General features: G+C 68.7%; 49 protein-coding genes, 1 tRNA gene and 1 pseudogene (1 of these 51 only partly in view). 19 read left to right on the forward strand and 32 right to left on the reverse strand.

Annotation, left to right across the window (positions count from 1 at the left end; all coding sequences use genetic code 11):
* Window positions 1–323: 323 nt before the first annotated feature.
* The 4 genes from KEG57_RS43615 to glnE all read right to left on the reverse strand — a co-directional run bounded on the left by KEG57_RS43615 (window position 324) and on the right by glnE (window position 6,899).
* Window positions 324–1,652 carry a flotillin family protein gene (locus KEG57_RS43615; RefSeq protein ID WP_272459608.1) on the reverse strand — a complete coding sequence of 443 codons (1,329 nt, stop codon included), beginning with the start codon at window positions 1,650–1,652 and terminating at the stop codon, window positions 324–326.
* The gene (locus KEG57_RS43620) at window positions 1,649–3,019 is read right to left on the reverse strand and encodes a flotillin family protein (protein ID WP_272459609.1); all 1,371 of its coding nucleotides are present in this window, start codon (window positions 3,017–3,019) and stop codon (window positions 1,649–1,651) included. Before KEG57_RS43620 ends, KEG57_RS43615 begins: the two co-directional genes overlap by 4 nt.
* 72 nt (window positions 3,020–3,091) lie before the next feature.
* Window positions 3,092–3,697: an NfeD family protein gene (locus KEG57_RS43625; RefSeq protein ID WP_272459610.1), complete on the reverse strand. Its 606-nt coding sequence runs from the start codon at window positions 3,695–3,697 to the stop codon at window positions 3,092–3,094.
* 226 nt (window positions 3,698–3,923) lie between these two features.
* Window positions 3,924–6,899, reverse strand: a complete 2,976-nt coding sequence (gene glnE / locus KEG57_RS43630) for a bifunctional [glutamate--ammonia ligase]-adenylyl-L-tyrosine phosphorylase/[glutamate--ammonia-ligase] adenylyltransferase (RefSeq protein WP_272459611.1) — start codon at window positions 6,897–6,899, stop codon at window positions 3,924–3,926.
* A 158-nt stretch (window positions 6,900–7,057) separates the two neighbouring features.
* On the opposite strand from glnE, the gene KEG57_RS43635 reads away from it, so the two are divergent.
* Window positions 7,058–7,723 carry a metallophosphoesterase family protein gene (locus KEG57_RS43635; protein ID WP_272426700.1) on the forward strand — a complete coding sequence of 222 codons (666 nt, stop codon included), beginning with the start codon at window positions 7,058–7,060 and terminating at the stop codon, window positions 7,721–7,723.
* Window positions 7,724–7,861: 138 nt separating this feature from the next.
* Window positions 7,862–8,791, forward strand: coding sequence for a GGDEF domain-containing protein (locus KEG57_RS43640; RefSeq protein ID WP_272426699.1), 930 nt, complete (start codon window positions 7,862–7,864; stop codon window positions 8,789–8,791).
* Window positions 8,792–8,798: 7 nt separating this feature from the next.
* Here KEG57_RS43640 and trpA read toward each other — a convergent pair whose 3' ends face one another.
* From trpA to fni, 8 genes are all read right to left on the reverse strand, one after another.
* Window positions 8,799–9,635 carry a tryptophan synthase subunit alpha gene (trpA, locus tag KEG57_RS43645; RefSeq protein WP_272426698.1) on the reverse strand — a complete coding sequence of 279 codons (837 nt, stop codon included), beginning with the start codon at window positions 9,633–9,635 and terminating at the stop codon, window positions 8,799–8,801.
* On the reverse strand, window positions 9,635–10,837 hold the full coding sequence (trpB, locus tag KEG57_RS43650) for a tryptophan synthase subunit beta (protein WP_272426697.1): 1,203 nt from the start codon (window positions 10,835–10,837) through the stop codon (window positions 9,635–9,637). The genes trpA and trpB overlap by 1 nt, the downstream gene beginning before the upstream one ends.
* A gap of 83 nt (window positions 10,838–10,920) precedes the next feature.
* A complete protein-coding gene (locus KEG57_RS43655) occupies window positions 10,921–13,023 on the reverse strand; it encodes a M13 family metallopeptidase (protein WP_272426696.1) in 2,103 nt (700 codons plus the stop codon).
* Window positions 13,024–13,161: 138 nt separating this feature from the next.
* Window positions 13,162–14,601 carry a right-handed parallel beta-helix repeat-containing protein gene (locus KEG57_RS43660; RefSeq protein ID WP_272426695.1) on the reverse strand — a complete coding sequence of 480 codons (1,440 nt, stop codon included), beginning with the start codon at window positions 14,599–14,601 and terminating at the stop codon, window positions 13,162–13,164.
* Between the two features lie 16 nt (window positions 14,602–14,617).
* Window positions 14,618–15,289 (reverse strand): phosphoribosylanthranilate isomerase, encoded by a 672-nt coding sequence (locus KEG57_RS43665; protein WP_272426694.1) that lies wholly within the window; start codon window positions 15,287–15,289, stop codon window positions 14,618–14,620.
* On the reverse strand, window positions 15,286–15,663 hold the full coding sequence (locus KEG57_RS43670) for a response regulator (protein WP_136928355.1): 378 nt from the start codon (window positions 15,661–15,663) through the stop codon (window positions 15,286–15,288). Before KEG57_RS43670 ends, KEG57_RS43665 begins: the two co-directional genes overlap by 4 nt.
* Before the next feature lie 3 nt (window positions 15,664–15,666).
* A complete protein-coding gene (locus KEG57_RS43675) occupies window positions 15,667–16,521 on the reverse strand; it encodes a GAF domain-containing protein (protein ID WP_272426693.1) in 855 nt (284 codons plus the stop codon).
* 84 nt (window positions 16,522–16,605) lie between these two features.
* Entirely contained in the window at window positions 16,606–17,703 is a 1,098-nt protein-coding gene (gene fni / locus KEG57_RS43680) for a type 2 isopentenyl-diphosphate Delta-isomerase (RefSeq protein WP_272426692.1), read from the reverse strand.
* 102 nt (window positions 17,704–17,805) lie between these two features.
* On the opposite strand from fni, the gene KEG57_RS43685 reads away from it, so the two are divergent.
* Together KEG57_RS43685 and argH are read left to right on the forward strand one after the other, a co-directional pair.
* Window positions 17,806–18,768: a hypothetical protein gene (locus tag KEG57_RS43685; protein ID WP_272426691.1), complete on the forward strand. Its 963-nt coding sequence runs from the start codon at window positions 17,806–17,808 to the stop codon at window positions 18,766–18,768.
* A complete protein-coding gene (gene argH, locus KEG57_RS43690) occupies window positions 18,765–20,117 on the forward strand; it encodes an argininosuccinate lyase (RefSeq protein ID WP_272426690.1) in 1,353 nt (450 codons plus the stop codon). The genes KEG57_RS43685 and argH overlap by 4 nt, the downstream gene beginning before the upstream one ends.
* Here the strand turns inward: argH and rpiA are convergent.
* The 7 genes from rpiA to KEG57_RS43725 form a co-directional block, all read right to left on the reverse strand.
* A complete protein-coding gene (gene rpiA, locus KEG57_RS43695; RefSeq protein WP_272426689.1) occupies window positions 20,101–20,793 on the reverse strand; it encodes a ribose-5-phosphate isomerase RpiA in 693 nt (230 codons plus the stop codon). The genes argH and rpiA overlap by 17 nt on opposite strands.
* Window positions 20,790–21,464: a phospholipase D family protein gene (locus tag KEG57_RS43700; protein WP_272426688.1), complete on the reverse strand. Its 675-nt coding sequence runs from the start codon at window positions 21,462–21,464 to the stop codon at window positions 20,790–20,792. The genes rpiA and KEG57_RS43700 overlap by 4 nt, the downstream gene beginning before the upstream one ends.
* Window positions 21,461–21,886, reverse strand: coding sequence for an acyl-CoA thioesterase (locus KEG57_RS43705; RefSeq protein ID WP_272426687.1), 426 nt, complete (start codon window positions 21,884–21,886; stop codon window positions 21,461–21,463). Before KEG57_RS43705 ends, KEG57_RS43700 begins: the two co-directional genes overlap by 4 nt.
* Window positions 21,887–21,890: 4 nt before the next feature.
* A complete protein-coding gene (locus KEG57_RS43710) occupies window positions 21,891–22,466 on the reverse strand; it encodes a DUF3501 family protein (protein ID WP_272426686.1) in 576 nt (191 codons plus the stop codon).
* Between the two features lie 20 nt (window positions 22,467–22,486).
* Window positions 22,487–23,866 carry a heterodisulfide reductase-related iron-sulfur binding cluster gene (locus tag KEG57_RS43715; protein ID WP_272426685.1) on the reverse strand — a complete coding sequence of 460 codons (1,380 nt, stop codon included), beginning with the start codon at window positions 23,864–23,866 and terminating at the stop codon, window positions 22,487–22,489.
* 114 nt (window positions 23,867–23,980) lie between these two features.
* Window positions 23,981–24,403, reverse strand: a complete 423-nt coding sequence (locus tag KEG57_RS43720) for a rubrerythrin family protein (protein WP_272426684.1) — start codon at window positions 24,401–24,403, stop codon at window positions 23,981–23,983.
* A gap of 54 nt (window positions 24,404–24,457) precedes the next feature.
* Window positions 24,458–24,958 carry a Fur family transcriptional regulator gene (locus KEG57_RS43725; RefSeq protein WP_272426683.1) on the reverse strand — a complete coding sequence of 167 codons (501 nt, stop codon included), beginning with the start codon at window positions 24,956–24,958 and terminating at the stop codon, window positions 24,458–24,460.
* Window positions 24,959–25,304: 346 nt separating this feature from the next.
* On the opposite strand from KEG57_RS43725, the gene rpsU reads away from it, so the two are divergent.
* The 3 genes from rpsU (at window position 25,305) to KEG57_RS43740 (ending at window position 26,906) form a co-directional block, all read left to right on the forward strand.
* Window positions 25,305–25,529, forward strand: coding sequence for a 30S ribosomal protein S21 (rpsU, locus tag KEG57_RS43730; protein ID WP_136928365.1), 225 nt, complete (start codon window positions 25,305–25,307; stop codon window positions 25,527–25,529).
* Between the two features lie 116 nt (window positions 25,530–25,645).
* Complete coding sequence (locus KEG57_RS43735; RefSeq protein ID WP_272426682.1) at window positions 25,646–26,713, forward strand: glycosyltransferase family 4 protein; 1,068 nt, start codon at window positions 25,646–25,648, stop codon at window positions 26,711–26,713.
* 118 nt (window positions 26,714–26,831) lie between these two features.
* Window positions 26,832–26,906 (forward strand) — tRNA-Pro (locus tag KEG57_RS43740).
* A 161-nt stretch (window positions 26,907–27,067) separates the two neighbouring features.
* Here the strand turns inward: KEG57_RS43740 and KEG57_RS43745 are convergent.
* The gene (locus tag KEG57_RS43745; RefSeq protein WP_272426681.1) at window positions 27,068–27,550 is read right to left on the reverse strand and encodes a hypothetical protein; all 483 of its coding nucleotides are present in this window, start codon (window positions 27,548–27,550) and stop codon (window positions 27,068–27,070) included.
* Between the two features lie 155 nt (window positions 27,551–27,705).
* On the opposite strand from KEG57_RS43745, the gene msrC reads away from it, so the two are divergent.
* Window positions 27,706–28,194: a free L-methionine (R)-S-oxide reductase MsrC gene (gene msrC, locus KEG57_RS43750; RefSeq protein ID WP_272426680.1), complete on the forward strand. Its 489-nt coding sequence runs from the start codon at window positions 27,706–27,708 to the stop codon at window positions 28,192–28,194.
* A gap of 45 nt (window positions 28,195–28,239) precedes the next feature.
* A complete protein-coding gene (locus KEG57_RS43755) occupies window positions 28,240–29,049 on the forward strand; it encodes an NlpC/P60 family protein (protein WP_272426679.1) in 810 nt (269 codons plus the stop codon).
* 514 nt (window positions 29,050–29,563) lie between these two features.
* On the opposite strand, the gene KEG57_RS43760 is transcribed toward KEG57_RS43755, so the two are convergent.
* On the reverse strand, window positions 29,564–33,121 hold the full coding sequence (locus KEG57_RS43760) for a nucleotide-binding protein (RefSeq protein ID WP_272426883.1): 3,558 nt from the start codon (window positions 33,119–33,121) through the stop codon (window positions 29,564–29,566).
* 249 nt (window positions 33,122–33,370) lie between these two features.
* Here KEG57_RS43760 and arfB point away from each other — a divergent pair.
* Window positions 33,371–33,784 (forward strand): annotated as a pseudogene (gene arfB, locus KEG57_RS43765) (alternative ribosome rescue aminoacyl-tRNA hydrolase ArfB); the annotation flags it as partial.
* A gap of 351 nt (window positions 33,785–34,135) precedes the next feature.
* On the opposite strand, the gene KEG57_RS43770 reads toward arfB, so the two are convergent.
* A complete protein-coding gene (locus KEG57_RS43770) occupies window positions 34,136–34,684 on the reverse strand; it encodes a YybH family protein (RefSeq protein ID WP_272426885.1) in 549 nt (182 codons plus the stop codon).
* A gap of 271 nt (window positions 34,685–34,955) precedes the next feature.
* Between KEG57_RS43770 and KEG57_RS43775 the strand changes: the two genes are divergently transcribed.
* Both KEG57_RS43775 and KEG57_RS43780 read left to right on the forward strand, forming a co-directional pair.
* On the forward strand, window positions 34,956–38,141 hold the full coding sequence (locus tag KEG57_RS43775; RefSeq protein WP_272459613.1) for a PAS domain S-box protein: 3,186 nt from the start codon (window positions 34,956–34,958) through the stop codon (window positions 38,139–38,141).
* 72 nt (window positions 38,142–38,213) lie between these two features.
* Entirely contained in the window at window positions 38,214–39,035 is an 822-nt protein-coding gene (locus KEG57_RS43780) for an STAS domain-containing protein (RefSeq protein ID WP_272426887.1), read from the forward strand.
* Window positions 39,036–39,068: 33 nt separating this feature from the next.
* On the opposite strand, the gene KEG57_RS43785 is transcribed toward KEG57_RS43780, so the two are convergent.
* From KEG57_RS43785 to KEG57_RS43800, 4 genes are all read right to left on the reverse strand, one after another.
* The gene (locus KEG57_RS43785) at window positions 39,069–39,536 is read right to left on the reverse strand and encodes an Imm26 family immunity protein (protein WP_272459614.1); all 468 of its coding nucleotides are present in this window, start codon (window positions 39,534–39,536) and stop codon (window positions 39,069–39,071) included.
* A gap of 15 nt (window positions 39,537–39,551) precedes the next feature.
* The gene (locus KEG57_RS43790) at window positions 39,552–40,124 is read right to left on the reverse strand and encodes a transglutaminase-like domain-containing protein (protein ID WP_272459615.1); all 573 of its coding nucleotides are present in this window, start codon (window positions 40,122–40,124) and stop codon (window positions 39,552–39,554) included.
* Between the two features lie 29 nt (window positions 40,125–40,153).
* Window positions 40,154–41,029 (reverse strand): PAS domain S-box protein, encoded by an 876-nt coding sequence (locus KEG57_RS43795; RefSeq protein ID WP_272426890.1) that lies wholly within the window; start codon window positions 41,027–41,029, stop codon window positions 40,154–40,156.
* A gap of 289 nt (window positions 41,030–41,318) precedes the next feature.
* Window positions 41,319–42,086 (reverse strand): hypothetical protein, encoded by a 768-nt coding sequence (locus KEG57_RS43800; RefSeq protein ID WP_272426891.1) that lies wholly within the window; start codon window positions 42,084–42,086, stop codon window positions 41,319–41,321.
* A 145-nt stretch (window positions 42,087–42,231) separates the two neighbouring features.
* Here KEG57_RS43800 and KEG57_RS43805 point away from each other — a divergent pair, with 145 nt between their 5' ends.
* Window positions 42,232–43,299: a PAAR domain-containing protein gene (locus KEG57_RS43805; RefSeq protein WP_272459616.1), complete on the forward strand. Its 1,068-nt coding sequence runs from the start codon at window positions 42,232–42,234 to the stop codon at window positions 43,297–43,299.
* Between the two features lie 8 nt (window positions 43,300–43,307).
* Window positions 43,308–43,898 (forward strand): hypothetical protein, encoded by a 591-nt coding sequence (locus KEG57_RS43810; RefSeq protein ID WP_272426893.1) that lies wholly within the window; start codon window positions 43,308–43,310, stop codon window positions 43,896–43,898.
* Here KEG57_RS43810 and KEG57_RS43815 read toward each other — a convergent pair.
* Window positions 43,878–45,299, reverse strand: a complete 1,422-nt coding sequence (locus KEG57_RS43815; RefSeq protein ID WP_272426894.1) for a cytochrome P450 — start codon at window positions 45,297–45,299, stop codon at window positions 43,878–43,880. The two genes, KEG57_RS43810 and KEG57_RS43815, sit on opposite strands and share 21 nt — an antisense overlap.
* A gap of 145 nt (window positions 45,300–45,444) precedes the next feature.
* Between KEG57_RS43815 and KEG57_RS43820 the strand changes: the two genes are divergently transcribed.
* Both KEG57_RS43820 and KEG57_RS43825 read left to right on the forward strand, forming a co-directional pair.
* A complete protein-coding gene (locus tag KEG57_RS43820) occupies window positions 45,445–47,409 on the forward strand; it encodes a bifunctional serine/threonine-protein kinase/formylglycine-generating enzyme family protein (RefSeq protein WP_272426895.1) in 1,965 nt (654 codons plus the stop codon).
* Window positions 47,410–47,525: 116 nt separating this feature from the next.
* Complete coding sequence (locus tag KEG57_RS43825) at window positions 47,526–48,119, forward strand: superoxide dismutase (protein WP_272426896.1); 594 nt, start codon at window positions 47,526–47,528, stop codon at window positions 48,117–48,119.
* Window positions 48,120–48,238: 119 nt separating this feature from the next.
* Here the strand turns inward: KEG57_RS43825 and KEG57_RS43830 are convergent, their stop codons facing one another.
* Genes KEG57_RS43830 through KEG57_RS43850 form a run of 5 tightly spaced genes read right to left on the reverse strand, consistent with a single transcriptional unit; the run spans window position 48,239 to window position 54,580 of the window.
* Complete coding sequence (locus tag KEG57_RS43830) at window positions 48,239–48,724, reverse strand: hypothetical protein (protein WP_272459617.1); 486 nt, start codon at window positions 48,722–48,724, stop codon at window positions 48,239–48,241.
* A 5-nt stretch (window positions 48,725–48,729) separates the two neighbouring features.
* Window positions 48,730–49,809 carry a phosphotransferase family protein gene (locus KEG57_RS43835; RefSeq protein WP_272426898.1) on the reverse strand — a complete coding sequence of 360 codons (1,080 nt, stop codon included), beginning with the start codon at window positions 49,807–49,809 and terminating at the stop codon, window positions 48,730–48,732.
* Window positions 49,810–49,862: 53 nt separating this feature from the next.
* Window positions 49,863–50,516 (reverse strand): glutathione S-transferase family protein, encoded by a 654-nt coding sequence (locus KEG57_RS43840; protein WP_272426899.1) that lies wholly within the window; start codon window positions 50,514–50,516, stop codon window positions 49,863–49,865.
* A 54-nt stretch (window positions 50,517–50,570) separates the two neighbouring features.
* Window positions 50,571–52,229, reverse strand: coding sequence for a methyltransferase (locus KEG57_RS43845; protein WP_272459618.1), 1,659 nt, complete (start codon window positions 52,227–52,229; stop codon window positions 50,571–50,573).
* Window positions 52,230–52,231: 2 nt separating this feature from the next.
* On the reverse strand, window positions 52,232–54,580 hold the full coding sequence (locus KEG57_RS43850) for a glycosyltransferase (protein WP_272426901.1): 2,349 nt from the start codon (window positions 54,578–54,580) through the stop codon (window positions 52,232–52,234).
* Between the two features lie 164 nt (window positions 54,581–54,744).
* Between KEG57_RS43850 and KEG57_RS43855 the strand changes: the two genes are divergently transcribed.
* From KEG57_RS43855 to KEG57_RS43865, 3 genes are all read left to right on the forward strand, one after another.
* Complete coding sequence (locus tag KEG57_RS43855; RefSeq protein WP_272426902.1) at window positions 54,745–55,746, forward strand: carbohydrate kinase family protein; 1,002 nt, start codon at window positions 54,745–54,747, stop codon at window positions 55,744–55,746.
* Window positions 55,743–56,594 carry a BtpA/SgcQ family protein gene (locus KEG57_RS43860; protein WP_272426903.1) on the forward strand — a complete coding sequence of 284 codons (852 nt, stop codon included), beginning with the start codon at window positions 55,743–55,745 and terminating at the stop codon, window positions 56,592–56,594. The genes KEG57_RS43855 and KEG57_RS43860 overlap by 4 nt, the downstream gene beginning before the upstream one ends.
* 152 nt (window positions 56,595–56,746) lie before the next feature.
* On the forward strand, window positions 56,747–57,300 hold the 5' portion of the coding sequence (locus KEG57_RS43865) for a DUF4241 domain-containing protein (RefSeq protein WP_272426904.1). The gene runs 253 nt beyond the window's last position; the window shows 554 of its 807 coding nt (coding positions 1–554); its start codon is at window positions 56,747–56,749; its stop codon lies off the right edge, out of view.

Raw genomic sequence — 57,300 nt, forward strand, 5'->3', positions numbered from 1 at the left:
GTGGGGGTTATTCGCCCCTCGACCCGAACCAGGGCAAGCCCTGGACTCGAGTTGGAAGAACTGCGCGATGCGCAGTTCTTCCACGGGTCGGTGGCAAGACCGTGGAGGTTCGTCTCGCGCACAGCGTTGCCGGTAGAACCGTCAGCGCGGCTGTCTTGGTTGGCAGGGTGCTTGGCAGTCTTGCCTCGCCCTGTTCGATGAACTGCGCATCGCGCAGTTCATCGACCCCGGGTCCAGCGCTTGCGCTGGTCCGGGTCCAGGGGCGGACAGCCCCGGTGGGGCCTGGGGCAACGCCCCAGCGAGGCGTCCCCAGGAAACCTCCGTCAGGCGCGCGGCGTGCGGCCTGGCGGAGGCGTGCTCCGCGAGGGGGCCTGCTGCGGCAGGGGCGGCGGGGACGGGGGCGCGAGTGCGGGTGCTGGTGCGCTCGTGCCGAGACGGCGCGCGACGTCGGTCAGATCGAGACCCGTGGCTGCGCGGATCTGCTCGGTCATGGCGATTGCCTTGCGCGCGAGTGAGCCGTCGTCGCCTGACGGGAGCACCGAGAGCGTGCCGATCTTCGTCGGCGTCCGGGCGCCTGCGATGTGCGGCAGCAGCGGCATCATCTGCTGGAGTGCGAGGATCTCCAGCGCGCCTGGCCCGGCCTTGCGGATCTCGTCGACGATGCGGTGCAGCGCCTCGGCTTCGGCTTTGCCGAGCTCGATGATCTTCGCTGCGTCGCCGCGCGCTTGCTCCTCGAGGTTCCGCCGCTCGGCGTCGTGCGGCTGGATCACGTCGGCGAGCAGTTGCCGCTCGACCTGGAGCGCGCGGGCCTTCTGGCGGTTGATCTCTGCCTTGACCTGCGCGATCTGCGCGAGGACCTGACCCTTCGCCTCCTGGATCATGGCCTCGCGACGGCTCATCGCGTCCTTGATGCGCTTCTGCGTCTCCTGCCGCGCGATCGCCAGGTCTGCGTCGATCTTGGCGACCTCGCTCTTCGCCCAGTTCTCGGCCTTCTGCTCGGCCGACTCGGCTTGCGTCCTGGCCTCGACGATGCTCGCGTCCATGCGCACGCTCGCGCCACGCATGCGGCCGATCGAGTTCAGATAGTTCGCGTCGTCGGCGACGTTCTGGATCTTCAGCGTGTCGAGCACGAGGCCCATGCGCTGCATGTCGTGCTCGGCCTCTTCGAGCAGCTTGTCCGCGAACGCGGTCTTGTCCTGGTTGACCTGCTCGGGCGTCAGCTGCGCGAGCACGCCGCGCACGTTGCCTTCGAGCGTCTCGCGCGCGATCGCTGCGATCTCGTCGCGCGACTTGCCGAGGAAACGCTCGACTGCGTTCGAGAGCCGCGGCTCCTCGCCGGGCAGTTTTACGTGCGCGACGCCTTGTACGTTGAGCGGGATGCCGCCCTTCGAGTAGGCGCCCTTCACGGAGATGTCGACCGGGATGTTGTTCAGATCCATGCGGTCGACGCGCTCGAGCAGCGGGATGCGCACGGCGCGGCCGCCGCGCACGGAGCGATAACCGACCTCGCGCGAGCCCACCTGATGCGACCCGCCCGAGAGAACGAGCACCTCGTTCGGCGAGCTCACGAGCAGGAGGTTCTTCAGCGTGTAGACGACGAAACCCACCACGACGAACGCGGTGAGACCGAGGACCATGATGATCGGAATCATGAAGCCCTCCCGTGCGATCCGAGGATCTGCTGGATGTCGATGCCCATCGCGCGCCCCGTCTCCTGAAGGACCCGCGTCACCGCGGCCGGGTATGCCGCGACGAGCGCGCTGAACGCCTCGACGTCGTTGCCCGCCACCACGTTGACCTCACCGACCTGCGTCTGCGCCACGCGCGCCGCCGCGGCCGTCACGAGCTGCCGGAGCTGCTGGAGCACGTATGCGTCCTTCGCCAGCTGCCCCGCGGCCGCCCACTCCTGCGCCACGAGCCGGAGCGCCTCGGCTGTCGCCTTGCCGTTCTCCACCGTCGGCGCCGCCTCGCCGCGCGCCTTGAGCTCCTGCGCCTTGCGGTTTGCCTCGGCCGGCAGGATGACGTCGCAGTTGAGGCGGAGCTTTTCGAGCTCGGCGCGCAGGGCCTGGAGCTCCTGCTCGGCCACGGCACGCTCGGTCTCGGCCGCGATCTCGGCCTCGTTCTCGATCTGCTTCGCCTCGGCTTCGAGCTTGGCGATCTCGGCGCGGTAGTTGTTGCGGCTCTGCACGATCACCGTCTCGGCGCGCTTCGCCGCCGTCTCGGCCGCCTGCCGCGCTGCTGCTTGCGCCTCGGCCACGGCCTGGTTCGCCGCGTTCTCGGCGTTCGCCGCGTCGCGCAGCATCGTTGCGATCCGACCGCGGCCGAGGTTCGCGAGGTAGTGCTGATCATCGGAGACGTGCTGGACCTTGAGCACGTCGAGCTCGAGCCCGAGCTTGTCGAAGTCGTCGCGCGCGTTCTCCACGAGCGTCTCGGCGAACTTGAGCCGATCCTCGTTCACCTCCTCGGGCGTGAGCTGCGAGATGACCTCGCGCAAAACGCCTTCGAGCGTCTGCTGCGCGGCGATGGAGATCTGCGTGGGCGTCGTGCCGAGGAAGCGCTCGACGGCGTTGCGCACGGCCGTGTCGTTGCTCGCGATCTTCACGTTGGCGATCGCGTGCACGCTGAGCGGGATGCCGCCCTTCGAGTAGGCGTTGTGCACCTGGACCTCGACGGGGAAGAGCCGCATGTCCATGCGGGCCACGCTCTCGAGGAAGGGCACGCGGAAGCCGCGGCCGCCGTGCAGGATCTTGTAGCCGCTCACGGTGCCGTCCGGCAGGACGTGCTTGCGGCCGCTGAAGACGAGGATCTCGTTGGGCCGGCAGATGAACAAGAACTGCCGGAGGATCGCCACGAAGATCCCGAAGAGCACGATGATGCCGCCCGCGGCGAGCAGCACCAAGACGGCTTGATCGAGGTCGGGCGTCCCCGCGCCCGATCCCACGTCGGTCGGAGGGCGCGTGCGCCGCTGCTGCGCGTCGATCGACGCGAAGAGCGCACTGCCGAGAAGATTGTACCCCATGCGCCGAGCGTAGCAGGCATGACGCCGCGCCCGGGCGTGATCGAACACGCGATCACGCGATTTCCTGGGACCTCAAGCGAGCTCGGAGGGCCGCCGCGATACACGCGCCACGTCGCCCTCCACGTCCTCCACGAGGACATGGTCGCCGCGCGCGATCTCCTCGCCGTCGCTGCGCGCGAGGATGTCGACGCTCTGACCCTTCAGGACGATGCGAATCTTGCCGACCTTGTCCTTGCCGACAGGCACGAGCACGCGCCCGATCGAGCCGCCGGCGCGGGTGACGTCCGCCGACGTCGACGCAGATCCTTGCGCCACAAAACGAAACGCGAGCTGCGCGAAGAGGCCCGACGAGAGGCCGGAGGCCGCCGCGAGTACGAAGATCACGACGGGCCCCGCGAGCGCGAAGAGGTGCAGGAGCGAGCCCGACATGCCGAAGCCGAGCAACGTAAAGACCCAGAACCGGAGCGAGAGGAAAAAGGCCAGGATGTCGCTCGCGCCGGTGCCCGCGGGCGTCGTGGCGAGCGACTTGCCGGAGAGGTCCTTCGCGAGATCCTTGCCGCCGCCGCTGCTCGCATCGTGCGCGTCGCCGGCGTCGGCGTCGCCCTTGCCCCCCGCTACGATCTGCACGAGCAAGATGCCCAGACCGACGACGAAGGAGAAGAGGTAGACGAGGCCCATCGACCGAGAGGATATCGCGGTACGTGGGCCGAACGATCCGGATCGGGTACCGGGGCGCCCGAATGCTGATCCAGACGATCCGGATCGGGTACCGGGCAAGCGGATCGGCGATCCGAACGGTCCGGATCGGCAACCCGGGCTCCAGGGAGGCGATCCGAACGATCCGGATCGGCAACCCGGGCTCCAGGGAGGCGATCCGAAGCGATCCGACCGCCTCCCGGGCGCCTCAGCTCCCGCGCAGCACGGTCTCGTAGACCTCGCGCACGCGCCCCGTGACCTCCTGGTACCGTGCGAGCAGCTCGACGGCGGCCTGCGCTCCCGGTCGATCCCGGATGCCCATCCGCCGCGCCAGCGGCCAGAGACCCGGCGCGCTCTCTTCGAGCAGGTGCGACGCGTCGGCGTGCACGATCCGGATGCGTCCGCCGAGCTTGCGCAGAAACGCATACCCGTCCCGCAGCGCCTCGGCCTGCTCCGGCGAGAGCTTGCCCGACGCCGCGAGTGCCTCGATCGCGAGCGCCGTCTCCGTGGTGCGTACGCCGGGATCCGCGCCGCTCAGCATTTGCAAGAACTGCACGCAGAGCTCGATCTCGAAGAGCCCGCCGCGCCCGAGCTTGAGGTCGTACCGCCCACGCCGCTCCAGCGAGAGCTCCTGCTCCATGCGGCCGCGCAGGCGGCGGAGCTCCTCGGCGACCTGCGCCGGATCACCGGGCATCGCGTACGCCGCCGCGTGCGCGATCTCGATCGCCCGCGCCCCGAGCTCGACGTCACCCGCGACGGCGCGCGCCCGCAAGAGCGCGAGGCGCTCCCAGGCCGCGGCCTCGACATGCGGCGTGTCCGGCCCCTTCGCGTGATACCGCGCGAAGGCGTCGATCGACGTGACGAGCAAGCCCTGGTTGCCCGAGGGCCGGAGGCGCGTGTCGAGCTCGTAGCCGGGCCCGGCCGGGTGCAGGATCGAGATCAAGCGGATCACGCGGCGCGCCGAGCGCGCGAAAAACGCGTCGGGATCCGTGCCGGCCGGGGCCTTCTCCGGATCGAAGAGGAAGAGGACGTCGAGGTCCGAGCCGTAGCCGATCTCGCGTCCGCCGAGCGTGCCGACCGCGAGCACGGAGAGGCCTCGTACGGGCTCGCCTTCCGGCGTGCCGAGCGCATGCCGCGTCGCCGCTTCGAGCGAGGCATCCGCGAGCTCCGAGAGCACGTACCCGACCTCGCGCGGGCCAAGCTCGCTCGCGAGATCCGCGAGGCCCACGTCGATCACGACACGCGCCTTCGCCTGGCGGAGCGCGCCGACGAGCTGCTCGTCGGGATCCTCGTCCACCGCCGCGGCCTCGCGCTTGGCCTGGTCGAGCTCCGCGCGCGCGGACGCGGGCGTCGGGACACCACGCGCGAACAGGATGCGATCGCCGTGCTCGGGGTGCTGCACGAGCGCCTCGGCGAGGAACGCGCTGCCTCCGATCGCCTCGACGAGCCTTCGCACGAGGCGCGGCTCGTCGCCGAGGAAACGCAGGTACACGCCGGGATGACGGAGCCGCGCGAAGAGCCTGCGGAGCGTGCGCGCAGCCTGCTCGGGATCGGCCGCGTCGGCCACGGCGTCGAGAACCGCTTCGCCAAGGCGCGGATACGCCTCGCGGCTGCGCGCGCCGAGCACCGCGTCCGGGCGGCGCGAGAGATCGAAGAGATCCCGCGCGACGTCGCCCCAGCGCTCGACGGTCTCGAGAGCGTCGGTCGCTTCGGGCGTCGCGCCGGGCAAGGAGACCTGCGCGACGCGACGGAAGGCCGCCTCGAACGCCGCGGCGTCGCCATCGTCGAGCGCGGCGAGGGCCTCGGCCCAGGGGGAAGGCGCGGGCGCGCCGTCGGGCACGAGCGAGCGGAAGCGCGCTTCCACGCGGCCGAGGTGTTTTGCCAGGTCGACCTCGAACGCCTCCGCGGATGCGAAGCCGAGCGCCCGCGCGAGCCTGCCTGCGGATTCGGCGTCCGCGGGCCACACGTGCGTCTGCAGGCCCGTGCCGAGCTGCACGGCGTGCTCGGCGCGGCGAAGCGCGAGGTACGCCTCGGCGATCTCGCGCGCCTCGCGATCCGTCACGAACCCAGCCGCGCGCAAGCGCCGGAGTCCATCGAGCGTGCCCTTCACACGGAGGCGCGCCTCGCGGCCGCCCCAGATGAGGAGCAGCGTCTGCACGAAAAACTCCGCCTCGCGGATGCCACCCGATCCGAGCTTCAGATCCCGCCCCGGCTCGCGCGAGAGCTCGGTCCGCGCCCGCTGCACGAGCTTCGTCATCTCGACGGCGATCGTCGGATCGACGCGCCTCCGCCACACGAACGGCTCGAGCGCGGCGAGCACCTCGTCACCGAAGTCGAGATCCCCCGCGATGGGCCGCGCGCGCACGAGCGCCGCGCGCTCCCACGTCCGCCCGAACGACTCGTAGTACCGCTCGGCCGCGGCGAGCGAGTTGACGAGCGGCCCGCTCCGACCCTCCGGCCGCAAACGCAGATCCACGCGCCACACGAACCCGTCCGCGGTCACGTCTTCGAGCGACGCCGTCACGCGCCGCGCGACACGCGTCCAGAAGTCGTGGAGCGGGAGCGTCTCGCCGCCGCCCTGCGTGCATCCGCCCTCGTCCGTGTCGTAAAAGAACACGAGATCGACATCGGATCCCACGTTGAGCTCGCCCCCGCCGAGCTTGCCCATGCCGAGCACCACGAACCGCGCGGGCGCGCCGCTCTCGCGTCGCGGAGGACCAAACCTCGCCGAGAGCTGCGTGATCGCGTCCTTCACGGCCGCGTCGATCGTCACCTCCGCGAGCACCGCGATCTCGTGCGACGTCACATCGACGTCGGCGCCTCCGAGCGAAGGTGGCAAGAGCTCGCGCAGCGCCACGCGAATCCGCTCTTCCCGCGCGAACTTCCGCAGCTCACGCGCCACCCGCTCGCCGTCGTCGCCGTCCCCGATCCGCGCCCGAAGCCTCGCGACGAGCCCAGCGCGATCCCGCGCCGCCTGGTGCCCTTCGGCCGCGATCGTCGCCACGATCTCGGGCGACGCTTCGAGCGCGGGGGCGAGGCCCGGGTACGCGCTCGCGAGCAGCACGGCGAGGGCGAAGCCGACCGAGCCGGGCTCGAGTCGCTCGGCGAAACGCGCGGCGTAGATCTCGGCGCGCCGCCTGTCGATCCGCTGCGCGAGGGCGTGGAGCCGGGAGCGCCGGAGCATCGGAAGGCCGCAACGTAGCAGCGACGCGCGTTCGGCGCCTGGTCTCGTTTTTCTCCTCGGCCCGCGCCGAGCAGGCGGGGCGGACGCGCCACCGACTTCCCTCTTCTCGATCCCGATGCGCCTTGGCGAGGCTCCGCCCACCTCCTATGCTCCGCTGCGTGCGTCTCCTCTGCCTGTCCGACATCCATGGACGCGCGGATGCGCTCTCCGCCGTACTCGCGGTGGCCGAGCGCCGCGGCTATTCGAAGATCCTCGTCGCCGGCGATCTCTGCTTTCCCGGCCCCGATCCGCTCGAGACGTGGCGCCGGCTCACGCAGATGCAGGCCATCCTGGTCCAGGGCACCGGCGATCGCGCGCTCGCGACGCTCGACATCAGCAAGGTCGTCCCGAAGAGCCCCTACGAGCGCTCGCGGCTCGAGCGTCTCTCGGAGGTGCGCACCGAGCTCGGCCAGCTCATCCTCGCGCGGCTCGGCCGGCTCCCCACGACCCACCGCATGAACCTCGAAGACGGCAGCGAGCTCCTGCTCGTCCACGGATCCCCGGTCGATCCGTTCGAGCCGTTCTGCCACGACATGACGGACGAGGAGATGGCGGCCCTGCTCGGCGACGATCCGGCCGACGTGATCGTCTGCGGCGGCTCGCACGTGCCGTTCGACCGCATGGTCCAGGGCGTACGGATCGTGAACGTGGGCAGCGTCGGCGAAGCCCCGGGCGGCGAGGGCGCAGGGCAAGGCTTTTCGCACGCCGACGTCACGCTCCTCGAAACCAGCATCGCCGGCGTCGAGGTCGAGCAGATCGCCGTCCCCCTCGGGAAGGCGGCTTAGTGAGGGCGCGGCGAACCCGTCGGCCCTCCAGTCGGCTGGCTTTCGTTCAGCTTCTTGTCACCCCGAGAAACCACTCTGTCCCTGCACGGTAGTCGTTCCCAAGCGACGACGTGCAGCGCTATGATGCAGTTTGGCAGCATGAACAGCGGGCCGCCTGACGACGATATCGAAGCCACGCGGGTCGCCCACGTGAAGGAGCTCCAGGACGAGCTCAGGGCTCGATCGCAGCGTGATCGCGCCTATCTCATCGTGCTCGTCGGCTCGAACGTCGGCGAGATGTTCGAGGTCGAGTTTCCGGAGACCGTCCTGGGCCGTGGGGCGAACGCCACGGTGCGTCTGAACGACGACGGCATCTCGCGTCGCCACGCGCGGCTCGTCCGCGCCGGCAACGACGTGGTGCTGGAAGATCTCAACAGCTCGAACGGCACCTCGGTGAACGGCGAGAACATCAGCCAGCGCATCCTGCGCGACGGCGACAAGATCCGCCTGGGATCGACCACGATCCTCAAGTTCACCTACCACGACCACCTCGACGTCAGCTTCCAGCAGCAGATGATCGATGCGGCGCTGCGCGACGGGCTGACGAAAGCGTTCAACAAGCGCTACTTCCTGAGCCGTCTCGAGACCGAGATCGCCTACGCGAAGAGGCACCGCGCGCCGCTCTCGCTCGTGATGTTCGACGTCGATCACTTCAAGCGCGTGAACGACACGTACGGCCACCTCGCCGGCGACTACGTGCTCACGAAGATCTCGAAGCTGACGATGAACACGGTGCGGACCGAGGACGTCTTCGCGCGCTACGGCGGCGAGGAGTTCGGCGTGATCTGCCGCGGCGTGACGCTCGGCAACGCAGGCATCCTCGGCGAGCGGCTGCGCGCGGTCGTGGAGACCACGCCCTTCGAACACGAAGGGACGCGCATGCAGATCACGATCAGCGTCGGCGTCGCCGCGCACCCGGATCTGCCAGTGGAGACGCCCGAGCAGCTCATCGCCGCCGCCGACGAGGCGCTCTACCAGGCGAAGCGGACGGGCCGAAACCGCGTCCTCCTGAAGCACGGGACAGGCTGACAGGCTTCTACGCGGATTCGTCGAGGGCTCGTCGCAGCTCGCCGACGAAGGAGCGAACGACGCGCCGTTGTTCGTCGCCGCTCGTGGCCTGCTCGATGCGCCGCGCGAGCGCGGTGCCGACGACGACGCCATCAGCACCGCCGGTCGTCTCGCCCGCCGCGAGCCTCGCACTCGCGCCGCTGTCGATGCCGAAGCCAACGAGCACGGGCCGGTCGAACGATCGATGCATCGCCTCGGCATCCCGCGCGGCCGCGGCGAGATCCGACGGGCTCGCCCCCGTCACGCCCGTCATCGAGATCGAGTACACGAACGCGCGCGGCGCGCCGTCGAGCGGCATGGAAGCGCGCCGGATCGCCTCGACCCGCGCCGCATGGCTCGTCGGCGAGACGAGCGGCACCACGCCGAGCCCCTCGGCCGCGCACGCGCCCCGGAGCGGCCCCGCCTCCTCGGGCGGCAAATCCACGACGAGCAGCGCATCCACGCCCGCCTCCCGCGCGAGCCGCGCAACCCGCGCCTCCCCCGCGACGAGCACGGGGTTGTAGTACGTGAACAGCACGAGCGGCGCCTCCGAACGAGCGCGAATGCGCGACGCGACTTCGAGTACCCGTTCGAGCGTCGCGCCCGCCGCGATGGCTCGTTGCGCCGCGCGTGCGAGCGTCGGACCGTCGGCCGTGGGATCGCTGAACGGCACGCCGAGCTCGAGGATGTCCGCGCCCGCGTCGATCGCCTCGACCGCGAGAAACCCCGACGCCTCGAGCGAAGGATCTCCGACGCAGAGGTACACGCAAAGCGCCTTCCGGCCCGCGCGCCGGAGCTCGACGAAGCGCTGATCGATCCGGTGCATCACTTCCCTCCGCCGTACGCCGTGATCGTGTCCAGGTCCTTGTCGCCGCGGCCCGAGAGGCACACGAGGATCCGCGCAGGCCGTCCCCTCGCCTCGGCCTCGCGCTGCGCGATCTGCCCGATCGCCGCGAACGCGTGCGCTGTCTCCAGCGCGACCACGATGCCCTCCGCGCGCGCGACCTCCCGCGCCGCGTCGAGCGCCTCCGTGTCCGTCGCCGAGACGTACGTCGCGCGCCCCGTGTCGCAGAGCCGCGCGTGCTCCGGCCCCACGCCCGGATAATCGAGCCCCGCGCTCACCGAGTGCGCCTCGTTCACCTGCCCCGCGTCGTCGCAGAGCACGTACGTCTTCGCCCCGTGCAGCACGCCGATGCGCCCACGCGAGAGCGTCGCCGCGTGCTTGTCCGTGTCGAGCCCGAGCCCCGCGGCCTCGACGCCGTAAAGCGACACGCTCGTATCACCCTCGAACGCCTTGAAGATCCCGATCGCATTCGAGCCGCCGCCCACGCACGCGATCACCACGTCCGGCAGCGCCCCGCGATCGAGGCACGACGCACGCGCCTCGTCGCCGATGATCCGCTGCAGCGACGCGACGAGCGTGGGATACGGGTGCGGCCCCGCCGCGCTGCCGACGCAGTAGTACGTCGTGCGCACGTTCGTCACCCAGTCGCGCAGCGCCTCGTTCATCGCGTCCTTCAGCGTCCGCGACCCCGACTCCACCGGCACCACGCGCGCCCCGAGCAGCCGCATGCGCGCGACGTTCGGCGCCTGCCGCTCCATGTCGAGCGCGCCCTGGTAGACCTCGCACGGCAGGCCCAAGAGCGCCGCCGCCGTCGCCGTCGCCACACCGTGCTGCCCCGCGCCCGTCTCCGCGATGATCCGCGTCTTGCCCATCGCCTTCGCGAGCAAGAGCTGTCCGAGCGCGTTGTTGATCTTGTGCGCCCCCGTGTGACAGAGGTCCTCACGCTTGAGCAGAAGCTCCGCGATCGCACCTCCGTCCGGATCGATCCGCCGCGCGAGCCGCTTCGCCTCCGTCAGGGGCGTCGGCCGTCCGACGTAGCTCCGCAAGAGCTCGTGAAGCTCCGCCTGGAACGCCGGCGCCGGCAGGATCTCCTGCCGCGCGCGATCGAGCTCCTCGAGCGCGGGCACCAGCGTCTCTGCGACGAAGCGCCCTCCGAACTGTCCGAAATACCCTGCCCCGAGCACCTGGGAAGCCTGCTCGCCCGCGTCCTACCGGGCGAGCAGGTCCTTCCTGAAAGGCGTGTGCAGCGAGCCCCGCGGCGCGCAGGTCACCAAACGGAACACATCTTCGCCGGGTGCATCGGCGTGCCCTCGGCGCACGAGAACGCCTGGGCGAACTCGGGCGTGTTCACGAGCGGACCGTTCACACGGAACCGCGGCGCCGAGTGCGTGTTCGTCTTCGCGTGGAGACGCGCGTACTCGTCGCGGCTCTTCGCGCACCAGGCCTGCGCGTGCGCGAGGAAGAACTGCTGATCCTCGGTGAAGCCGCCTGCGACGGTCATGTTCGCCGCGCCCTTGCGCATCTCGCGGTAGGCCATGAACGCGAGCTTGATGCCGCCGAGATCCGCGATGTTCTCGCCGAGCGTGAGCTTGCCATTGAGCTTCACGCCGGGCAGCGGCTCGTACGTCGAGTACTGCTCCTCGACGCACGTCGTCTTCTTCTTGAACAGCTCCCCGACGGCGGGCTCCCACCAGTTCTCGAGGTTGCCGTTGCCCGCGTACTGCGAGCCCTCGTCGTCGAAGCCGTGCGTCAGCTCGTGGCCCACGACCATGCCCATGCCGCCGAGGTTCACCTGGATCGCCGACTTCACGTCGTAGAACGGCGGCTGCAGGATCCCGGCCGGGAAGACCATGTGGTTCTTCTGCGCGTCGTAGTACGCGTTCACCATCGGAGGGCTCATCTGCCACTCCTCGCGATCGACGGGCTTGCCGATCTTGGCGAGCCTGCGCTTCTGCTCGAACGCGCCCGCGGCCATCGCGTTCTTCCCGTAGCTCTTCCGGTCGACCTCGAAGTCGTAGCTACGCCACTTCGCCGGGTAGCCGATGAGGTAGGCCATGGTGGAGAGCTTGGCGAGCGCGCGCTCCTTCGTCTTCTCGTCCATCCAGTCGAGCGACTTGACGCGCACGCCGAAGGCCTTGCTGATCTCCTGCACCATCTGCTCGGCGGCGCGCTTCGAATCGCCCGCGAAGTGGCGCGACACGAACGGCTGCGCGACGAGCTCGCCGAGCGCGTGATCCGTGGCCTCGACGCACCGCTTCCAGCGCGGCTTCTGCTCCTTCAGACCGAAGAGGCGGGCGCGAAGGGAGAACGCTTCGTCCACGAACGGCTTCGACAGCTCGTCGGCCGACGCGCGCACGATCTGCCACGTCAGGTAGCTCTGCCAGACGTTCGGCTTCACCGACGTGAGCAGCTTGTCGAGGCCCTCGAAGAAGGGGATCGACGTGAGGTTCGCCTGCTTCACGTCCGAGATCCCGAGCGCCTTGAAGTACACGTCCCAGGGGAACGTCGGCGCCTTCTTGGCGAGATCCGCGCGGCTCACCATGTTGTAGATGCCCTTCGGATCGCGGCGCTCCACACGCGTCTTCGAGATCTTGGCGATGTCGGTCTCGAGCGCGAGCACGTCCGCCGCGGCCTTCTTCGCGTCCGCCTCGGCGAGCCCCGCGAGCTTCAGCATGCGCTCGACGTGAGCGACGTACTCCGCGCGCAACTTCTTCGAATCGTCGTCGTCCTTCGTGTAGTAGTCGCGATCCGGCAGTCCGAGCCCGCCCTGATCGAGCGTGGCGATGACGCGCGTCGCGTCCCCGGGATCCTGCTCGCCCGAGATCCAGAACAGCGGGAAGATGCCCTTTCCGTGCAGGTCGGTGACCAGCGCGGTCACGTCCTTCGCCGACGAGACCTTCCGCGCGCGATCGACGAGCGGCTTGATCGGCGTGATGCCCGCGGCGTCGACGGCCGCTTCATCCATGCACGCGGCATAGTAGTCGCCGATCTTCTTCGTCGTCGGATCGGGGTTCTTCGCCTTGCCCGCGTCCTCGAGGATCGTCTTCAGCGCGAGCTCGTTGCGCTTGTCGATCTCGCTGAAGCTCCGCACCCAGGTCGCCTCGTCGGAGGGGATCTCGGTCGACTTGAGCCAGCCGCCGCAGGCGAACGAGTAGAAGTCCTTGCAAGGATCGACCGATTTATCGAGCGCGGCGCCATCGAGGCCCACGCTCTCCAGCGTGACCTCCACGGGCGGCGGCCCCTTGTCGGCGGGCAACGCGACGGTGGGCACGGGGCCCGCCGTGTTGGTGATGGGCTCGGGCGTGGCCGAGCCACACCCAGCGAGGAGGGACATCGCCACGGAGGCGAAGGCGAGGGAAAGCGTGCGCATACGAGTCTCCGGTCGGGGGAGCGGCATCCTAGGACGAACCGCGGACGTCGCAACGATGGACGTCGCTCCGAAGCCCGTGTGAACCCGCGAGAGCGCGTGAACCGGAGAGGACGTGGAGAGCCGTGATCGAGACCGCGATCAGCGACGCGAGATTTCTACGCGCCGCCGGCCCCTGCGCGCCGCGACGGCCGCGCCGATCGCGAGGCCCGTGATCCAGCCGAAGGACGCATCACCGCCGCCGACGACCCGGCAGCCGCAGCTCCCCTCCTCGCCGTCCGTGCCTCCACCATCTCCTCCGCCAGCGCCTCCGCTTCCGCCAGCGCCTCCGCTTCCGCCAGCGCCTCCGCCGCTTCCTCCGCTTCCGCCTCCGCTCCCGCCGGCGCCGCCGCTTCCACCGCTTCCGCCCGCGCCTCCCTCACCGCCGAGCTCGTAGGCGCCGATGTCGATCGTGCCGACCGTCGTGCGCCCCGCCGCGTCGGCCGGGTGCACGTAGTGAAACTTGGGGGTCAAATCGATCCCGCCGCCCATTCCCGGCGCCTCGCCCCCGTCCACGCAGGGCGATCCGTCCTTCAGCCGGTAGTCGAACGCGGCCTGGTCGACGAACATCGGATCGCCCTCGAAGTTCTTCCCGAGGATCGCGTTGCCCTGGTTCGTCAGCGTCCCGGGCCCGACGAAGATGTTGTTCCGGATGACCGCGGGCACCGCGGCCGCGTTGATGTTCAGGAACGTGCCGCCGTTCGGGCGCTCGTTGACGAACGTGTTGTTCACGACGTAGAGCTCGGTGTTTTGGTTCGCCCCGTTCGACTCCATGCGATAGGCCAGGATCGAGCTGTTGTCGGTGTTCGGCCCCTGCTGGATGAGGTTGCCGATGACGAACGACAGGCCGCCGCTCGGCAGGTCGATCTCGTAGCTGCCCGTCCCGTCCTCCCCTGTGAGGCGGTTGTAGAGCACGTGGTTCTCGAGCGCGCGCGACTTCAGCAGGTGGCCGATCTTCGCGGCGTGCGAGTAGTTGTGCTGGAAGACGAGCTTCTTGACGTGGTTGATGTAGAGGTTGTGCGACTGGCCGTCGCCGAAACCGTTGTTCGCGAACTCCGTGTACTCGATGAGGATCGTGCTCGCCGCGTTGTCGCCCGCGAGGATGCCGTTCTCGTTGTCGTGGAAGTAGCAGCCGCGGATCGTGAGGTTCGCGCCCTCCTGACGGATGCCCGCGCCGTTCTGATCCGGGACCGTGGCGCCGCTGAACTCGATGTTCTCGACGACCGTGTCGTTCCCCGCGATGACCCAGGTCGCCTTGCCGCCTGAGTTCTTCCCTGCCGCGTCGATCTTCGCGAGGCCACCGACGCCCCGCAACGTGAGCCCGTTCTTCGACCAGCCGCAGACATCGCCGTCGTAGGTGCCGGCCGCGTCGATCTCGATCGTGTCGCCGTCGCTCGCTGCCGCGATCGCCTGACAAGGCGTCGCGTGCGTCTTGCCCGGACCCACCGTCAGCGTCGCCGCCGATGCCGTCGCCGTCGCGAGCACGCACGGCACCGCGACGAGAACCGCCAAAAGCTCTCTCGAACCTCTCCGCATCATCATCACCAAGACCTCCTACTTACGCGTCGTCCGCGCCGTCCGCCGCTCCTGCGGCTTCCAGCGCGGCGCGCCGAGCTTCGTGGACGAACGCGCGCATCTTGCGCTCATCCTTCACTCCTGGCGCGGACTCGACGCCGCTCGCGACGTCGACGCCCCACGGGCGCACGACGCGCACCGCCTCGGCGACGTTGTCGGGCCCGAGCCCGCCCGCGAGTAGGAGGCGACGCGCGCGCGCGAGCTCGACGACGAGCGCCGGATCGACGCGCACGCCCGTCCCCCCCTTTTGTCCCGGGACACGCGCATCGACGAGCAGGAGATCACCGCCGTATCGCGCCGCGAGCGCGACGTCCTCCGCGCTGCCGATGCGCAGCGCCTTGAACGCGCGCGGCCCGAGCGTGTCGATCACCTCGGGCAGCTCGTCTCCATGGAGCTGCACGCGATCGAGCCCGACCTCTCGGGCAAGCTCCTCGATGCGTGGCGGATCCAGATCGGCCACAACGCCGACGATCTCGACGCGCCCACGCGCGGCATCCGCGAGCGCGCGCGCGAGCGTCACGTCGATACGACGCGACGAACCAGGAACGAAGTTGAGGCCGATCATGTCGGCGCCCGCGGAGACGGCGGCCTCCACGTCCTCGATCCGCGTGAAACCGCAAATCTTGACGTGGAGGGCCGGGGGCAGCCGATTCACTCGATGCCGAGGAGCTCTTTGACCTTGGCGATCACCTGGGGCGCCTGGATGGGCTTGGTGATGTACGCGTTCGCGCCGAGCTGCAGCGCGCGCTGCCGGTCTTCTTGCGAGCCCTCGGTCGTGATGATGATGATCGGCGTGTCCTTGTGTACCGGATCCGACCGGACACGCTTGACGAGCTTCAGCCCGTCCATGATCGGCATGTTGATGTCGGTGATGATGACGTCGTACTTCGTCGAGGCGAGCTTGCGCAGGCCGTCGACGCCGTCGTCCGCCTCCGTGACGCGCAGGTTCTTGAGCCGCGCGAGCGCGAAGACCAAGAGCTGCCGCATCATGGGCGAATCTTCGACAATCAGGCAGGAGTACTCGGCCATCGATCAGTCCTCCAGGTCGAGGAACGCCTGTACGGAAGGCACCTTGCGACCTGCATCGGTAAACAGCCGCGCGCTGACGAGCGCGAGGGCGGCCTGCGCGCCCAGGAGCCGGAACAGCTCACCGTCCTGGTCGTCGAAGGCCGTCTTTTGGGAAAGCGTCCCGAAGATGGCGATGACGCCGATGGGCTGGCCATCGATGAGCAGCGGTACCACCGCCGCGGGGCGCTCGACCGTGCCCTTCGAGACGTCGTTTTCGGCGTCGTAGTACAGCTTGCCGGTGGAATAAGCACGCCCGATCGGGCCGTCGTCCACCGGTAGGGTCGCGATGTCGGCGAAGCTCTGGCCCTCGGTCGCCACCGCCACGAGCTCCTTCTTGTCGTCCGAGGCGATGTAGACACCGAACCGAGCCGCGCCGAGCAGCTGCGCCAGGAGCTCCTTGATGTTGCGGAGCACGTGGCGAACGTTCGTCGAGGAGTGGAGCTGCGAGGTCGCGACGTAGAGGTTCGCGAGGCTCGCGAGCTCGGACTCCACTTCCTGATGGCGCGAGGTGTAGCGATCGCTCACCGCCTCCATCGCCACCGAGCGCTGGAGCAGCGCGTTCTTCTCGCTCTCGAGCGCCTCGATCTTCCGCACCAGATCCCGGATCGCCGTGTCGCTGGCGATGTGCGAGCGGAGCCTCCCGTTCTCGCTCTCGAGCTCCGAGAGGCGCTCGCGGAGACGTTCGTTCTCCTTCAGGACCTCTTCGGTCAGCTGAGCGCCTTTGCGGAAGAACTGCTGGATGAACAAATCCCGCTCCCTTTTCAGGTCTTCCGGAGGCTGTTCGCTGGGCGCTTTGGATCGCCCTTCGTTGTCGCTCATCGTCTCCCTGGGATCTCCAGCGACCCGGACGGTAGCACGCCCGGCTCGCCGGCAGGAAGGCCCCTTAAGATGGCCGGGCCAAGCTCATTTCTTCCGGCCGCCGGCCGCGAGGGCCGCCCAACGCTCGAGATCCGGGGAAAGAAGGGTCGGCACTCGCCGAAGGGCCCGTACGTCCCGTGCGCCCACCAAAAGCATGACGGCGCGAAGCTCGGACTCCACCTGGTCGAGGAAGGCGAGCGCACCATCCCGGCCACCCGAAAGAAGCGCTTGCAGAACGGGACGAGCAATCCCAGCCGCATGCGCGCCGAGGGCGATCGCCTTCGCCACGTCGACGCCGTTCGTGACGCCGCCGGTCGCGATGATGCTCTTGAACCGCGGCCGCATCTCGCGCGTCACCAGCACCGAAGCCGCCGTCGGCACGCCCCAGTCACGCAGCATCACGCCGAGCGATCGCTCCTGTCCCGCGGCGCGCGCCGTCTCCACCGCGACCCAGCTCGTGCCGCCCGCGCCCGACACGTCCACGTGCCGCACGCCCGCCTTCGCGAGCTTCTTCGCGGCGCGCGGCCCAATCCCGCAGCCCGTCTCCTTCGCGACGACCGGCACGGCAAGCTCCGCGACGAGCCGCTCGAGGGCCCCGACCACGCCCTCGAAATCACGATCCCCGCCCGGCTGCACGATCTCCTGCGCCGGGTTCAGGTGCACGCAGAGCGCGTCGGCGCCGACGGCCTCGACGAGCTCCATGACCTTCGCGGTCTCGAGGCTCTTGGCCTGCACGCCGCCGATGTTGCCGAGCACGAGCGTCGTCGGCGCCACGTCCCGCACCATGTACGTCTCGCGCGGCTCGCCCTTCAGGATCGCGCGCTGGCTGCCGAGGCCGAAGCCGTAGCCGCGCTCCTCCGCGATCCGCGCGAGCTCCCGGTTGATGCCCCGCGCGCGCTCGGTGCCGCCCGTCATCGCCGCGATCACGAGCGGCACGCGGAGCTTCTTGCCGAGCAGCTCGATCGACGTGTCGATGTCGTCGATCACGAGCTCGGGCAGCGCGTCGTGCACGAGCTCGACGCCCTCGAACAGCGTCGTCTTCGCGCGGAACCCCACGTCGCCCGTGGCGCAGAGGTCGATGTGGTCGGCCTTGCGCGTGGAGATCGGCGAGGCCTGAGCCGGGAGTGTATGCAGTTCGGTCATTCGATCCGTCCGCCCCCTCCATGAGGCTTGGCGGTCCACGAATCAAGGGAAAGAATCCCCGACACTTTCGACGCGACGCCGCCCACGCACTAGACTGATCGCATGGATCTACCCGCCGAACCGAGAGTCCGCTGGATCCTCCATCGCGCCGCGGCCCTGCTCGAGCAAGGCACCGAGCCCGTGCGCGGCCTCGTGCTCCCCACCGCCGACTATTTTCCCGATCCCTTCGATGGATCGCCGAACGCGGTGGCGAAGCTCCTCGAGCGCGTGCAAGCGCTCGCGGGCCTCTCGGATCTCACGGTCGAGCTCACGCTGATCACGCCCGAAGGCGAGACGATGAGCACGGGCTGCGGCAGCGGCGCCTGTGGCCCCGGCGGCAAGATCGAAGCGCGCCTCGATCGCGTAGGTCGTCGCCCCGATGGCTCGTACGTCGTCGCGGTGGGCACGGGCGAGGTGCGTGATCCCGTGGTCCTCACGACGGCCCTCGTCCGCTCCGTGGCCTGCATGTTCATGACCGAGGCCGACGCGTACGACGGGCTCTCCACGGCCGAGCGCGAGCCCGTCACGGATCTCGCGGGTGTGCTGCTCGGCTTCGGCGTCCTGCTCGCGAACGGCTCGCACGTCGTGGTGAAGGGCTGCGGCGGCGCGAAGGTCCACTCCGCGACGCGCCTCACCACGAACGAGCTCACGCTCGCGCTCGCCATGTTCTGCAAGCTCTTCGGCACGGATGGCCGGGTCGCCACGCGGCACCTCGATCCCGTCCCGCGCGAGCGCTTCGCGGAGTCCGAGACCTGGGCTCGCGCGAACGCGGCCGTCGTGCGCAGGCTGCGCGAGGATCCGGACGGGATCCGGAGCGACGCGTTCGTCCTCGATCAAGCCGAGGGATGGATGTCGCGCCTCTTCAGCTTCGGCCGCAGCAAGCGCGCGCCCACGGCCGAGGAGACACTCTCCGAGCTCGAACGATCGATGCGCGCTTCGGCGCCGAAAAAGACTGTCGATCCCGAACGCGCCAAGAAGCTCGCCGAGCTCCGCGCGCTCGTGGACGAGACCCTGGAAGGACAATGAGCGGACGACTCTGGGACAAGGGCGGCGCCACCGACGCCGCCATGCTCCGTTACACCTCCCGCGACGACTGGAAGCTCGATCAGCGCCTACTCGCCTACGACCTCGTGGCCACGCGCGCGCACGTACGCGGGCTCCGTCGCATCGGCGTGCTCTCGGAGGGCGAGCTCGACGCCATGGAGCGCGCGCTCGCCGAGCTCGTCCGCAAGAACGACGCCGGCGAGCTCGTGCTCACCGAGGCCGACGAGGACGGCCACACCGCGATCGAAGCCGCGCTCGTCTCGATGCTCGGCGACACCGGCAAGAAGGTGCACACGGGCCGCAGCCGCAACGATCAGGTCCTCGTCGCGATGCGCCTCTACGAGCGCGACGCGATGGACGAGCTCGAAGCGCTCGTCGTCGCCGCGGCCTCGGCCCTCGTCGCGCTCGCGCGTCGCGAGGAGAAAACACCGCTCCCCGGCTACACGCACCTCCAGCGCGCCGTGCCGAGCTCGGTGGGCCTCTGGGCTGGCTCCTTCGCCGAAGGCCTCCTCGACGCGGTCACCATCGTCCGCGCCGCGCGCGCGCTCACCGATCGCTCCCCGCTCGGCGCCGCCGCCGGCTACGGCGTGAACCTCCCGCTCGATCGCGAGGGCGTCGCGCGCGAGCTCGGTTTTTCCGACGTTGCCTGGAATCCGCTCGGCTCGCAGACCTCGCGTGGCATCGTCGAGGCCACCCTCCTCGCTGCCGCGTGGCAGGTCATGGCGATCGTCCGCAGGCTCGCGTGGGACCTCTCCCTCTTCACGACGAGCGAGTTCGGCTTCGTGCGCCTCCCCGACGCGTTCACCACGGGCTCGTCGATCATGCCGCAGAAGCGCAACCCCGACGTCGTCGAGCTCATGCGCGCGGCCTGCTCGATCGTTCAGGGCGCGCTCGTCGAGGTCCAGACCCTCGTCGCGCTCCCGTCCGGATATCACCGCGATCTACAGCTCACGAAATCGCCCGTCCTGCGTGGCCTCGACGAGACGCTCGCCACGGTCCGCCTCCTCCCGCGCCTCGTCGAGGGCCTTCGTTTTGACCACGAACGAATGCTCGCGGCGATCACGCCCGAGTGCTTCGCCACCGACCGAGCCGTCGAGCTCGCCGCCTCCGGCGTCCCTTTCCGCGAGGCCTATCGCCGCGTCGCCGACGAAATCAAAGGGCTCGCCCAGGGCGACGCGCCGGCGAGCCTCGCCGCGCGTGTCTCCCCAGGCGCCCCGGGCGATCTGCGCCTCGATCTCCTCGAAGCGCGCCTCGGGTCGTTCCACGCTCGGGGGCTACGCTCGGACGAGCCGAGCTACGCCCCCGAACCCCCGCTCACCGCATCTCGGTAACCGCGTCCGCGCCGCCCACCAGCACCACGTCCGCCAAGTCGACGAACAGGCCCGTATCGACGACGCCCGGGATACGCCGCACCTCGGCGTGCATCCGATCCGGGTCGTCGAGCGGCTCGAAGCGCGTGTCGAGAATCCAGTTCATGTTGTCGGTCACGAAGGGAAAACCGTCCGCCTTCTTGCGCACGACAGGCTCACCACCGAGGTTTTTCAGGTGCCGCGACGCCGTGGCCACCGCGAACGGCACCACCTCGATCGGGATCGCCGTCCTCGATCCGAGCTTGTTCACGAGCTTCTCCGGCGTCACCAGGATCACGAGCCGCTCGGCCTCGTACGCGACCACGCGCTCACGCAGGAGCGCGCCGCCGAGGCCCTTCGTGAGCGCGAGCTCCGGCGTCACCTCGTCTGCGCCGTCGAACGCCACGTCGATCCCGTGGATCTCTTCGAACCCGACGCACTCGATCTGAAGCCTCTTCGCGAGTTCCTCCGAGCGCTTCGAGGTCGGCACGCCTCGCACGCGGAGCCCTCGGCGCACCCGCTCGCCGAGGCGCTCGATGAACGCCTCCGCCGCGCGCCCCGTGCCGAGGCCGAGCGTCATGCCATCCGCCACGTGCGTGAGCGCTGCCTGCGCCACTCGATCGAGCGCGGCCGGATCCGGACCCTGAGACATCGTCATGCCCCGCCCTTGCTCGATCGCGGCCCCCGCGGCAACCGCGAACGACCTTTTCCCGCGGCCTTCTTCGCCGGCGCCTTTGCGCTCGGCGTAGCAAAACCCCCCGATCCATCGAGCGGCGCCGGGCAAACGTCGCGCACCCTGCAGCCTTTGCACTCTCTCCCAGACCAGATCCGATCGAACGCCTCCTGCATCTCGTCGAGCAGCACGTCGTCGTCCGTCAGGATCCCCGCCTCGAAATTGCGCCGCCCCTCGCCTTTCGCGCCGAGCCCCGCGCCCGTCAGGTTCGCCGATCCGAGGTACAGCGCCGCGCCGTCGACCGCGATCATCTTGAGGTGCACGCGCGGACAGCGTCGCATCGCGAGCCCACCTGCGAAGAGCTCCTCGTGCCGCGCGAGCTCCTCGCGAAACGCGCGTGACGGCACGCCCGCGTGAAGCAGCCTGAGCTCCACCCCGCTCTGCGCGAGGCCCCGCAAGACATCCAGCAACGACACGTATCGTCCCCGCGCGCGCGCCCGCGATCCCACGGGCGCCTCCACGCGCAGCTCCTTCACGTTCGCCGTCGCGATCCACACGCTCACGCGCGCCGACGCGAGCACGCGCTGCACGAGCACGTCGTAATGCGCGCGGTCCCGGAGCAAGCGCAGCTCGACGCGCCGGCCGCCCAGGCTCAAGGCGACGTGGCCTCGACTGAGAGGTGCGTTGCGAGGATCGACCGCACGTCGTCCGGCATCGGGCACGACGCCATCACGTCGAGGTTCGTCGTGACGATCGTGTGCTCCACCATCGCCACGAGCACGGAGCCCTCGTCACGCAGCATCCGGTACCGCAGCGTCGCGCTTCGGTTCCCGAGGTGTGCCGTGCTCGTCTCGATCCGCAGCACCTCGCCGTACCGCGCCGGCGCGCTGAACGACATGTTCACCTTCACCGCGGGCAAACCTACGCGCCGCTTCACGATGAGGTGCGGATATCCCCCGTCGAGCCCCCCGAAGAAGTGCTCCATCGCCTCGTGGGCGAAGCCGAGGTAGTGCCCGAAGAAGACGATGCCTGCGGCGTCGACCTCCTCGAACTTGATCGGCCTCACGAAGGCGATCATGGCTTCAAGCGAGATCCTCGGCGAGCTTCGTGATCGACGCGGGCCCGAGCTCGGTCCGCACCATGTACCGCGGATGATCCACGCGCACCGCGACCTTCGCCGTCTTCGCGCGGATCGCCGCGACCGCGTCCTCGGAGAGCTTCACCTTGAAGTAGTGCACCGCCGTCGTCCGGTCCGGCATCACGCCCTTCGGATCACTCTTCGCGGGCGCGCGCACGCCGTCGATCTCCACGCTCACGCAGCCTTCGAGGCCCCGGAGCTCGATCAGCATGCGGTCGCGGACCACGGCGTCCGGGATCTCCACGAACAAGGTCAGGCTCAGCTCGCCCGGGGCCGGGATCAGATCGTTGTACGTATCGAGCTCGTGCTTGATCCCGCTCTCGCTCGTGATGCGCTCGGTGCGCAGCATCTCCTGGATCTGCAAGAGCACCGAGTCCCGGTTCTCGAACACCCCCGACATCTGCTCGCCGAGCTTCACCCGCCGCGGCCGCTTCTCCTCGATGACGCGCGCCCGGAACCTCGCCCGGATCTGCTCGTAGTCGCCGAGGGGCAGGATCTCGCTCCGATCGATCGGTCGCATCGCTCTCTTCTCCTCCAGGATCAGGCTCGTTTGGCCTTCGTCGTGGGTTCGGCGCCCTCGGCCGGCAAGAGCCCGTAGGCACGCGCGAGCGCCTCGATCGGGTGGAGAACGTGCTTGCCCGTCTCCTTCACCACGCGCAGCCCTGCCAGCGTGCAGTCACTCACGACCATGTCCGGCTCCGTGTCCGACACGCCGCGCACGAGCTTCTGCGCGTAGCGGCGCCCCGTCTCGTAGTTCGCCGCCTTCATGCCCCACGTCCCGTCGACGGCCGAGCACTGCTCGATCACGCGCACGTCCGTGTCGGGCACGACGCCGAGCACGCGCGCGCCGGGAAAACCGACCTTCTGCGCGCGCAGGTGGCAGGCCGCGTGATAGGCGACCTTGCCGAGCTTCTCCGGGAACTCGCGCACGAGCTTCTTCTCGCGGCCGAGCTTCACCAAGAACTCCATGAGGTCGATCGTCGCCGCCGCGACCTCCTTCGCCTCGGGCGTCGGCAAGTACTCCGCCCACTCCTTCTTCATCGTGTAGCCGCACGTCGGCCCCGGCACGACGATCGATCGGCCCGCGCGCACGTGCGGCAGCAGCAGCTCCACGTTGTGCCGGATCTTCTCGGTCGCGGCCTTCACGTCGCCGCCGTCGAGGTTCGGCATCCCGCAGCACGTCAGCATCGCGCCGCGATCTTCCCCCGCGCCGGGGTAGCGCACGCGCACGCCGTTGTGCTCGAGCACGCGCACCGTCGCGTGCGCCACGTTCGGCACGTTGTACTCGCCGTAGCAGGTCGCGAAGAGCACGACCTCGCCGTTCTTCCCCGCGTTCTCGGCCGGCTCGTGATCCGCGAACCACTCGCCGAACGTCACCTTTGCCATCGGCGGCAGCGGGAACTCCGCCGAGATCCCCGTCACCTTCTCCTGCACCTTGCGCACGAGGCTCGACGCGAGGACGAAGTTCGAGATCGGCGCCATCACGCCCCCGCCCACGGCGCCGATCGCCTGCGGCTCGCCGAGGATCTTGTCGACGAACGTGATCCCGTCGCGCGCGGCGCGGTTCGCTCGTTCGCGGGCCATGAGCCGCGGGAAGTCGAGCATCTCCGACGAGCTCTCGTCAGGCGTGTACGGGCACTTGATATAACAGAGCTTGCACTGCCAGCAGGCGTCGCTGACGGCCTTGATGTCCGCGTCGTCGATGAGCTCTGCGCCCTCGGCGCGGCCCGACTCGATCGCCTTGTCGACCCGGTTGAACAGCTCCGGGAACGAGCCGCAGTAGTTCACGCACATGCGGCACTCGTGGCAGATCTGGAACGCGCGGCGCAGCTCCGCCTCGAGATCGCGCGCGTCGTAGTAGCGCGGATCGTGCGGGCTCGTCGCCGGCGGGGCCTTGGGCTTGCGGGGGATGACGCTCACGGCTTGCTCTCGTCTCCGGTTCGTCCGGGCAAAGGGAAGGGCCGCCAAAGGCGCGGCAGGCGCGCGGGAGAGCGAGCGGTTGCCGCTCGCCCGCGCGCCCCGCGGCGCACTCGATCAGAAGTCGAGCGTATCGAGGGCCTTCGCGAAGCGGCCCGCGTGCGACTTCTCGGCCCTCGCGAGCGTCTCGAACCACTCGGCGATGTCGTCGAAGCCCTCCTCGCGGGCCGTCTTCGCCATGCCCGGGTACATCGTCTCGTACTCGTGCGTCTCGCCGGCGACGGCGGCCTTGAGGTTCTTCTCCGTGTTGCCGATCGGCAGGCCCGTGGCGGGATCGCCGGCCGCCTTCAGGTAGTCGAGGTGGCCGTGCGCGTGGCCCGTCTCGCCGTCGGCCGTGTCCTTGAAGAGGCCCGCGATCTCGGGGCGCCCTTCCACGTCCGCGACCTTGGCGAAGTAGAGATAGCGGCGGTTCGCCTGCGACTCGCCGGCAAACGCGTCCTTCAGGTTCTGGTGGGTCTTGCTTCCTGCGAGGTTCGCCATGGGATCTCGTCTCCTTCGTACTTCGGAACGATGGGGAGGAACTGCGTGGTGAAACTATCGTGGTTTGCCCGCGCGCGTACGGGCAAACGTGGGTTCGTCCGCGGCGCAGGCCTCGCACAGCCCGCGGTAGATGCGCTCCACGGCGCGCAGGGAGAACCCGGGCGCGGCCGCGTTCACGCAGGGCGCGAGCTCCGTGATCGGCTCGCCGTTCGCGCACGAGGGCACGTCGCGCACGAGCCCGCAGCGATCACACACCGCGTGGTTGTGCGGCGTCATGTTCGCGTCGAAGCGCGCTGCGCCCGGTGACAGGCTCAAGGACACGCAGAGCCCTGCCGCGGCGAGCGCGTCGAGCGTGTTGTATACGGTCGCGAAGCTCATCGTCGGCATCGCGGGGCGAAGCCGCTCGAAGAGCTCCTGGGCCGTCGGGTGCGTCGGGTCGCCCGCGAGCTCGCGCGCGATGGCCAGCCGTTGCGGCGTCAGCTTGAGGCCGGAGGCCCGGACGCGCGCCAGCATCTCGGCGAAACGTGCTTCGGCCTCGGGGCACGCGTTCGGCACGTCCGCTGGATACTTAGAAACTTTCTCAGCTGCAAGGCCTCCTGAGTTGAGGAAAATCCCTACACTTACCGGCGTCAGCGACCCCCCTAGGGGCGGCAGGGGGCAGAAGAAATCGTGGACAACCTCACGAGTTTTGCCTGGCGCACGATCTACGGGCCTCTCGAACACGCGTGGACGGCCTTGCCAGACAAAAAACCGACTGACATACTGTCGCCCCCTCGCGAACCGGGTTCACGTACACGTGTGCCTGTGCGCTGCGGGGAAACCGGAAAACGAGGACGACAACGCCCCGCGCGGCCCGGGGGAACAGGGCCCGCACGACGGAAACGAGAGGACGCGTTCAGAGATGCCTACCGACGCCATTCAGTGCAAACCGCTCGAGGTCGCCGTGGGCGACAAGGGAATCGAGCGCGCGATCAAGCACCTCAAGCGGAAGATGGCCGCGGAGGGCATCCTTCGTGAGCTCAAGAGGCGCCGGCACTACATGAAGCCCTCGGTCAAGCGCCGCAAGAAGGCGTCCGAGGCTGCCCGCCGCCGCCGCAAGCGGTCCAAGATGGACGTGATGCAATAGCCCGGCGGCGCGTCCGCGCGCCTCCTGGTAACCCGGCGCGCCTCCGCGCGCCTCGGGCCATCGACGATGACGCCGGCCGCTCCGAGGAGTCCGGCGTTTCGTCGTTTTGTTCGACCTTGAAGCATCTCGTCGTCACCACCTCCTATCCCGCGAGCGACGCCGATCCCTCGGGGCACTTCGTCCGCGCCGAGGCACGCGCGCTCGCACGGCAAGGCCACGAGGTGCACGTCGTCGCGCCCGGCGGCTCGCCGTTCGACGAACCCACGCGGGATCCCACGACGCCCTCGCTCCACGTGCATCCGGCAGGCGGAGGCGCGCTCTTCGGATGGCCTGGCGCGCTCGATCGCGCCCGCCGCGAGCCCACGCGCTTGCTTCACGCGCTCCCCTTCGCCATCGCCGCGCGCGCGCGTGCCTCTGCGATCGGCCCCGTCGATCGCGCCATCGCGCACTGGATCGTCCCCTCGGCTGTGCCGATCCTCCTCGGTCTTCCCGCGCCGATCGAGGTCGTCGGCCACGGCGCCGACGTGCGCCTCCTCTGCGCGATGCCCGCCGCCGCGCGCATCCTCATCCTGCGCTCGCTCCTCGATCGCGACGCCTCCTTCCGCTTCGCCGCGGCGTCCTCTCTCGACGCCCTCTCGCGCGCCTTGCCCACACCGCTTGCTGCGCGCCTCGAACGCGCCTCCCGCGTCGAGCCCGTCCTCCTCGATCTGCCCGACGTCACGACGCGCGCGTGCATGCTCCGCGCCTCGCTCGTTCCACCTCCGTCCGCGGACAAACTCGTCGTCGCCGCGGGCCGCCTCGTCCCTTCGAAGCGCGTCGACCTCGCGATCGAGGCTGCGACCTCCGCGTCGATGTCGATCGTCGTCGTTGGAGACGGTCCTCTGCGGGGCGAGCTCGAAGCTCTCGCGCGTGCGCATCATGCCGACGCGCGGTTCGTCGGCCTCGTGCCGCGGGACGAAGCTCTTGCGTGGATCGCCGCGGCCGACGTGCTCCTGCATGCCTCCGCGGCAGAGGCTGCGCCCACCGTCGTGCGTGAGGCGCGCGCGCTCGGCGTGCCCGTCGTCGCGTGCGCCGCCGGAGACGTCGCCGTGTGGGCTCGCCACGACCCTGGCCTCGTCGTCGCCGTGCCCGACGTCCGGGCCCTTTCGGCCGCGCTCCGGGCTGCCGCGACTGCGCGTTCGTAGGGCGCCCCCCCGAATTTGGGACGGACGTACAAAAGCGACGAACGTGGCTCTTGCAATCCTCGACAGTTCGACTAGGGTGCCGCCTCGCGATGCGGGGCACACACCACGCAGAGCGGCTCGGGGCGTAGCGCAGCCTGGTTAGCGCACTTGACTGGGGGTCAAGGGGTCGGTGGTTCAAATCCACTCGCCCCGACAAGGTCCGGAGGATGAACGTCCTCCGGACCTTTCGGTTTTTTGTGCTTCGGAATGAACGAGACGCGGACGAAGGCCGTTCGCGCCTCGGCGCGTCGTGCCTTCAGGATCCGTCTGTCTGGGGGATGGGAAGAAACGCGCGGCCGCTCGTGCCGCGCAGGCTCACTTGAAGCCGATGCGGAAGTTGACCGGGCCGCAATCGGGCGCGTCCTCCATTGACAGCGTCACCTCGTGCCGGCCGGGGTCGCCCGTCACCGTCAGGCTGCCGCCCGTGCTGCGGTCGCCCTTGTCGCCAATGCCGATCGGCAGGTCGAGGGCCGCGCCCGCGCCGTTCCAGTTCAGGCGCAGCGTCGCCGTCGTCTGCTGATCGACGGGGCTCAGGTTCTCGCCCTTGAACTCGATGACCAGACGCTCGGCGTTGGCGATGTCCGAGCGGAACGTCGCCTTGGCGCCGCAGTTCATGCGGAAGCGGTGCGTATCTCCGCGCTTGATCGACAGCGCCGCGGAGGGCGGAGGCTGAAACGCGTCGCCCTTCTTCGGCGGCGGAATCTTCACGACGATGCAGCCCGTAGACGCCGCGGCGAGGAGACCGAGCGTCGCGATACGCGCGGCCCCGGAAAGAATCGCGGAAACCTTCTTCGACATGACAAGCGCCTCCATCGAGCCCGCCGTCCCCCTCCGCGCCCGTGCGGGTACGGATCGGCGGCTACCATTTCGCGTATAAACGACGCCGGGTGGAAGATCCACTCTTTCACGCTCTCCGTGGCGCCCCTCGCGCTTCGTAGTATCGTCTGCGTCCCATGGCCGAATCCACCCCCGATCTCCGCGACTTGCCCAAAGACCGCGCCTACGACGAATTGGACCGCACGCTCGAAGCCGTCCTCGCGGGCCTCTCGGATCCCATCGCGGCCATGGCCACGATGAGCGCACTCCTGCATCACGGCTTCGGCCATCTCTGGACCGGTTTCTACCGCGTCGTCGCCCCCGACCTCCTCCGCGTCGGTCCTTATCAAGGCACGCTCGGCTGCCTCGAAATCCCCTTCGGAAAGGGCGTCTGCGGCGCCGCGGCAAAGGAGCGTCGAACGGTCGTCGTCCCCGATGTCCACGCCTTCCCCGGCCACATCACGTGCGACGCCCGTTCCCGCTCCGAAATCGTCGTCCCCGTCCTCGATGCCTCGGGCGCGCTCCTCGCCGTGCTCGACATCGACTCCGACCGCCCCGCCGCCTTCGACGACGAGGACCGGCGCCGCCTCGAAGCCATCGTCGCCTGGTTCGCCCGCACGGCCTGAAGGCGCATCTTCCCTCTTCGCAGCCCTTCCCTTACACTCGGCCGCATGCTCCGCCCCACCTTGCGAATGCCGTCCGGATATCCCGACGCGGCGCCGCATCTCCGCGACGAGGTCCGCGTCCTGCAACGCGAGCTCAAGCGCTGGGCGTATTCCATGAGCCCCGACGGCCAGTTCGGACCGCGGACCGATGCCGCCGTGCGCCATTTCCAGCGCAAGCGTGGCCTCAAGGACGACGGCATCGTCGGACCGCGCACCTGGGACGCCGTCCTCGATCCCGACGCGAAGGCCATTGGCGCGAGCTTTCAGTATCAACCCGCCGGCGCCCCGGATCCCACCCCCTCCACGCCCGCGCGGCCGGCGCCCGCCACGCCCAAACCCTCCGAGCCCGAGCCGGCCCCGGCCAATCCCGGCGCAGGCAACGCCTCGTGGATGGCCATCGCGCGCAAGGAAGAGGGCACCCGCGAGACCTCGGGGAAGGCGGCCAATCCGCGCATCGTCGAGTACCACGCGACGACCACGCTCCGCGCGAAGTCGGACGAGATCGCGTGGTGCGCCTCGTTCGTGAACTGGGTGCTCAAGAAGGTCGGGATCAAGGGCACGAACTCCGCCGCCGCGGCGAGCTGGGTGAAATGGGGTTCGCCCACGACCGCGCGCCAGGGCGCGATCACCGTCATCTACAATGCCAGCGCCGCAAATTCGTCCTTGTCGACCTCCGGCAATCACGTCGGATTCCTGGTTCGCGAGACGAACACCCATTACGTGCTCCTCGGCGGAAACCAGTCGAACTCCGTGAAGGAATCGAGCTTCGCCAAAACGAAATGGCGGCTCAAGGCCTATCGCTGGCCGTCTTCCTGAGGGGGACGCCTCGCGTCCCCCTCTCATCCAGGCCTGATCATTGGTCTCATCTGGGAGCCGCTTCGCTGGGGCGTTGCCCCAGGCCCCACCGGGGCTATCCGCCCCTGGACCTGGACCAGCGCAAGCGCTGGACCCGGGGTCGATGAACTGCGCAACGCGCAGTTCATCGAACAGGCCAGGTCAAGACCAGCGACGACCCCGCCCATCAAGACCGCGGCGCTGACGATTCAACAGGCAACGTGCTCGTCACCAGCGGGCAACGCACCTTCCTGGTCTTGCCACCGGCCTGTTGGAAGAACTGCGCGATGCGCAGTTCTTCCACGAACGGTCCAGGGCTTGCCCTGGTTCGGGTCGAGGGGCGAACAGCCCCCGCGGGGCCCGGGGCAGCGCCCCGGCGCGGCGGTTTGCGATGAGACCAATGCTCAGCATCCAGGCAAAGCCTGGACGATTCACCCCCCGAGGCGAGTTCGCTTCGCGATCTCGCAGCGCCGAACAGGTTCGGCGCTCCTAACGGTTACCGCTTCGTCGCCGGAGCACTCGCATCTCGTTGCGCGAATGCCGCGGCGGACGGCAAGAGCCGGGTCGTGCCCTCCATCGTGAATCGATGCTCGTCCCCGCGCGCGTCCCAGATCACCACGCGCCGGATCGCCCCGAGATCCCCCCGCGCGACGAGCACCCGGTCGACCTCGATCCGGGCCCGCGCGCATCCCGCGCGCGGCTTGCGCGGAACCGCCGAGATCACCGCCATCCACGCGCGCCCCTCCTCGCCCGAGATGACGACGTCGAATGCCGCACCGAGGCCCTCCGAGAGCACCGCGGCGAGCGCGACATAGGGCGAATCCTCCAGCGTCGATTTCGCGATCACGTGCCCTCGACGCACGAGCGAGGTCTCGCTCCCATGGGCAAGCAGGACCTCCTCCGCTGGATCGTCCGGGAAAATCCGCACGAGCGGCTCGCCGTCCTCGCCGCGCCACGCATCCACGAGCTCCGCCACCTCCTCCACGCCCCCCGCGTGCACGGTCGTCCGCCGCAATGCCGCACGGTAAGCCGACGTGCCCGTGTACAGCGCCGCGAGCATCCCGAGGAGATTGCCCTCGGGCCCCGTCCTCGGCACAGGCAACGTGATCTCCGGCAGCGCGACCTCGGGCACCTCGCCCCGCGCGCGCCCCGAGGCTCCGCTCGCCGATGTGCTCGCGCCCTCGTCCTGCTGCTCGAGGAGGAGCAGCGGGCACGAGAGCCACGGGACCGGAGGCTCCGTGGAGAGCAATGTGTCTGGACGACAAACTGCCGCCGCGTGGGTACGTATCGCCCGCGTATTCGCCCGACCGAGCCCCCCGCCCGACGCGACCTCCGGCGGCGTCGCGCTTGGGGCAGCGCCCTCCTTCCGCGCGGCGACGGGGGCGCCGGCGAGCGCGAGAATCCAGCCGAGGCCCGAGGGATCCCGCGCGCCGAGCGCGTCGCGCGTCTCGCCGGAGAGCGACGAAATCCGCGCCCCGATCTCGCGGACGAACCAGCCCTCATGGGGCTTCATGGCCGCCCGCACCGCGCCCCACGCCCGCGCGAGCGCCGCTTCTCCGCCTCGCGTGAACGATTTTTCCAGAAACCCGCGCGCCTCCTCCTCGTCCGCGCGGAAAAGCGCGAGGATCCCGGCGCAACCAAGCAGAAATGGATCCGACCCGCCGTGCTCCGCGGCCTCCCGCAGGTGCTTCCGGGCGACCTCGAACGAAGCCTCGCTCGCCGGCACGCCAAACCCCTGCAGCATCGACGCGACCCGCAAGAGCGCAAGCCCAGCGCGCCCCAGGATCCGCGGCCTCCGTGGATCGTCCCAGCGCGCGCGCAAGGACGCTTCCGCGAGCGCCGCGCGCGCCTCGTCCACGCGACCTTCCCGCTCGAGCACGTGCGCGAGCGAATACGACACCCCCGCGACCAGCGCGAGCAGGCTCGGCCCCGCTTCGAGCCGGAGCCACGCGCGCATCAGCCGATCCCGCAGGACGGAAAGCGTCTCGCTCGCCTCCCGCGCCTGTCCGCGCGCGGCGCGCGTGATCGCGTGCGAGCACTCCGCCGCGCAGAGCGCCTCCAGGATGGGCAGGTGAAGGCTCCCCGCGAAACGCGCGCGCACCTCGGCGATCCGCGCGTCCGCCTCCTCGTGCCGCCCCGCGGCGTCGAGCGCCGTCACCTCGTTGCAGGCGACAGCGGCGGCGATCTCGAAATAGGGCGTCTCCGTGGCGCCCGCGAGCCGCTCGCGCAGCCCCGCGAGCGCCGTGGCGGCCTTGACGGGATGACCCGCGAGCGCGAGCGTCGCCGCCGCATTCGCGGCCCCCAGGGCAAACCACGCGGAGAGCGTCTCCGCGGCGGGCGCGGCCGCCTTTCGCGCGAGCTCCCTCGCCGCATCGAGCGCCCGATCCAACGCGCCCATGCGCCCGAACGAAAACACCGACCCCGCGAGCGACGCCGCCTCCACGGCGCGATAGCCGCTGCCCGTGACGCCCACGCCCGCGGCGCAGGCCATTGAAAAATGGTTCGCCGCGGTATCGTCCCAGCCGAGCTCCTGGCAGCAGACGCCCGCCGCATGGGCCGCATCGGCGTGCACGGCCCGGAGCCACGGCGGCTCGCCCGTGAGGCGCATCTCCTCGGCGAGCTCGAGCGCCATCCCGAGGTGCTTGCACGCCTCGGCCCACGCCTCGCGGCCCGCGTGGAATTTGCCCTGACGATACGACGCGAGCAGCACGGCCGTGAGGAACTCCGGGTCCTCGAATCGCCGCGGGAAGAAGCGCCGGATCACCTCGCCGTAATCGGAGACGCTCGTATCCCCCGACTCGATCGAGAGATCCCCGAGCGCGAGGAGCGCCCGCGCCGCGTCCCGTGATCCTCCCTCGTCGCGGATCTCGCCGCGCGCGATCTCCAGGTACGCCTTCCTCGCCGCCCGAAAATTCCCCTCAGCCCGCAGCACCGCCGCGCGGGCGAACGGATCCCCCTCGATGAGCCGCACGCTCTGCGGCAGGTTCCCGGAGGGCGGCGACGAGCCCCTGTCCTCCACGACGAGCCGCGACGACGGCGGCGGCGACGAATCCGGCCCGGATCGCCCGCGCCGCGCCTCGATCGCGGCCCACAGATCCCGCGAGCTCGGCCGCGCCGCCTCGCCCACGTCGAGCGGGCTCTGGCGCCGGAGGCATTGCACGAATCGCAGATAAGCGTGCGCGAGGCTCTTCGGATCCGCGGCCGACTCGATCTCCGCCGCGATCGCCGCGCCCCGCGCGGCGCGCTCGTTCCAAGGGATCGTCGCAAGCCCGAGGTAAGGCCCGAGATCCCGGCCCATCACGTTCGTCGTCTCGTAGATCAGCCCTTCGAGCTGCTCCTTCGCCTCCTGCACGAACGCGCGCCCACTCGCGCCCTCCTCCACGCGCACGAGCAGCGGAAACAGCGGGAGCGGCCGACTCGCGTCCACGAGCGCGCGCCGCGCGTGCGCGAACCGTCCGAGATCGATCGCCTCCTCCAGCGACGCGTCATCCACGAGAAGCACGAGTTTGTCCACGAGGTGCGCAGCGAGCAGCGCCGTCGCTTCGGTCCTCCCCGAGGGCATGTTCACGAGCACCTCGTCGTACCGGGCCCGAAGCGCCTGCGCGAGCGGCGCGAGCAGCCACGAGCACTCCTCGATCACGCGCGCTCGTGTCACAGCCGATCGCGCCCCTTCGGCGGGCCAGTAAAACATCTCGGCGGGCGCTCCGCCGAGCTTGAGGGGCACCACGCGGATCCCCGCCCCGCCGTCGAGGAACTGCGTGATCCCCGCGCGCACAGCCGCCTCGGGCGGGACGTCCCGCCCGCGTCCGGACACGAGCGGCAGCGCCGCAGCACGCACGCCCTCGAAGAAATGGACGACGCCCGCGCCCTTCCGCCCCTCGCCCCGCCCCTGGAAATAACGCTCCAGGGCAGGCTCGTCGACGGCCAGATCCACGACGAGGACGCGTTTCCCTTTCTGCGCGAGCAGCGCCCCAACATTGGCGACGGCCATCGCGCGCCCGACGCCTCCGCGTGCCGAAGCGAGCCCGACGATGATCCCCTGCCGATCGCTCACGCCGCCCTCGTCCCCGCTTCCATCCCGCACCCAGGAATTCAACGGGGCCCGGACTCTACCGGACGCAGGTGTCGCCTGGCAATAGACCCCCCGCGTCGGTGAGCGCTCTTCCAGGCAATGATGCGCGGCTTCAAGCCCGGTATCTCGACGAACGGCTGCCTTGGTGCTTACCTCCGCGCAGCAACACGCAAGAGAAGGAGACGAGCCGTGGATCCCCGAGAAAGCCGCACGCCCCCGGAAGGCGCCATCGTGGTGAACGATCGTGTTCACATCCCGGCATCGGCCCTCACCGTCACGACAGCGCGCTCATCCGGCCCCGGCGGTCAGAACGTGAACAAGGTGGAGTCGAAGGTAGACGTCCGGGTCGATCTCGCCGCGATCGTGGGCCTCGACGACGGAGCGCAAGCGCGTCTGCTCGCGTCGGTGCGCACGCGCCTCGACGCCGAAGGCAAGCTGCGCGTCACAAGCCAGAGGACGCGGGACCAGTTGAAAAACCTGGCCGACGCCCACGACAAGATCCGCGCACTCGTCGCAGCAGCACTCATCGCGCCCAAGCCTCGCAAGCCCACACGCCCGAGCCGCGGCGCAGTCGAGCGACGCCTCGACGAAAAAAAGCGCGCAGGGGAACGCAAACGGTCTCGCGCCGGCCGCGGCGACGATTGAGCATTCAGCTCATCCCGAATGAAGCCGCTGCGCTGGGGCGTTGCCCCAGGCCCCACCAGGGGCTATCCGCCCCTGGACCCGGACCAGCGCAAGCGCTGGACCCGGGGTCGATGAACTGCGCGATGCGCAGTTCATCGAACAGGCCGAGTCAAGACCAGGAACGATCCTGCCAATCAAGACAGCCGCGCTGTCGTTTCGACTGGCAACGCCGTCCCACCGGCCTGTGGGAAGAACTGCGCATCGCGCAGTTCTTCCCCGAAAGGTCCAGCGCTTGCGCTGGTTCGGGTCGAGGGGCGAACAGCCCCCGCGGGGTCCGGGGCGGCGCCCCGGCGCGGCGCTGACAGAATCGAACTACCCGCCCTGCGGGGGCTCTGCTTCCGGTGGCCCGTCGTGGATCGGCACCGACAGGTGCTCGTGGATGATGAGCCATTGCCCCTCGCGCCACTCCCACACCACGGACCAGCGCGCGTCGAAGGACTCCGTCATCCCGTCCTGGAACGTGACGTCGAAATGCACGATACCTGCGACCAATGCGTGGTTGCCATGGGCCTCGATCCGGGTGTCGTCGCGGACCTTGGCTTTCATGGTGCTGAACTGCGCGAGAAGTTTCTTCACACCGTTCTCGTAGGCATTCCAGCCTCGATACTGGAGCGGCGCGAAATCGAAAAAGACGAGGCCCTCGTCCTTTGCGTAGAACGGGGCGGCCTTCTGCGGATCGAGGGTGCTCCACGCGTCCCACGTGCGCTGCATGAGCTCCGTGGTGGGCTTCTCGGGCGCGCTTTGCTCCGGCTGCGAGGTCGGGGCTTTCTTGCAGCCCATGGGCGCCGCGCATAGCGCTGGAATCGAGAGCGCGGCGGCCAGGGAGAGTCCGGCGAGGAGAGAAGAGCGAACCTTTTTCATGCGCATCGCCTCCTGCGAATGGCCGCCAGATGCATGCAGCGGGCCGCCGGGCGGGGCGTGTGGACGAAAAGAGGGAGTTTCAGCCGTGGAGGACCCGGGCAAGCGCTCAGGAACACTCGAGCAATCAGGAGAACCCTGACCATTTGAATAAATCTATGACTCGCAAAGGTTGGACTTGTTGCATCGGCTGGTTGACATGGTGGCGATATGTCACGTAATGTCGTCGGACACAGTCGAGTCGCTGGCGCCGTGGCGAGCACGGGAGGACGGGATGGACACGGGGTTGGGATCGTCTTGCCGACCGCACGACGAGAGCGGGGCGCTCCTCGATCTCGCGCTCCGAGCGTCCGGGGCAGGACATTGGTCCTGGGATCTGGGGGCGCAGCACGGCTCCTGGTCCGACGAGGTGTACCGCATGTTCGGCGAGCGCCCCGACCCGGACGGGGGCCCGGTGTCGGGCGAAACCTGGCGCAAGGCCGTCCATCCGGAAGATCTCGCGCCCACGCAAGCGCGCTTCGCGGCCGCGTTCGCGGAGAGGAAAGACTTCATTGCCGAATACCGCATTCGCCGATCCGACGACACCATCCGGTGGATTCGCTCCCGCGGCCGTGTGCTCGTGGACGACGCCGGGCGGCCGCGTATGGTCGGCGTATCGCTCGACGTGACGGCGGAAAAAACCCAGGAAGCCCGGCTCCGTGCGAGCGAGGAGCGCTTCCGGACGACCGTCGAGAGCTCGCTCGACGCGGTGGGCATTTATTCGGCCGTCCGCGATGCGTCCGGCGCCATCGTCGATTTTCGCACCGACTATGTGAACGCCGCCGCCTGCGAGTTCCACCGGATCCCGCGCGAGGCGCAGATCGGCAAGACGCTCCGCGAGCTCTACCCCGCTCCGCGCGCCGCGCGGGGCATCAAGCGTTATGCGCGGGTCGTCGAGACGGGCGAGCCCCTCTTCAACGAGGCCCTCCATTACGAAAACGAGAACGACGACCCTGACGGGCGCTTGCAGCGTGCCTACGACGTGCGCGCGGTCCGGATGGGCGACGGATTCATGGCGACGTGGCGCGACATCACCGATCGCGTGCGAACCGAGCACGAGGTCCGCGAGACCAAGGAGATGCTGGAGGCGCTGATCAACAACTCCGCCGCCGCCATCTTCGTCAAGGACGCGAGCGGGCGTTTCCTCCTCGCGAACCCGCGCGTGCAGGCGAACTTCGGCCTGCCCCAGAGCCAGATCCTCGGAAAGACCGATCACGATCTCCTCGATCCCGAAAGCGCCGACGTCTTCCGCCGGAACGACCTCGAGGTGCTCCGCACCGAGCGCGTCCTCGAGGGCGAGGAGGAAATGGTCATCAACGGCAAGGTCCATACCTTCCTCTCGCTCAAGTTTCCCCTCCGGGATCGCCACGGCAACCCCTACGCCGTCTGCGGGGTCTCGACGGACATCACGGATCGAAAACGCGTCGAGGAGGCCCTCCGCGAGAGCGAATTGCGCTTCCGCAACATGGCGGACACCGCCCCGGTGATGATCTGGGTCACGGGCACGGACAGCGCCTGCACCTTCCTGAGCCAGCGCTGGTACGATTTCACCGGCCAACCCCTGGAGCGCGCCCTGGGCCGCGGCTGGCTCGACGCGGTCCACCCGGACGACCGCGAGGAGATCTGGACGAAATTCCTCACGGCCTCCCGCCTGCGCGAATCCATGCGGCTCGAATATCGCTTGCGACGAAAGGACGGCGAATATTGCTGGGCGCTCGACTCGGCGACCCCGCGCTTCGGCCCGCGGGGCGATTTTTGCGGCTATGTCGGGTCGGTGATGGACATCAGCGATCGCAAGCAACTCGAAGACGGCCTCCGGAAGAGCGAGGAGCGCGCGCGGGCGCGGGCCCAGGAGATCGAGGCGATGATGGATGCGACGCCGGCCGCCATCTGGATCGCCCACGACCCGCAATGCCACGTCATCACCGCCAGCCGCACCGCGTACGAGATGATGCGCGTGCCCCTCACGCAGACGAACATCTCGAAGACGGGGGCGGAAGGCGACACCGTGCCGCACATACGCATCTTCCGCGACGGCAAGGAGCTCCGCCCCGAAAATCTGCCCATCCAAAAAGCCGCGCGCGGAGAGCCCGCGCGTGATTGGGAGGAGGAGCTCGTCTTCGATGACGGAGACCGCATCACCATCTTCGGCAGCGCCGTCCCGCTGCTCGGCCCGAACGGCGAGCTACGCGGCTCGATCGGGGCCTTCGTCGACATCACGGCGTTCAAGAGGGCCGAGGCGGCGCTGCACGACGAAAGGCAGCGGACGGAAGAGGCGCTCCGGGCCGCCGACCGACGCAAAGACGAATTTCTGGCCATGCTCTCGCACGAGCTCAGAAACCCCCTGGCGACGATCCGCAATGCGGTGGGCGTGCTCCACTGCATACGCTCGGACAACCCGCGCATCGAGCGGCTCCACGACATGATCGATCGCCAATCCGAGCAGCTTGCGCGCATGGTCGACGACCTGCTCGACGTCGCTCGTATCACGCAGGGCAAGCTCGGCCTGCGCAAGGAGCGCATCGACCTCGCCGCGATCGTGAGCCGCGCGGTGGAAACGAGCCGCCCGCTCATCGACGCGGCCGGGCACACGCTCTCGATCAAGCTGCCCCCGGGCAACGTCATGCTCGAAGGGGACCTCGGCCGGCTCTCGCAGGTCCTCTCGAACCTGCTCAACAACGCGGCGAAGTACACGGAAAGCCGGGGCCAGGTCCGGCTCTCCGCCGAGGTCCAGGGCGACGAGGTCCAGATCCGCGTCGAGGACAATGGAATGGGCATCGCCCCCGACGTCCTGCCCCACGTCTTCGACCTCTTCACACAATCGAGCCGCGCCATCGACCGCGCGCAGGGCGGCCTCGGCATCGGCCTCACGCTCGTACGCACGATCGTGGAAATGCACGGCGGCAAGGTCGCGGCGCAGAGCGGCGGCGCGGGTCAGGGCGCCGAGTTCACCGTGCGTTTGCCGATCCACCGCGCCGCGCCCGCGGAGGAGCTGCCCGCGCCGACGAGCGAGGAGCGGGGGCTCATGTGCCGAGGCGAGCCGCGGCGCATCCTGGTCGTGGACGACAACGTCGACGCCGCGGAGAGCCTGGCCTTGATGCTCGGGTACCTGGGGCACGAGACCCGCGTCGCGCACGACGGGCCGAGCACGCTCCAGATCGCCATATCGTTCCAGCCCGAGCTCGTCCTGCTCGACATCGGCTTGCCGGGGTTCGATGGATACGAGGTCGCGCGCCGCCTGCGCGCGCAGCGCGAGACACGCGCGGCCATCCTCGTCGCGATCACGGGGTACGGGCAGGAAGAGGATCGAAAACGCGCACGGAAGGCCGGCTTCGATCATCACCTCACGAAACCCGTCGACCACGATCGACTGATCTCGCTGATCGACACGATGGTGTCGCCGGTCGACGTCCCCGCCTGACGTAACGGGACTCTCCACGCGACCTTTCCTTCGCTGCCCACCCTCGTGCAACATGGCGGGCGGAGCAGGTGCATGCAGCGCGTGATCGAAGCCTTCTGGGAGCGGCTCGAGGACAACGTCACGGCGTCGTGCGCGCGCGTGGAAGCCGCGTACATCCCCTTTTACCGGGACCTACCGAAAGAGGCGCGGCGCGGGGCCTTCAAGCGCGCGTTCGAGGCGATGGGTCAGGACCTTCGAGCGAGCGAATCGCAAGCGTTCCCGGCGCTGCTCCGAGCGATCGGCGAGCAACGCTCGGGGCTCGGCGTGACCATCACGGACATCCTGCGAGGCATGCTCATCGGCTTCGAGGTGGTCACCGAGGATTTTGCCATCTTTTTTGGCGACGACCTCGAAGCGCGCGTCCACTGGGAGCAGCTCCGGGCCCGCGTGAGCTACATGGGCGCGGCGGCGCTCGCGGACGCGTACCTCGCGGCGCGCGAGAAGCTCGTGCGCGCGCAGGCCGAGGAAATCGTGAAGCTCTCGGCGCGGGTCCTCCCGCTCTATCCGGGGATCCTCGTGCTCCCGCTCGTGGGAGCGCTCGACGCCGCGCGCGCGGCGCACCTCACGCCCCTCCTGCTCCAGGCGGTCGTGGAGAACCAATCACGCGTCGTGCTGCTCGACGTGACGGGTTTGCCCTCGGTCGGCGCGGAGACGGCCGAGCATTTGATGGGCGCGGCGCGGGGCGTCGAATTGCTCGGCGCCACGGCGATCCTCGTGGGCGTACGCCCGCACATGGCGCGCGCGATGGTCGAGGCCGGCGTCGATCTCGGGACATTGCGCTCCCGCGCGGATCTCGCGAGCGGGCTAAGGGACGCGCTCGACCAGCTCGGGCTCACGATTGCGCGGAAGCGGTGAAGAAGATTCCGCCGAGGGCAAGCCCTCGGCGTCTCAGGAAGGACGCTTGGGTTTCAGTTGTTCGACCCAGACGTTCGGTCGGCCGACGAGATGATCACGCAGCCTGTCTTCGACGTGATTGTCTTCCCAGACCGCGAGCCTTTCGATCCCCTGGACCTCCTCGATGCTGGCAGGTCTCGCTTGCCCGGCAGAATCGATGATTTTGATGTCCGATGGATCGGCGATGTTCTGCATGAACTGCGAAGGAATTGCCGGGACGTCCCGCGGCTCGTTTCCCACGACCACCCAGTTCTCGTTCTTCTTCCAGCTCTTGTGCACGGACAGCGTGAAGATCGGCTTCGAGCCCGCAAGCTCGCGCCAGCCGTCCCCTGATTCGTTTGCGGCGATCTTCGGATCGTAGAATTCCAGGAAGCCGCTGTCGATGACACGACCATATGCGAAGGTGTTGTCGTCGATCTTGATCCGGATGATGTTTCCAATCCGATCTTTTCGTCCCCTCATGTCTCTTCTCGATCCTCATACGGTCGCAAGCGTTTGATCCGGCAGATCCGCGGCGAAGCTTTGCCAGTCCGCATACGCGCGCAGCTTGGCCACGACGACCGGCAGCGGATGCGCATACACGGTCGGATCGGTCGCCTCCCCGGGCGCCGTCGCGGCGTAGGCCAGCCGAACGCTTGGCGGCTCGAAGACGGTATCGATGCCGGGCTTGTTGCCGCGCGCGTCGATCCGGTACCAGCCGAGACCCGGCAGGTGGACGGCATTGAAGCCGTGCAGGCAAAAGCCTGATTCGTGGGCGAGCCGCTGATAACAGAGCCCGGCAGGCAGGCCATTGGCACGCAGCAGGGCAGCGAGCAGGTGGCTCTTGGCGTAGCAGAAGCCGACGCGGTGGCGCAGCACCTCCGAGGCCGTGCACGTGAGCGGCCCGGCCTGGATGTCGAGGGTATGGCGGACCTCGTCGCGCACCCAGGTGAAGCAGCGCCGTGCGGTCTCGACCGGCCCGGTGGCGCCCTTCGCCAGCGCGGCCGAAAGCGCAGCGACCTCGGGATGCTGCCAATCAATGATGTCCGTCGTGGCCAGGTAGTCGTTCACCTTCCGTCTCCTCGGCGGTCCTGCGGGATTCAGCGCCTCGTGATGGCCTCTGCGCTCATCCTGCGCAAGGCCTCCGTGAGCCCGCGCGCGAGTGTCGAATAGGTGGACAACCCCGACACGTCGAACCCGCCTGTCGCAAGCTCCCTTGCCGCGGCTGCGCGGATCCCCGTCACGATCACGCTCGCGCCGACGAGCTTCGCGGCGGCGATCACGTCGAGCAGGGCGCGCACGGCGACGGAATCGAGCCGGGGCACCCCGGTCACGTCGAGCAGGAGCAGCCGTGCGCGGAGCTCGGCGATGGCGGCGAGCACGCGCCCGGAAAAACGCGAGGCGCGTGGTGCGTCGAAAGGACCGACGAGGGGCGAAAGGAGCAGCCCTTCACGGATGCAAAGAATCGGCGCGCCCCGGTCGAGCAGCTCCTCGGCTTGTTGCTCGATGATACGACGGGCGGCTTCGAGGGCCTCGACCTGCTCGCGCAGCTTGGCGTTTGCGTGTTCGAGCTCGGCGGTCCGTTCTTGCACGCGCTCTTCGAGCTCCTCGCGGGCGCGGACGAGCTCGGCTTCGGCGTGTTTTCGCTCGGTGATGTCGCGAATGACGCTGACGAGCGTCTTGCCCTCGTCGATGTGCTTCGTGCTCACCTCGACGGGGAACGTGGACCCATCCTTGCGGCGATGCGACGTTTCGAAGAGCAAGCCCTCGTGGAGGGCGCGCGCCAGTTGCGGGCCGATCTCGGCCTGGGTGTCGGGGTCGCGGAGATCGCGGATGGTGAGCGTCTGGAGCTCGTCCTGCGAATATCCGTAGGCGTGGGAAGCTGCCGGATTCGCTTCGAGGATCCGGCCGTCGTCACCGATGAAGAGGATGATGTCCCGCGCCTCGCCGAGGAGCACATCGTAACGTAGCTTCATGGCCCGCCCGAGCTTCCCTCTTACCAAGGTTCACTCGAGCCGATCCATCGGAATAAACCAAAGAGCCCGGATGCGACGGGCTTCCCGACCTGGACGGACCTCCCCGAACGGCTTGGAAGGACAATGGGAGAGGTCCTTCGACCTCGGCGGCGTCGATGAAAGCACTTCCTCGGGGTCGCCGAAGTGCCTGAATCTTGTTTGCCTTACAATCCGGCGGGTCGAGGGAGGGGTTTGGGGGCGGTTCGAAGGCGGTTCGGGAGGTCGATCGACCTCGCGCGGGTGGTTTTGATCAGTCTGGCTGTATGGATTCAGTGCCGGCGGGTGGTTTTTCGTTGCTCCCGCGGCGGGCGGCGGCTTCGCGATACGCGTCGAGGGGGCGGAGGGCGGAGCGGGCGGAGGCGATGCTGGATTCGTCGTCCTCGTCGACGGAGGCGCAGACCTTGGTGGCGTATTCGACGATGGCGCGGCCCATGGCGCGGACGTGGTCGGCGAGGTTGACGCCTTCGGCCTGCTCGCGGAGGAGGATGCCTTGCACCATGGCGCCATACTGCTCGTGCTGGGCGCGGACGTTGTCGAGGAAGACTTTGCCGGCGATACGATCGATGTCCTTTTCGAGCCCCTCCTCGTCGATCCGCTTGAGGATGGTGTCGGCGGTGGACCATTGCACGGGATAGGTCTCCTTGAGGAAGGAGAGACCGTCGGGCCCGAAGAGAATGGTCACGAGCTCGGCGGCACGCTTGGCGTCCTGGTATTTGGCGATCGGGAGGTCGGCGAATGCGAGGAGGCGCATGCGCAGGGCGCTCCAGGAGGTGTCGCCGGCTTGATCGACGAGGCGCGCGGCGTCGTCGGAGACTTTGCCGAGGGCTTTCTGGCGGATGGCGAGGGCGGTTTGGGCTTTGTCGGCTGCGGTGTTGATCTTGGCGGCGGATTTCAGGAGGGCCGTGGAGGCGTCCTTGGGGCAGGCCGCGAAGAGGGCGCGGCAGAGGGTGATGCCCCCCTCGGCGGTCATGATGGGGGCGCGGACGTAGAGAGTGGGATCCGGGGGATCGAGGGACATGGTGGGGGAGAGTACGGGAAGCGGGGGTGGGAGGGGAAGGGGGATTTGTGCTGGGCGGATCTCCCGCGCCCCCAACCCCTCGAAACCACTCATTTACTTTTTGCTGCGCTCGCCGGCCCTCCTCTGATACCATCGCGTGCGAGCCATGACCCAGCTTGCCGCACGTGTTGGTGATGCGCACACCTGTCCGGCGCATGTCGGGGGGCCGATTCTCCCGCCGGGGTGTCCGACCGTCGTCATTGGGGGACAGGCGGCCGCGCGGATCGACGACCTCTGCCAATGCGAGGGCCCGACCGACGTGATCAAGACGGGCGCGCCCACCGTGCTCATCGGCGGCAAACCCGCGGCGCGCAAGGGCGATCTGACGCGGCACGATGGCGTCGTCGCCATGGGGTTTCCCACGGTCCTCATCGGGCCTCTCGCACCCGGCGACGCGGTGGCGGCGCTCTTCACGGACGAATATCTGTCCACGCTCGTGGGCAAGGAATGGCAAGGGGCGAACTCCGAGCAATTGAAGGAGGCGATGCAAACGCTCTGGGAGCATCGCCACGACCCGAACCACCCCGATGTCCAGGAGGCGCTCCGGCAAATCGCGGAGGCGCGCGGCAAGCCGCTCGAGCAGATCCAGCAGGATTGGCAGAGGTATCAGGCCGCGCTCGCCGAGCAGGAGCGGATCGCCGCGGAAAAGGGCATGGATCCGCCCCCCGGGGTCAACAACTGGCTCCACGGCGACCACATGGGGAGCACCTCGCAGCTCCGGTATGGCCAGGTCGCCGGCGATGCGCTGGGAATGGATCCCGTATTCGGCGCGCTCCTCAATCCGACCGGGGGCCTCGTCGGTCCGGGCAATGCGGCGGTCGACGGCAACGACTCCGCGATCGGGTATCACGGCGCCGTACATGACGCCGGGGGGTATCTGTACAATTATCACAACCAGGGCCCAGGATACGATTATCTCGGCCAGGAGGGGCGCGACACGTCGAGCCCGCTCTCCGGTCAGCGGTCCGGAATCTCGTACTGGCGTGACCAACTGCCCGATCGCAGCGGCGGGCAGAAGTTCACCGACGGCGCGGGCGATGTCATCATGGATGGGGTCGTCGGCGGGATCGACGGGGTCTCGAACGCCTGGGAGGCCACCAAAGAGACGGTGTCCGACGCCTGGGAGGGCGCGAAGGATTGGGCCTCCGACACCTGGAACGGCCTGTGGGATTAGGGCAAACGATGAAAGCTCATACGCTCGAAATCGAGGAGCTCGCGGCCCTCGTCGGCTTCCTGAATGCAAAGAAGCTCGTGGGGCTCGACGAATCGCTGTTTCGCGTGTTCTCCGAGGAGAACCTTCCGCGGCTCGTGGCCAAGCTGAACGAGCACGGCTGGCTCACGCCGGCCGAGCGGCCGGGTACGTATCACTTCAAGGAAGACCTGATGCAAGCCCTGGCCGTCGCCGTGGCGCCGGAGTTTGCCGTGCTCGCGCGATCGGAAGCGCGGGCGAAGTCGATCGTGTTTTACCTGGCCGGAAGTGAGATCACCGAGATCGTGCTCACCGCGGATCGAGCCGTCGTCGCGCGGATCGAGAACCTGGACGAAATGGCCGCGCAAGTCGTGACGTTCCTGCAGCGCACGTGGCCGGGCGAGATCGCGGTCGCCCGCGTGAAGGGCGAGTCCTTCGACGCGGGGCGACGCGTGACGATCGATGCGCAGGGGACGTTGACGACGAAGACCCCAGGGCTCTTGCCGGGAAATACGTGGAGCGCCGAGAACGTCACGGCGTTCCTGCACGGCGCATTGGCCGAGCTACGAGCTCCGCGAGGGTAGCCGCCGCTCCACCGAGATCTCGAGCGCCTTCGAGGGCGTGATCGTGATCCCCCGGATCTCGGCCTGGGCATTCGACCCGGGCGTGATCCGGAGCTCCACGCGTTCGAGGATCCGCCCGAGCACGATCCGCATTTCGACGCCGGCGAACGCCATCCCGAGGCAGGTCCGCCTTCCGCCGCCGAACGGGAAAAAATGGTTCGTCGGGGCCGCGCCGGGCTCGAGGAACCGCTCGGGCCGGAAGCGCGCGGGGTCGCCCCACGTATCCGTGCGCCGGTGCGCGAGGGCGACGCAAGCCCACACGATCGTGTCCGACGGGATCTCGTACTCGCGAATGCGCATCGGGCGCCTCAGATGGCGGCCCACCGCCGGCGCGATCGGCGTGATGCGCATCGCCTCCTTGATGCACGCGTCGAGATAAACGAGCTCACCCGCGCGCGCCGGATCGAAAGGGTTGTCCCCGAAGACACGTTTCCTCTCGGCGCGGATCTCGGCGAGCACCTCCGGCCGCGAGAGCACGTGCCAGAGCGCCCAGGTGAGCGAATTCGCCGTGGTCTCGTGGCCCCCGACGAGCAACGTGACGAGCTCGTCCTGCACGTGCTCCATGTCCATGAGCCCGCCGTCCTCGTAACGGGCCTCCGAGAGCAAGGCGAGCACGTCGGAGCGCCCCGCGGTGCCCTCTTTGCGGCAGCGCTCGACGTCCTCGCGCAGGTATTCGAGCACCTCGGCCTTGGCCGCGCCCCATTTCTCCCACGGGAGCAAGGGCCGCCGCGGCACGGGCCCGCCCGCGAGGCGACGGCGCACGACCGTGTCGAGCATGGCGCGCACGCGGTTCGCATTGAGGAGCGCCGAGGCGAAAAAAAGCGCCGGCGTCATGGCCCCATTGAGCCACGTGAGCAGCGGGCCACGAATACGCGCCGCGCGCTTGTCGTCTTCTGCGCCGAAGACGCATCGAAGAATGACGTCGAGCGTGATGTCCTGCAGCTCGCTGTGAATGGCGAGCTCGGCGCCGGGCTTCCAGCGATCGACGACGCGGTCCGTGCACGCGCACATCGAGGCGGCATAACTGCGCAATCGCTCGCCGTGCAGGTGCGGCATCATGAGCTGGCGCTCGCGGTGGTGCCGATCGCCGTCGAGGAAGAGCAGCGAGTTCTCGCCGATGTTCATCGGGAACGATTGCTTGCCCTGGGCATAATCGTCGGGCTTGAGCGCGAAGATCTGCCGCACGATCGCGGGATCGCTGCTGACCACGCGCGGCGGGTCGCCGGGCAAACGTAACGTGAATACGTCGCCGTAGCGGCGGACGCAGTCTTCGAGATAGGCGTAAGGGTCGCGGCCGAAGCGCATCGCCTGGAGGAAAGGCGGCTCCTCGGGTCCCGGGGGAAGCGGTGAGCGCGTCTGCATGGGTCCTCAGGGTAGCCGAAGCCTCCGCCTTCGTCCCCCCGAGGGGACCGGTGGACCCCGGGCCTGTTCGTCGCCGTCCGAGACCGAATAAGCGAAAGCTTCCCCTTCCCCCGGTGCTCGCCTTCGCGTTATCCTCGGCACCTGCATGGCGTCTGCTGCTCTCGCCGATCCCTTCGCCTGGGTGGGCCAAACCATCGACGGCAAGTTCCGCATCGAGGCGGTCGTCGGCGAAGGCGGGTTCGGCATCGTGTACCGCGCCCAGCACCTCGGGCTCGGCGAGCCGGTCGCCGTCAAGTGCCTGAAGATTCCCCCTACCCTCGCCCCGGACGAACGCGAACGTTTCCAGCAGAGCTTCCTCGAAGAAGGGCGCCTGCTCCGCAAGCTCTCGCGCGCCACACCTTCGGTCGTCCAGGCCCTCGACGTCGGCGCGGCCGTCGCCCCGAGCGGGGTCTGGGCGCCGTATCTCGTGCTCGAATGGCTCCACGGCGAGACACTCGAAGCATTCCTCGCGCGCCGGAACGCGGACAAACAGGGAGGCATGCCCCTCGCCGACGCCGCGGCGCTGCTCGAACCCGCGGCGCTCGCGCTCGCCGCGGCGCACGACGAGGGCATCGCGCATCGAGACATCAAACCCGCGAACCTCTTCCTGAGCGACGTGGGGGGCGCAGCCCCGCACACCCCCGCCGGCGCGCCCACGATGAAGGTGCTCGATTTCGGCATCGCCAAGGTCATCGCCGACAATGCCTCGATCACCCGCGCGATGGAGCAGACCGGGCACGCGCCGTCGATTTTCACGCCCTTTTATGGTGCGCCCGAGCAATTCAATCGGAGGTTCGGCGCGACCGGGCCGTGGACCGACGTGTATGCGCTCGCGCTCGTGCTCGTCGAGCTCTGCTCGGGCAAAAGCGCGCTCGTCGGCGACGACGTCACGCAGCTCTACATCGCCACGACCGACGTCTCGCTCCGGCCCACGCCCCGCACCCACGGCGTACGCACGAGCCACGCCATCGAGGCCGTCTTCCAGAAGGCGCTCGCAATCGAGCCACGCGGCCGATACACCTCGGCGCGGCTGTTCTGGGACGCGCTGCGCGAGGCGCTCCCCTCGCCCATCGAGGACGACGCGCCGGGCACCACCGTGGTCCGCGGAGACATCCACGATTCGCTCACGACCTCGCCCCAGATCACCGAAGCCCGCACGAGCAAACCCGTCTCCTCGCGGCGCTCTCTTTTCGCGGCGACCGGCGCATTCATGTTCGTCGCGGCCGCGCTCACGGCGTCCTTCGTGATCAAGAATCGAGGCGAGATCGAGCCCATTCCGACGGTCTCCCGCATGGGCCCCGAGTTTGGCCACGTGGAGCTCCCGAGCCCGACGGCGGACATGGTCCTCGTGCCCGCAGGCAGCTTCACGATGGGGCACGCGAAGGAAGGCAAAACCGAAAAACCGGCGCACACCGTGACGATCTCGAAGCCGTTTTACATCGACCGCACCGAGGTCGCAGCGGAGGAGTACACGCGCTGCGTGGCCGCGGGGAAATGCACGCGGAGCGGCGTGCACGGGCCAGGCGTGGACGAGGCCGACGCCACGAAGTTCGCGCCCTTCTGCACGGAGCCCGATCCGGCGAAGGCGCGCCACCCCATCAATTGCATCGACCAAGGGCAGGCGGCAAAGCTCTGCGCATTCCTCGGCAAACGATTGCCGACGGAGGCCGAATGGGAATACGCCGCGCGTGGCAAGGACGAGCGTCTCTATCCCTGGGGCGAGGAGCCCGCCACGTGCACGCTCGGCAATTTCTCGCGCGCGGCGGGCCAGTGCCCAGGACGAGCGAAAGGCACGATGCCCGTGGGCTCGTTCCCCGATCACGCAAGCCCCTTCGGCGCGCTCGACATGGCCGGCAACGTCTGGGAATGGGTCGCGGACGCCTTCGATCCGGGCGCCTACACCAAAGCCGAGCGCAAGGACCCACTCGTTCCCACAGGCGCGAAGGGCGTGATCCGCGGCGGCTCCTGGGATTTCGTGTCGAGCGCCGCTAAGACGACGACACGGTACGCATTCGACCGCGCCACGGGCCACGTCAGCACGGGCGTGCGTTGCGCGAAGGCCGCAGACTGAAGCGGCCGATCTTTCGGCACGGCTGCCAACGTGTTGGAGAGCTGCCGACGCATTGGAGGCTTCCTTGCGCCGCTTCCCTTTCGCACCTACGAAAAGACGCGAAAGAGGAGGCGAACATGGCCATCATCCCGGCGAAGTACACGGCGAAAGATTATTCGGCGCTCAAGGGTCTGCAGGGCATCACCGACGATCAGGTCGCCGTCCACCTCACGCTTTACAATGGATACGTCACGCGCTCGAACAAGCTGAACGAGACGCTCGCGTCGATGGTCGCCGAGAACAAGGCGAGCACGTTCGAGTACAACGAGCTGAAACGCCGCGCAGGCTGGGAGATCAACGGCGTCCTGCTCCACGAGTATTACTTCGACAACCTCACGGCAAAGGCCACGGACGGCAAGGACTCGCGGTTCGCCGAGGCCATCGCGCGCCAGTACGGCAGCTTCGACGACTGGAAGAAGGACTTCCTCGGCGTCGCCAAGATGCCAGGCGTCGGCTGGGCCATCACGTATTTCGACCCCACGCGCGGCCAATTCGACAATTACTGGATCGACCGCCACGACGTCGGCCACCCCGCAGGCCACCGCCCGATCGTGGTGCTCGACCTCTGGGAGCACGCCTGGAGCGCGTACCTCAAGCCCACCGAGCGCGCGAAGTACCTCGAGGACTTCTTCGCGAACGTGAGCTGGAGCGTCGTCGACGGGCGGCTCTGATGGCGTAGCGCCGGGGTTTCACCCCGGGCCCGACCAGGGGTTGTCCACCCCTGGACCCGGACCAGCGCAAGCGCTGGACTGTTGGTGCATCGGCCGCGATGCGGCCGATGCAAAGACATTCAGGGCTCGGCCGGGGGCAAACCCACGCGGAGCATGGCCTTGTTCGGCACGGTCTCCACGAGGCCGACCCAGACCCCCGTCGCCTGCTGATAACACACCTTCCCGCCCGGCAATTCACGCCCGAGGCTGACGTCTTTCGTCTCGCTCCCGTGACGCACCGTGACCCGCGCCATGGCGAGGTTCCGATCCGCGGCAACGGGCGTGTATTTGACCTCCCGCACCGTGATCTCCACGCCTTGCTCGAAAGCAAAGGCCTTGTTCACCTCGACGGCCACGCCAGCGAGCGGCGCCTTGCCCGGGTCCTTTGCGGGGCCAAGCCAGCGCACGTTCTGCACGACGGGCGGCTGCGGGCCCTCGCATTCCATCGACGCCTGCGTGGGCGCATCCGGGCCGTCCAGCGTGGCCTCCGAGGCCCCGCATCCGAGGAGACCGATCCCGAGCATTGCCGCGAAAAACCCCCGCATGATGTTCCTCCGTGCTCCCATGATGACTAGCCCGCGCGAACCCCGGCGATGTTGCATCCAAGATCGGCCAGCGCAAAAACCGCGGCCCCAAAAGCGCCCGCGCTCTCCGAGCTCGCGTTGCCTTGCAAGCTGCGCTTGTAGACGCCCTGCGCGATCGCCGCCAACCGAAAAATGCCGAACGCCATGAAATAAGGCCAGTCCTCGATCTCGCCCCGGCCCGTGAGCTTGCAATACATCTCGACGAGCCCCTTCTCGTCGGGAATGCCAAGCGCCCCGAAATCCGCACCGACGAGGCTGCCGCGCCCCGGCAGCGCGAGGTGATACCCCATGCAGAGATACGCGAGATCACTCACCGGATGCCCCAGCGTCGAGAGCTCCCAGTCGATGAGCGCGAGCGCGCGAGGCTCGTTCGCCGCGATGATCACGTTGTCGATGCGATAATCGCCGTGGACGAGCGTGGTCTCGTCATGCTTGGGCGCGCTCTTTCCGAGGAAGGCCATGAGCGCCTCCATCGCGGGCACATCACCCGTGCGCGAGGCCTCGTACTGGCGCGACCAGCGCTGCACCTGGCGCGGGACGAACCCGCCGACCTTGCCATAATCGCCAAGGCCAACGGCCGCGTAATCCACGCGGTGGAGGGCGGCGAGCGCGCGGACGAGGTCGTCGTAGATCGCGCGGCGTTCGTCCGGGCCGCTCGTCCCCGGAAGCTGCGGATCCCAGAAGATCCTGCCCGGGACGTGGCGCATGACGAAAAACGGTGTGCCGATCACGGCCGGATCCTCGCAGAGCGCGAGGGCGTCGGGCACGGGTACGTCCGAGCCGGCGAGCGCGCGCATGACGCGGTATTCGCGCTCGACCGCGTGCGCCGAAGGCAGGAGCTCCCCCGGCGGCTTCTTGCGCAGAACGAGCTCGACGTCTCCATCGGGGCCCGAAAAGCCGATCCAGTACGTCGGGTTCGACTGACCGCCCTGGAACTGGAGCGCGGTGACCACGCCGCCGCCGCGACACGCGTCGACGTTCGCCGCGAGCCAGCGCGCGAGCGAGGGTTCGTCGAGGCGGTGGGCTTCACGCGGAGGGCGGGCGCTCTTCGGCGGGACGAGAGGCATGGCGAGGGGCTTATAACACGAACGCCCCCGCCGTCGTCGATTGGAAAGAGGGCTCAGCCGCGGCGTTTTGCCATGAGCTGGGCAAACGCCTCGCGGCTGTCTTCGCGGACCCGCGCGACGTGCGGCCGCTGGCCGATCCTCTCGACGTACGCAACGACCTGGGGCACCTCGGCGAAGACGTCCGCGCCGAACACGCGCTGGGTGGCCAGCGAGACGAGCGGGTAGTGCACGGCCACCGCGCAGTCGGCGAGGGTGAACGCGGAGCCGGCGACGAACGGATCGAACTTCGCGAGCTGCAAGAAGGCCCGGACGCCCTTGGCGAGATCGGCCTTGATCGCGGCCTTGGCCTCGTCGGTGAGCGAAGCGCCCATGAACGCAGAAGGGTAGGTACGCCGCGCGACGAGCTCGATGTTGAGCTCGAAGATCTGGATGAGTTCGCGGACCTTGGCGCGGGCGAACGGATCACGCGGATAGAGAGGGTTGTCCGGGTACACCTCCTCCAGGTACTCGCAGATCACCTGCGACTCGCAGACGACGCCGTGCGGCGTCTCCAGGACGGGCACCCGGCCCATGGGAGATCGCGCGAGATACTCGGGATCCTGGGAGGGAAAACAGCTCGGATCCTCTTCGTGCGGGATGCCCTTCTCCAGGAGAGCGAGGCGGACCTTGTTGTGGTAATTGCTGATGCGAAAGCCGCAGAGCTTCATGCGTCGGATGATGGATCGGATGGGGGCTCCGTGGGAAGGGCCTACCAAGAGCCGTCAGGCGGGCGACGCCACGAGGATTTGCGGCAGGGACGGCGTCGCTTGCACGCGCGTGAGCTGGAGCCCCGCGGCGTCGAGGATTCGCTCGAAATCGTGGCGCGTCCGCTCACGGCCGCCCGTCACGGCAAGGAGGTGGAGGTCACAGAGCCCACCGCCGGGTCCGACTTCGTCGAGCACCATTTCCACGATGGCAATGCGGCCGCCTGGTTTTAATGCATCACGCGCGCGGGCGAGAAGGCGGATCGCGTCGGGGTCGTCCCAGTCGTGGAGCACACGCGCGAGGAGCACGACGTCGGCCGAGACAGGCCAGGGCTCGAAGAGGTTCGTTTCGACGAACCGAACGGAGGCCCTCGGCTCGGCTGCCGCCACGACGCCCGGGAGATCGAGCACGAGGACCTGGCTCGAAGGCCACGTCGCGGCGACGAGAGATGCAAGCGTGCCCGTGCCTCCGCCCGCGTCGACGACGACATCGCCGGCCTGAATGGGCAAACACGCAACCAGGGGCTCGTAATCGTACCGGGCGTAGCTCTCCAGCATGCGGTGGTGCGTGCGGCATCGTTCCGGCAAGCGCGCGACCTCGCGGAAGATGTCGTCGGGCCGATGGACCTCGGCGCGTAATGCCCTCGCGAGAGAGGTCCACCGCTCCCGGAGCGGTCCCGCGTATTCGAGCGCGGCGCCGGTGAGCGTGAGCGGATGATCCGCGCGGAGAAACGCGCCTTTGGGTGTGGCGATCCAGTCGCCGTCGGGTCGCCGCGTGGCCACGCCGAGTTCCGCGAGGGCCCGGAGCAAACGCCGCATCTTGTCGACGGGCGTCCCGCAATGCTCCGCGAGAGCGTTTTCCGTGCCGGGCAAACCGTCGAATACGCCGAGGGACACGGCCGCGGCGAGCGTATCCGTCCTCCAGTGCCCCACGAGGTCCGCGGAGAGCGCGGCGAAATCGGTCGCGCGGGCGGGCCGAATCTCCACGATCGTATCGCCTCGCTCGTCGATGACCTCGCGTCCCCCGTCGAATCGCTCGACGCGCGCCTGGCCATTGTAGAACGGCTCGACCGCCTCGAATCGGCGCGCGTACATGGCCCGCCCTCCCCGATCCACGTGCATCCACCCGGATTCGTCCCGCGCGCGGGCAAACCCCTTGTGGAACACGTCGAGGTCCACGAACCAGAGGCCATGCCAAAGCGTGCCGTCCGCGCGAACGTGGGTCGAACGCCCGTCCTCGGCCTGCACCACGGCCGAGCCCTCGCGAAAATCGCCGGCATAACGCCATCGCGTCGCGGAAATCGGACGACCCCCGGGATCGAGGTGGCCGTAGAGCCCGCGATCGTCACGGAAGGCGCATCGATCGTGCTGATAGTTCCCGCACCAGGCGTGACGGTCGTGATAGAGGTCGGTCCCCTCCGGCAGGATATGGTGCCATCCATCCCGCCCGCGCACGGCGGCTCGGCCCTCGTAAAAGCCGAACGTGCGCTCGAAGCGCCGCGGATATGCGGCCCGTCCAAACACGTCGATGTGAAAGGCCTCGTCCGCGCGGCGCACGGGCGCGAGGCCCGGCGCATGGAACGCGAGGACCTCGTCGAACCGCTCGTCGTAAAGGGGCTCGCCAGAGACGACGTGGTGCGTGCCCTCCTCGGCCACGCGCGCGCGTTGCCATTCCATCGTCATGGCGTTCCCACCGGTTTGCGCATGTTGCAGCCGAGGCAAAGGCCTCGCGTTCGATAGGTCGCGACGAGGCGCCGATACGGTTCTCCGTTCCAGATTTCCAAAAGCCCCTGGGCACGCAGCGACCCGAACTCGCCGAGCGTGCGTCGCTGCTCGTCCGGGGCGCAGCACGGATCGAACCGGCCCTCCGCGCTCACCCACGCCTCTTGCCCCAAAAAGGGACAAGGCCCGCCCGGCGCGAGGTCTTCCGACGCGGATTCCGAGAGGAGGAAAATGTTCTCCAGCAGGAGGTATTTTCCATTGGACAACGTCTTCGCCGACGCCGCGGCACGCGCGTCGAGCACGGCCGCGTTCCACCGCTGGATCGCTTCGGGGCTCCGCCGCATCGAGAGCTCTTCGATCTCCGGGAAATGCGCCCAGAGGTGGTGGCCTTTGACGCGATCGACGCCGAGCTCGATCGCGAGCCGCACGATATCGGCGAGTTCGTGGACGTTCGTCTCCAGGAACGTGAGCTGAAACGTGACGCGGCACCGGTCGGGGTTCGTCCGGGCATGCGTGTCGCGCACATCGACGAAGGTGCGCACGTCGTCGAGCATCTTCTCCCATCGCGCGCCGATCATGACGCGCTCCTGTGTCCCCTTCGTGGCGCCGTTCCAGGAGATTTTGACGTCCGACGTCACGGGCACGATACGCTCGGCCCAGGCGCGGGCGCCGAGGCGCGGGAACGTCCCGTTCGTGGTGAGGTTCATCTTCACGCCGTACTTGCGGCAGAGCTCGATGATCTCCTCGAAATGCTCGTAGAGGAGCGGCTCGCCCATGGTGGAGGGGATGATCTCGCGGAGGCCCTTGCCCGCGGCCTCTTCGACCACCTTGCGAACGAGCTCGATCGGCATGACCCGGCGAGGTTTGCCGAGGAGCCGGCGTTTGTCCTGCTTGTCGCTGTGCGGGGAGTGCTCCTCGCACATCACGCATTGCAGGTTGCAGGTGTCCGGGTTCGTGTCGAACGTGATGCGCCACGGCCCCGGCCGCGGATCGAGCCGGGCCGTGTCCCTGCGCGCGAGGGCTTTTTCGTACATGGCCTCGACCGCGCGCACGTGCGAATCGATGTCGGGGACGCGACCTTCCGGATCCTGCACGTACCCTCGGCTCCCGAGGCGCCGCGCGAGGTCCGGCTCGTCAACGAGGCGCTGCATCTGCTTCGCGAGCGCCGAGGGATCGCGGTGCGCGAACAGGAGGCCATTCTCCTCGTGATGGACGTACTCTGCCATTCCGCCGACATCCGCCGTGATCACGGGGACGCCGGCCGCGAGGGCCTCGTGAATGACGAGCGGAGAGTTCTCCACCCACACGCTCGGTACGATGATCGCATCGACCCGATCGAAGACGTCGCGCACCATGTCCTGGTTGCGATATTCGGGAAGCCATTCGATGCGGCCGGGCGCGTCGCCGGGCAGCCGCCTTCCGAGCTCCCGCAACGCATCCGTGTCCTGCCCCCGCGGTCGCCCCCAGATCCGCAGGCGCGCGTCCCCACGAACCGCGCCGAAGGCCTCGATCAAATGGTGAATTCCTTTGGCCGGGATGTGCGTCCCGATGTACCCGAACGTGAACGGCTCGCCGCGCTCCCGGCGGCGTCCCCGAAGTCTTTCGAGTTCGAACCCGTAATCGAGGTACGTGAGCTTCCGTGGCGGGATTCCGAAATGATCACGGTACCGATCGTGGAGATACCGCGAAGGCGCAACGAAGACGTCCACGAGCTCGACCATTTCGCGCACGTGTTTCATGCGCCGCGACACCCAGCCCGTCCAGTAGGCGACGTCCTCGGCACGCTCGTCGGGCGCGCCGGAGAAATACCGCGCGTAGCAGCGCTCGGCGCATGTTCGATCTTCCTGCCCGTCGCAGGCGGCCCAGAGGTTGTTCGGATCTTCCGGGTGCATCTGCATGAACTGGCCGCGCGGACACATGAGCCAGTAATCGTGCAGCGTGTAAACGATGGGGATCTGTCGCGTGGCCGGGACGACGAGGAGCGACGTGGAGAGGTGATTGAGGTGGCCCACGTGGACCACGTCGGGGCGAAGCTCGTCGCAGAGCTCGGCGAACCGCTGATCCACCTCGACGTGCCTGTACCTGTCGCGGCTCCGCGGCATGTTGACGACGTGCAGGGTGACGCGCGAATCGGACACGTCGTGCTCGCGCCGGAGCGCGAAATCGGGGGCGAACGAGTCCTCCTCGCGCGTGAAGACGTGCACCTCGTGGCGCGGCGCGAGCGCGTGGCAGAGGGTCTGCGTGTACACTTCCGAGCCGGCGTTGTACCGCATCGGGTACCCGTGAATGACCTGCAGGATCTTCATGTTCCGCTCCCCTGCCGAACCTCGTTCATCCTACACGTGATCCCCTCGCGGATCTCTATCCGCGGAGCTTAGCCGAGGACCTTCGCCAGCCACCTTGCGGTCAGCTCGCGATATGGCGTGCCCATGATGGCTTTCGGAGACCGTCCGGGCTAGAGTCTGTCGGCATGGTTTTCCTCGTCGTCGGCGACGCGAACGCAGACCTCTCGAGCACGCTCGTGCGTTTTCCGGACGAGGGCGACGACGTGCCGATGACGTCGCTCGGGTACAGCAGCGGCGGCTCGGGCGCGAACGTGGCGACGGCGCTCGCGAAGCTCGGCGCGCGCGCCCGGCTCGTCACGGCGGTCGGAAGTGATCCCGGGGCGGAGATCGCGCTCCGGGCCGCCAAGGAGGCGGGCGTCGATCTTTCGTTCGTCGAGACACACGAGGCGGTGGCCACCGGGCACTGCGTCGTGGCCATTTCCCCCGGCGGCGAGCGGACGTTCCTGAGCTTCCGCGGCGCGAATGCCGTGGTCTCGTGCCCCGATTTCGCGGCGGTGTTCCAGGACGTCGTGCACCTGCACGTGGCAGGGCACGCGCTTCTCGAAGGCGAGCAGTGGACGACGACGCTCGCGTTGATGGAGGAAGCGCTTCGCCGCGAAATCCCCATTTCACTCGACATTTGCCTGCCGCTCGTCCGCGCCCGGGCCGCGGAGCTCTTCGCGCTCGCCCCGCAGTTCTCGGTGCTCTTCGGCAACCAAAGCGAGCTCGGCGCGCTCGGCGGGTTTGCCCCGGAGAACCCCATCGCCACCTCCTGCGAGGCCGCCATCGCGGAGCTCCTCGCCGCGGGCGTGCCGCTCGTCGTGGGCAAGCTCGGCGCGCAGGGCGCCGTCGTGGCCGAAGGGCCCGCACGAACGTTCCTGCCTTCTTTTCCCGCCGACGTGCGTGATACGACGGGCGCCGGAGATGGGTTCGTCGCGGCATTCCTTTACGCGTGGCGCCGCGGCGCCTCCGTGGCAAACGCAGGCAGGCTGGGCAATGCCGCAGGCGCGCTCGTCGTGAGCCGGCTCGGCGCGGCGACATCGCTGCCGGGGCGGGAGGAGCTTTCCCTCCTGCTCTCGGGGCATGGAATCGAGCTGGAATCATTCTTGTTCGCAAACAAAAACCCAACGATCGGAAGGGAGACATGACGCCTCCGTGGAAAGCGCGCCTCGACGCGCTCAAGCTCCAGGATCTCGGGGACCTCTTCGGCACGAAAAAGCCCGTCCTCGGAATGGTGCATTGCTGGCCGCTGCCCGGCGCGCCGGGATATTCGGGTTACGGGATGGACGTGATCCTCGAACACGCAATCCGCGACGCACGCGCGCTCGCGGAGGGCGGCGTGGACGGGATCATCGTGGAGAACATGTGGGACATCCCCTTCCGCGCAGGATCCCACATCGCGCCCGAGAGCATCGCGGCGCACGCGGTCGTGGCGCGGGCCGTGGGGCAGGTCGTGCCCTTGCCGCTCGGCATCAACCTCGTGCACAACGGCGGCGTCGCGCTGCTCGGAATCGCGATCGCCGCGGGCGCGAAGTTCGTCCGGGTATGCATGCTCGCGGGCGCGGGCGTGTGGGAGGCGGGGTCGTGGGACGAGGGGTGTGCGGCGGAGCTCTTGCGGCGGCGCAAGGAGCTCGGCGCCGAACACATCAAGCTGTTCGCCGACGTCGACAAGAAACATTCGGTGCGGTTCCCGGGTATCGATCTCGCGACGCACATCGAATGGACGCGTTTTTCCGGAGCCGACGCGCTCATCGTGTCCGGGAAGATGACGGGGGACGCGCCGGATCTCGCGAAGGTGCGGGAGGCGAAGGCGCTCGCCGGGGATTCGCCGGTGCTCATCGGCAGCGGCGCGACCGAGGAGAATGTGACGGCCTTCCTCGGCGCGGCCGACGGCGTGATCGTGGGATCGAGCATCAAGGAGAACGGGCGCATCGAGGAGCCTGTCGACGTAGAACGCGTGCGCAGGTTCGTGCGGGCCGCGCGCGCCGCCGGTTGATATCCCCCCATTTCCAGCTACCCTCGCCCGCCGTGTTTCCCCCTCGACGCGCCCTTCCGCCGACGTTATCGCTCGCCACAAGTTTGGTGCTGTTCCCGCTCTCCGGATGCAGTACCTCGTCCACGCCCGCGCCTCGGGAAACTTCGCCGGCCGTGGCCGCGGTGCCCACGCCTCCGGGCCATTCCTCGGCGTCCCAGGAGCGCCCCAAGGCGAGCGTACCTGCGCCGTCGCAGCTCGATTTCCACGACCTCTTCGCGGGCGCGCCGCTGCGTGTGCGCGACGAGGAGGCGGACCAACTCGTCGCCGTGCCCGCGCGTCGCTTGGGCATCGGAATGCTCGTGGTGCCGACAGGAAAACTCATGGCGGGTGATCCGCTCGCGAACCTCTCGGCCAACCACGTGCTTTCGCGCACCGTCCCGCCGGGGCGTTACCCCGTCGAGTTGCTCCTCCATGACGACGAGCGAGGCCGTGCCAATGAGCTGCTCCTCGCGCGTGTCGTCTTCGGCGCCGGCCGCCCGACGCGATGGGAGACGGCGGCGGTCGCGGGCCAGAATCCCGCGCCGTCCCGCCCCGGAGTACGCACGGGGTATCCGTCCGACGCCGCGACGGGCTGCTTCGTGGATGCGAGCGTGTTCGCCGAATACACGCCGCCGCCCCAGGTGCGCCAATCCATCCGCGGCGGCATCGTGCACAAGGAATACATCAA

Source organism: Polyangium jinanense, assembly GCF_028435365.1.

Coding starts and splice junctions, on each gene's coding strand:
- KEG57_RS43835 (WP_272426898.1), bottom strand. CDS start 49,809: ATGCCTCTCGTCCCGCCGAAGAGCGCCCGCCCTCCGCGTGAAGCCCAC.
- argH (WP_272426690.1), top strand. CDS start 18,765: ATGAGCGGACGACTCTGGGACAAGGGCGGCGCCACCGACGCCGCCATG.
- fni (WP_272426692.1), bottom strand. CDS start 17,703: ATGACCGAACTGCATACACTCCCGGCTCAGGCCTCGCCGATCTCCACG.
- msrC (WP_272426680.1), top strand. CDS start 27,706: ATGGCCGAATCCACCCCCGATCTCCGCGACTTGCCCAAAGACCGCGCC.
- KEG57_RS43615 (WP_272459608.1), bottom strand. CDS start 1,652: ATGATTCCGATCATCATGGTCCTCGGTCTCACCGCGTTCGTCGTGGTG.
- rpsU (WP_136928365.1), top strand. CDS start 25,305: ATGCCTACCGACGCCATTCAGTGCAAACCGCTCGAGGTCGCCGTGGGC.
- KEG57_RS43620 (WP_272459609.1), bottom strand. CDS start 3,019: ATGGGGTACAATCTTCTCGGCAGTGCGCTCTTCGCGTCGATCGACGCG.
- glnE (WP_272459611.1), bottom strand. CDS start 6,899: ATGCTCCGGCGCTCCCGGCTCCACGCCCTCGCGCAGCGGATCGACAGG.
- KEG57_RS43845 (WP_272459618.1), bottom strand. CDS start 52,229: ATGGAATGGCAACGCGCGCGCGTGGCCGAGGAGGGCACGCACCACGTC.
- KEG57_RS43660 (WP_272426695.1), bottom strand. CDS start 14,601: ATGATGATGCGGAGAGGTTCGAGAGAGCTTTTGGCGGTTCTCGTCGCG.
- KEG57_RS43705 (WP_272426687.1), bottom strand. CDS start 21,886: ATGATCGCCTTCGTGAGGCCGATCAAGTTCGAGGAGGTCGACGCCGCA.
- KEG57_RS43745 (WP_272426681.1), bottom strand. CDS start 27,550: ATGTCGAAGAAGGTTTCCGCGATTCTTTCCGGGGCCGCGCGTATCGCG.
- KEG57_RS43770 (WP_272426885.1), bottom strand. CDS start 34,684: ATGAAAAAGGTTCGCTCTTCTCTCCTCGCCGGACTCTCCCTGGCCGCC.
- KEG57_RS43815 (WP_272426894.1), bottom strand. CDS start 45,299: ATGCAGACGCGCTCACCGCTTCCCCCGGGACCCGAGGAGCCGCCTTTC.
- KEG57_RS43855 (WP_272426902.1), top strand. CDS start 54,745: ATGGTTTTCCTCGTCGTCGGCGACGCGAACGCAGACCTCTCGAGCACG.
- KEG57_RS43720 (WP_272426684.1), bottom strand. CDS start 24,403: ATGGCGAACCTCGCAGGAAGCAAGACCCACCAGAACCTGAAGGACGCG.
- KEG57_RS43795 (WP_272426890.1), bottom strand. CDS start 41,029: ATGAAGCTACGTTACGATGTGCTCCTCGGCGAGGCGCGGGACATCATC.
- KEG57_RS43780 (WP_272426887.1), top strand. CDS start 38,214: ATGCAGCGCGTGATCGAAGCCTTCTGGGAGCGGCTCGAGGACAACGTC.
- KEG57_RS43775 (WP_272459613.1), top strand. CDS start 34,956: ATGGACACGGGGTTGGGATCGTCTTGCCGACCGCACGACGAGAGCGGG.
- KEG57_RS43820 (WP_272426895.1), top strand. CDS start 45,445: ATGGCGTCTGCTGCTCTCGCCGATCCCTTCGCCTGGGTGGGCCAAACC.
- KEG57_RS43655 (WP_272426696.1), bottom strand. CDS start 13,023: ATGCGCACGCTTTCCCTCGCCTTCGCCTCCGTGGCGATGTCCCTCCTC.
- KEG57_RS43830 (WP_272459617.1), bottom strand. CDS start 48,724: ATGGGAGCACGGAGGAACATCATGCGGGGGTTTTTCGCGGCAATGCTC.
- KEG57_RS43805 (WP_272459616.1), top strand. CDS start 42,232: ATGACCCAGCTTGCCGCACGTGTTGGTGATGCGCACACCTGTCCGGCG.
- KEG57_RS43755 (WP_272426679.1), top strand. CDS start 28,240: ATGCTCCGCCCCACCTTGCGAATGCCGTCCGGATATCCCGACGCGGCG.
- KEG57_RS43710 (WP_272426686.1), bottom strand. CDS start 22,466: ATGCGACCGATCGATCGGAGCGAGATCCTGCCCCTCGGCGACTACGAG.
- KEG57_RS43825 (WP_272426896.1), top strand. CDS start 47,526: ATGGCCATCATCCCGGCGAAGTACACGGCGAAAGATTATTCGGCGCTC.
- KEG57_RS43670 (WP_136928355.1), bottom strand. CDS start 15,663: ATGGCCGAGTACTCCTGCCTGATTGTCGAAGATTCGCCCATGATGCGG.
- KEG57_RS43625 (WP_272459610.1), bottom strand. CDS start 3,697: ATGGGCCTCGTCTACCTCTTCTCCTTCGTCGTCGGTCTGGGCATCTTG.
- KEG57_RS43640 (WP_272426699.1), top strand. CDS start 7,862: ATGAACAGCGGGCCGCCTGACGACGATATCGAAGCCACGCGGGTCGCC.
- KEG57_RS43785 (WP_272459614.1), bottom strand. CDS start 39,536: ATGAGGGGACGAAAAGATCGGATTGGAAACATCATCCGGATCAAGATC.
- KEG57_RS43685 (WP_272426691.1), top strand. CDS start 17,806: ATGGATCTACCCGCCGAACCGAGAGTCCGCTGGATCCTCCATCGCGCC.
- rpiA (WP_272426689.1), bottom strand. CDS start 20,793: ATGACGATGTCTCAGGGTCCGGATCCGGCCGCGCTCGATCGAGTGGCG.
- KEG57_RS43860 (WP_272426903.1), top strand. CDS start 55,743: ATGACGCCTCCGTGGAAAGCGCGCCTCGACGCGCTCAAGCTCCAGGAT.
- KEG57_RS43810 (WP_272426893.1), top strand. CDS start 43,308: ATGAAAGCTCATACGCTCGAAATCGAGGAGCTCGCGGCCCTCGTCGGC.
- KEG57_RS43675 (WP_272426693.1), bottom strand. CDS start 16,521: ATGAGCGACAACGAAGGGCGATCCAAAGCGCCCAGCGAACAGCCTCCG.
- KEG57_RS43840 (WP_272426899.1), bottom strand. CDS start 50,516: ATGAAGCTCTGCGGCTTTCGCATCAGCAATTACCACAACAAGGTCCGC.
- KEG57_RS43850 (WP_272426901.1), bottom strand. CDS start 54,580: ATGAAGATCCTGCAGGTCATTCACGGGTACCCGATGCGGTACAACGCC.
- KEG57_RS43800 (WP_272426891.1), bottom strand. CDS start 42,086: ATGTCCCTCGATCCCCCGGATCCCACTCTCTACGTCCGCGCCCCCATC.
- trpA (WP_272426698.1), bottom strand. CDS start 9,635: ATGCACCGGATCGATCAGCGCTTCGTCGAGCTCCGGCGCGCGGGCCGG.